Below are 57671 nucleotides of genomic sequence, written 5' to 3'. Positions count from 1 at the left end.
GCACTCACCCTGGGGTGTGGCATTCAATGAATCGCAGCGCATGGCGATTGAAGCGGATCCTACTTATAACGACAACAACGAAGAAGCAGGTAAGATGGGAATGCGTGCCGCAAGGTCTGTGGCGTTGTTGTCTTATCGGAATTATGATACTTATAATTTCACTCAGGCACGTGATAATCCGGATCAGATAGACGATTTCAGAGCTTCTTCCTATCAGCAATATCAGGGAGATAAGTTTATGAAAAGGTTCAATGCCTATTCATACTGGACTTTATCCAAGATGATGGATTCTCATAATGTGGGCAGAAACCGCGGAGGAATTGTTCATGCTTTGGGAATGGTGAAGGCAAAGACGCTTGTTCTTGGTATTAAATCTGATCTCTTATTTCCTTTGACCGAGCAGCAGTTTTTAGCAAGACACATTCCGGACGCAGTGTTTCAGGAAATAGATTCACTTTATGGACATGATGGGTTCCTGATCGAATACAAGCAACTTACTCAGGTGATAAAAGCCTGGCAGCAAACCAATGGCAAGTTGCAAACAGCCACGTTGGGTTGATGTTGGTTTAAAGAATTTATAATGGGTCCTGTATTGTTTAATGCAGGACTTTTTAGTTTTATAGTGTGATAGCTGTTGCGTTGTACCATCAAAACATTAAAAATATGCGGAAAATTGCCGGTAGACTGATCATTGCGGTTGGGATCATTTTGTTTACACTCTATAGCTATTTCAGCAAAACGCAGATTAACCCTGTAACTGGTGAAAAACAGCGTGTGAGCCTCACACCAGAGGAGGAAATTCAGCTTGGGCTCAAATCCGCTCCTCAGATGGCTGCTGAGTTTGGCGGTTTGCATTCGGACAGGCAGGTGCAGGATAAAATCAAAACAATAGGGAAGAATCTTGTTAGTAAAACCGAAGCGGCACGTTCACCATATCAGTTTGATTTCCATGTACTAGCTGATGCCAAAACTGTCAACGCTTTTGCAGTTCCCGGCGGACAAATATTTATCACAATGGGTTTGCTCAATAAATTAAAAACAGATGATGAGATTGCCGGTGTACTTGGTCATGAAATGGGGCACGTTATAGGTCGCCATTCTGCGGAACAAATGGCTAAGGGAGATTTGTTGGAAGGACTTGCCGGAGCGGCTGGTGTTGCTGGCGGAGATTACACAAGTGCGCAAACAGCAAGGTATATTGCCCGCCTGGTCGACCTCAGTTATGGAAGAAGCGATGAACTCGAATCGGATGATTTTGGAGTAAAGTATATGGTGGGAGCAGGTTACAAGCCGGAAGCACTTTTAAGAGTGATGGCTGTACTTGCTGAATCTTCTGGTTCAGGAGCGGAGTTTATGAGTACACATCCAAGTCCTGCGAACCGGGAGGAGAAAATTAAAGGAGCTATTGAGAAGTACAGAAAAATGTAAATTAGTGTCTAAATATTGTTAACTTCGAAGTACAACTAAGGCCAAAGCTATGACAACTTTGCACGTTAACATTCCCGCTGATCTTGAAATGGAATTGTCGAAACTCCAAATAGATGTGGAAACTGTCGTAATAGATGCGCTTCGTCTTTATGTATTGGGCAACGTATTTACCGCAACCGACGAAGATGTAGAAATTGCATCAGTGACAGATATCGCAGATGAAATATTGACTGCTGATGAGCGCAATTATTATTTGAATCTCTAATTCTATGAAACACGGAGAAATCTGGTTGGTAGACTTTGATCCAAGTTTTGGTCATGAGTATCAAAAAGTTCGCCCTGCATTAATAGTCCAGTCTGATGTTTACATTTCTTCTGGAAGTCTGATTACAGTTATTCCTGTTTCTTCTCAAATTCAAAAAATGGTGACATTAGACGTTTTTGTGAGAAAGGATTCTTTAAATCGGCTAATGTCCGATTCTTTGATAAAAACAAGGCAAATAAGCTCATTCGATAGGCGACGTTTCATAAAGAGAATTGGTATTTGCGAGTCGATTGTGATGAATAATTTAGCCCTCAACATTAAACTTTATCTAAACCTTCAATAGTTTAAACAAAACAATGCCGGCTTACTTATCTGTAAACCGGCAGATTAAAATGCTTACTTGGTTATCTTCAACAACAACTCAGGTTCGTTCGTGGTGATGTAATCAACATTTCTATCCAAAAACCACTTCATGGTTTCTTCATCGTTTACTGTCCACACATTGGTCGTAAGTTTGAGATCGCGCATTTCTTTGAGATAGCCTTCATTTTTCTTGAAGACATTGAAATGGTAATCAATACCGCTCAGCCCGGCAGCTTTGATCTCTTCTGGTTTTTTGTCTCCGTTCAGGTATTCAACGTGCGCTTTTGGAGCGAGTTCTTTCACTTTAAGGCATACGTCAAAATCAAAGGCGATGTAGTCTGTGATTTTCTCAACTTTGAGTTTTTTTACCATCTCGACACATTTTGCGGCCAGAGCCAGTGAGCGTTCCTTGCTTACCGAAGACGTTTTGATTTCCAGTATCAGTCGTGTTCCCTTTTGTTTGCCACCAGTTTTCAGATAATTTTCCAGTGTGGGAAGGTTTTCTCCGTTACTGAGTTTGATCTGTGAAAGTTCCTGTGAAGTCGCTTTCTCGATATGCGTGCCTTTAATTGTATGGTCGTGGTTCACATAAATGACAGAATCCGCGGACATATGTACGTCGAATTCACTTCCGTAACAACCAAGTTTAATCGCATGCTCCAGAGCGCCGATCGAGTTTTCAGTAGCGCCCGTATTTTTCCACGCACCTCTGTGGGCAATAACTTTGTTCTTGTTTTGTGACATGGCTTCAAAGGAGGTAAGACCAAGTAATACAACAGAAAAGGTTAAGAGTTTTTTGATCATTGTTATGGTTTTAGGTCAGTGTATCTGAAAGCAAAGGAAATAAACAGAATGGAATTTTTATATTATCTTTTGTTAATCCACACGATCATCAGAATCTGATAATGTTTTGAGGTGTCTTAATACCTTGATCACTACGTATTTGGATGTTGGTGTATTACTTTTATCCGCAACACTGTTTATTGGCACCAGCACGTTTGTTTCCGGAAAATAGGTTGCGCAACAGCCTGCCGGAATAGGATAAACAACCACTACAAACTTTTTGGCAGTGCGCTTCGCACCTCCGTGAAAGTTGTATAAGTCCACAAGATCATTGTTCTCTAATCCCCTGCTTTTTACATCCTTTTCGTTCATGAAAATTACCCTTCGCTCATTGTGAATACCACGATAGCGGTCATTGAGGCCATAAATGGTCGTGTTAAACTGATCATGGCTCCGGATTGTCATCATTACCAGTTCATCTTCCTTCAACTCCTGAGTCTCCACATGGCTAATATTGAAATGTGCTTTTTCTGACATGGTGTCAAAATTTCCATCACGGTTGCAATTTGGTAAGTAAAATCCACCAGGATTGCGAACCCTTTCATTGTAGTTATCGAAACCAGGTATTGTTCGTTCAATGTCAGCTCTGATCACATCATAGTTCACAATGTACCTTGCCCAGTCAATTTTGCTTTTTTTTCCTAATGTCGCTTTCGCCAGGCGCACCACAATTTCAGGTTCGCTCAGCAACTGATCAGACACCGGATCCAGTATTCCCTGAGATGACTGAACTACACCCATCGAATTTTCACAGGATACAAATTGAGCATTTTCTCCACTCATGTCTTTGTCACTTCTTCCCAGGCAGGGTAGTATCAGTGCCTCTTTGCCGTGAATAAGATGGCTGCGGTTCAATTTGGTAGAAACCTGAACAGTGAGACCACACTTCTGCAGTGCCTGGGCTGTAAAGAGCGTATCTGGCGTGGCTGACAAAAAATTACCACCCATTGCAAAAAAAATTTTAGCTTTGCCTTCATGCATCGCTTTAATCGCTTCTACCACATCGTAGCCGTGTTTGACAGGAGGTGAGAAGTTGAAATTCTGATTGATTTTGTTCAGGAATGCTTCTGACGGTTTCTCGTAAATTCCCATTGTCCTGTCACCCTGTACATTGCTGTGGCCTCTTACCGGGCATGTTCCTGCACCTGGCTTGCCAATGCTACCTTTCAGGAGAAGCAGGTTTACGATTTCTTTTATAGTGTCAACCGCGTTTTTGTGTTGGGTCAGTCCCATCGCCCAGCAGGCTATAATTTTTTTCTTTTGGGCTAACACGCTTGCTGTTTTTTCCAGTTGTTGCAGAGAAATCCCACTCACCGCAGCAAGTTGATTTATATCTTTTGATTGTAAATTTTGCTTGTGATTTTCAAAGCCAAGTGTATTGTTTTCTATAAAATGGGAATCCAGTACAGTTCCCGGATTCTCTTTCTCCATTTTTAAAAGCAACATTTCAATAGCCTGCAAAGCGGCCATGTCACCATTGATTCTGACCTGAAGAAAAATATCCGTCAAAGCCGCATTTAATCCCAAAACACCTTGTACGGTCTGAGGATTGTTAAAAGCCATTAATCCTGTTTCCGGCAATGGATTGATCGAAATGATGGTAGCTCCTTTGGCTTTTGCTTTTTGCAGGGCTGTCATCATGCGGGGATGGTTGGTCCCCGGATTCTGCCCCAATATCATAATCACTTCTGCCTCGTTGAAGTCATCGAGTGTTACCGATCCTTTTCCAATCCCCAAAGACTCATTCAGCGCCACACCGCTGCTCTCGTGGCACATATTGCTACAATCGGGCAGGTTATTAGTTCCGAACTCACGGACAAACAGCTGATAAAGAAACGCTGCTTCGTTACTGGTTCTGCCAGATGTATAGAATATCGCTTCGTCCGGAGAAGGAAGGCGATTTAATGCAAAGGCAATTTTATCGAATGCCGAATTCCATGAAATTGGTTTGTAGTGCGTGGCTCCTTCCGGTAGGTACATAGGTTGCGCAATACGCCCTTTTCGTCCAAGTTCGTAGTCTGACAATAAGGCAAGATCGGCAAGTGAATTTTTTGCAAAAAAGTCCGGCGTTAATTTTTTTGCGGTCGCTTCGTCGGCCACAGCGCGGGCACCATTCTCGCAATACTCTGCGATTCCGGAACGCTCGTCGTCCGGATCAGGCCAGGCGCAACTGGGACAATCGAATCCGCCCTTTTTGTTCAAACTCCAAAGAGCCTTCATGCCTCGTTTCATGCCAGCTTCCTCTACGATCATCTTCAGGCTCGAAACCACTGCTGGTATGCCGGCTGCGACTTTGCTTATTTCCGTTTTTCGGAGCCCTGTCAGCGTTTCAGGATTTTCGGCTCCCGGAATCGGATCTGGTTCATCTTTCATAACTAACAGATTTGTTTTGGATTATCGTAGTGGTCCGACTGGTCCTCGGCGGTATTATCAATACATTTAAAATCTTTTTCCAACAAAAGGGACAAGGTTTCGTTCCCCGTGATTGGCATCTTGGCATCGAAACCGATGACACTATTTTCGGGCCAATTTATAAGCAATTTCTCTGGTACCAACATGGTAATGCATCCATTCCCGAAAGTTGCCATAAGCTCGCCGGTGGTTCCATAGCGTTTTACGGCGTACTTGAAAGATGTATCGCCAAAAGACGTTGTTTCTTCTATATATCCTTCTGAGCAAAGTTTCTCTACCTCTGTTTTTGAAAGTCTGAACCTAACGGAGTTTCTCTGGATGCGTATTTTCATATCTCGCTGATGCGGCCTGAGCCGGTGTAAATGTTGAATTTTTCTTTTCCCAAAAAGCCTATGAGTGTAATATTACATTCTTCTGCAAGCTGCGCTGCGAGGCTGGATGGCGCACCAATGGCCGCAACAATCCGAATGCCGGCCATGTGGGCTTTTTGTATCAGTTCAAAGCTTGCTCTTCCGCTCAAAAGCAATATCGAATTGTATAACGGAAGTACTCCGGTTTTAAATGCCGCACCGATCAGTTTGTCAAGTGCGTTGTGCCTCCCGACATCTTCGCGCAACATCAGAAAATTTCCGCTGGTGTCAAACAGGGATGATGCGTGCAAACCTCCGGTACTTTCAAAAATATCCTGCTGGTCTCTCAGTTTTTCTGAAATTGAAAAAAGGGTTTCTTTTGAAACAGAAAGAAAATCCGCTGTTTCTGAAAAGATAGAGGTGGTTTTGATTGCATCAATACTGGCTTTGCCGCATACACCGCAACTTGAAGTGGTGTAAAAATTTCGTTCAGATGTCTGCAATTGCGGCACCTCCGAATCTCTGAGTTCCACAATCACTTTATTGGTATCCAATAAGTCAGACAAAACATTTTTAACCTGATCAAAGTCCTTTAATATTCCTTCCGTAAACAGAAATCCTAGTGCGAGCTCTTCGTCGTTGCCAGGGGTACGCATGGTTACAGATATATTTTTCCTGATCCGTTTTCCACTTTCCGTAAAGCTGATACTTATTTCCAGAGGCTCCTCCACGGCAAGAAAATCCGCCTCATTGCTAAAAGCATCCTGGGTTACTTTTTTTATGATTCGGGTTTCGATTGATGGACTTTGTGTCATGTTAGCGGTTTGTTTTCTGATTTGCCAAGATGGCTTTGGCGGAGATAAAAGCTTCTGGTGTGTCTACACTGGTCATTACTTCTTTGTTATCGGGCCGATGTTTTCGCGCGGAATTCTCTTTTAGAAAATGCTGTAAAGATTTACCTCCGTTTTCATAAAACGTTTTTAACAGCCGACCGGTATTTTTGGAATACCAGGCAAGAAGCGGCTCGTACTTATTGTTGTGGTTATAAAAGGCAGCAGCAAGAGAATCTTCCTGAATACTTTCGAGAAAAACCAACAGATCACTATGCTGCATGAATGGATAGTCACAGCCTATAACCAGAAAATCAACATTTGAAAAGGTAGCGAAAGCGGTGAGTAAAGATGCTATGGGACCACTGTTTTGATATTCAGGGAGGTCGGTAAGAACGCTGTAATCTTTTGAAATTAAGGCTGTCTGTTTATCATTGCAAGAGATTAAAGCTTTGAAACATAATGGATTTGGATCCTCCAAAAGCAAATCAGCGAGGTGATAACATTGTGGTTTTTCGTGGTAGACAAGAAATCCTTTGTCGGAACCCATTCTGGTACTTTGTCCGCCGCAAACAACCAATCCATAAAGATCATCCCGTATTTTCATCTAGCTGAATTCATTTACTTCCGTAAAGTTAACGACCTATCTAGGGTTTGGTTTGATTCAGGATAAATTAGTTTGCACGAATTTTTGTAATTTGAACACACGACAACCACATTTTTTTGGTTTAATTCTTGTTGATTTTAGTTAAAAATGCCTGCGGGCTTTGTGAATATGGAAAAGGGTGATGTCACAATTCTGAAAAAGAAACCTATTTATCCGGTTAGTTCAGAACTCAGAAAATATTTGAGATTTTATCAGCGTGATGCCAGACTTCCGGTCGGTTATCATGATCTGCTGCACTTTCATGAGTCATTTCCGGTGATGGATAAGTTTGGGAAGGATACACTTTGGGAAAGTCCGATGTATCCGCCGCACGAAATTGAAAGGCTGCATTCAGGATTGAAAAAGGCGTATGCCATGTTGAAAGCCTCTGGTAATCTGCGTATTGTGGAACATAAATATATTGACAGGATCGACTATTGCAAATTTGGAAATTCAAATCCGTTCCGCATTAAAATCGTGAACAGGCTCAATGATATTTACGATTATTTCTATGTAAAAAAAGCAGATGCTTCACGCATTTACGGACTGGAACTGGAAGAAATTTTTTCCCCAAATCAGGTCAATTATCTGGTGGATGGTGAGACCCTCATTGAGGAGCACATTGCGGGTATTCCGGGCGATGTATTTGCGCAAACCAGACTTGGGCATACCGATTATAATCCCATTCGGATCGCTAAAGAGTTCGTGAAGTTTAATGAAAGGTGCATGATCACTTTGCTGGGCGACATGCGTGCTTATAATTTCGTGATGCAGATCACCCCGGATTTTGACGATTTTCAGTTCCGACTGCGTGCAATAGACTTTGATCAGCAATTTTATGAGGGAAATTTGAAGGTGTATATGCCACAGTTTTTTAAGGAGAACAGGGCATATGTGGAGCTTGCAATGGAATACCTTACTGACAAAACCGTATTGCAATACCAGCAGGAAGAACAATCGTCGATCATGTATCAGGCAAGAAGCGAAAGATATCGGTTAAAGGAACTGAGAGATGTTTCCAAAAAAGACAATATTTCAACATCTGAAAATATACATTTGTTAAGTTCGGGTCTGGCCAAACATTATAAAGACCTGCATTACAACAGTTGTGAGAGTATGACAGATATTATTGAGCTCAATATCAAAAACGTGATCAGACAGGTAAATGCGTAGTTGGCATGCACGTCTGGACGTAATGTCCTGCAATATCTCTACCTTTGCGGAACTTAACGGCTGAAACAGACCGTTAACATTTTTTCAAATTAACCAAATCGGAAGGCATTCAACCTTCGCTGATTCTCGCAATGAGCAAACACGGAAGAATTTTAGTCGCCATGAGTGGCGGTATCGACAGCTCTCTGGCAGCTGTTATGTTACATGAACAAGGTTACGAGGTCATTGGTATGACGATGAAAACCTGGGACTACGCAAGCAGCGGAGGAACCAAAAAAGAAACAGGTTGTTGCTCGCTCGACTCCATCAATGACGCAAGAAGTATAGCCGTCGAACTCGGTTTTCCTCATTATATATTGGACATACGCGCCGAATTCGGAGATTATGTGATCGATCACTTCACAGGCGAATATCTGGAAGGTCGCACACCAAATCCATGTGTATTGTGTAATACGCACATCAAATGGGATGCGCTTTTGAAACGTGCTGATCGACTGGATTGCGAGTTTATTGCAACCGGACATTATGCCAATATGCAATTTAATAACGGCAGGCATTACGTTTCAAAAGGAATTGACAGCTGGAAAGATCAGAGTTATGTGCTTTGGGGAGTATCGCAGGAAAGCCTTTCCAGAACAAAATTGCCTTTGGGCTATTTGCATAAAACCGAAATTCGGGAAATGGCAAGAGAACGTGGTTTTATTGATCTGGTAAATAAAGCTGAGAGTTACGAAATCTGTTTTGTTCCCGATAATGACTACCGTGGTTTTTTAAAACGCCGTATTCCTGGTTTGGAAGCGGAAGTGGCAGGTGGAAACTTTGTTTATGAAGACGGTACGGTAGTGGGAAAACACGAAGGTTATCCGTTTTACACAGTTGGTCAGCGTAAAGGACTAGGAATTGCACTTGGCAGGCCTGTTTTTGTTACCGAGGTTCGAAAAGAAAGCAATGAAGTAGTTCTGGGCGATCTGCCGGATTTGTTCCGTGACGGAATGGTTGTCGGTAAGCTCAACTGGCAGAAATACGATGGGATCACCGAGCCACTGGAAACTGTTACCAAAGTGCGCTACAAACACGACGGGACGCCCGCGTTATTGATTCCTGACGAACCTGGAAAAATTAAAGCTCATTTCCATGATGGTGTCAATGGCATCGCACCAGGTCAGGCAGCGGTTTTCTATGAAGGAGATGATGTAGTTGGCGGAGGCTGGATTATGAAGAATTTCAGGCAGTAGTGAAGTTAAGAATTAAGAAGTTACAGTAGTAAGGAGTTGGGCGGAATCGAAGGAAGTTATAGAAGCCAGAGGGGTAGAGAAGTCAATCAAAATTGAAGGGAGTTAGAGAAGTTATTTTGCATTACCAGTTAAACCTGGAAACCAAAATCAACAACTTTTCTAACTCCCTTTTTTAACTTCTAAAACCAGATAACTTCCGTTTTTCTAGCTTCTATAAATTCTCAACTCCTGTTTTCTAACTCCTTAACTTCTTTTTCCTAAGTTCTCCTATCATACCGCCCGTTGCCTCACAGCCTCATACAATACAATAGAGCTAGCCACGGATACATTAAGTGATTCAACCTGGCCGTTAAGCGGGATTTTTGCACCGCTGTCGGCAAGCTGTATGAACTCTTTTGAAATACCATCTTCTTCCGAACCCATGATGATCACAGTCGGAATAGAAAAGTCAATTTCATAAAGTGATTTTTCCGTTTTTTCAGTACAAGCGATAATTTGTAAACCACTGTTACGGAGATATAGCAACGTTTCGTACAAGTTAGGTTCGCGGCAAACCGGCAGGAAATTGAGTGCACCAGATGAGGTCTTCATTGCGTCGGCATTAATCTGAGCTCCACCTTTCATCGGTACAATCAGGGCCTGCACACCAGCACATTCGGCTGTACGAGCAATGGCACCAAAGTTTCTTACGTCCGTTACCCTGTCAAGAAGCAGGAACAGAGGTGTTTTTCCGTCCTCGTATACCTGCGACAGTACATTATGAAGAGGCATATACTGGATCGGAGATACAAAAGCAATCACCCCCTGGTGATTCTTTCTTGTAACACGATTCAGCTTTTCAACGGGTACGCGCTGAAATGGAACACCAAGTTCCTTTGCCAGTTTTTCGATTTCAGCAAGGCCGAACTCTCTTTGAATAAATAATCGTTCGATCTCTTTTCCTGAACGAAGGGTTTCAAGTACAGACTGTGTACCAAAAACCATATCGGCCTGGGACTGTCTTGGGGCGGGTTTTCTTACCGTATAGTTCCGTTTCTCCATGCTTCTACTACTGGATACCAAATCGGCTGATATTCGGCGTACCGAACCAGTTCGTAATGATCATCCACAAATTGATTGTTTCTTCTGTTAAATGTAAAATTGACGTTCTGCGCATTTCCGCGCTGTTCGTAGGTCCAAACCTCACGGTCTTTGCTACGTTGTACTTTATCCGGAGATCCAAGAACAATGTAAATCATTCCCTTATCTGTTTTCCAGCCTTCTTTATAAGTTGTAAACAATTGATTTGCTTCTTCTACCCGGCTGTAAAATGATTTGATTGACTGCTGCGCCAGGGCTTCATTGCCATTCATCAGATTCAGCCAGTACTTATCAAGTGCTTTCTTATAATCCTGTGCTTTTTTTATTTCGTTAATCTCTGTATTCGTGCTCATATACAGCAACGGCCCAAGTAATGCTTCGGGGTGGGTCATTTTCGGAAAGCGCTCATTTACTACAAGTAAGCCCATTCCTTCCGACTGCGTTGTATCAGAAAACACGTTATAAAGGCCTTCCTTTTCAAAGCGTAAAGTTTCGTTGCTGTTAATTGTAAACGAGCTATCCACTTCCAGTGATCTTGGTGCGGTTTTTGGCGCAGTATTCATGGGTGATCCCGCTGCGTCAAAACTGTGTTTATAGTAAAAAACATGAAGCTGGTCAGATCCTCCGGTCACCCGTTTGATCGTGAACGGATCGTTGGAATTAATATAGTGACGTTGCAGCGGTTCAGAGCTTGCTGATGTATAAACTCCGTAAAGTTCGTTGGTATTCTGTTTTTTAAATCTGATAGTCAGGTCGTTAAGGACTTTTTTCAACGTTCCGGTCTGACTGATTTCACTCAGTAATACTCCGTAATCTTTGTTGGGACTCTTAACATCAAAACTAATCACAATTTTATTTCCGGCTTTGCTTACGTTACTTTCGTTAAGCTTCACATTTCCATAACCCAAGCGATCACGGGCACCATAGTCCGAATAAATTACATAATTGACATTGTATATTTTGATGAAATCATCAACTGAAATACTGTTTTTTCCACGATAAGCGTCTACATATAGGTATACTTTGACCTGAGTGGTATCTTTCAATAAATATTTGCTCTGAATAGAAACCAGTGCCAGTTCCTCTTTAACGGCCGTAGGAGTTTGATTAGGTGCATATACCTGAGCTTCCGGCAAAGGTTTTGCTACTTTGCCCGAAGATGCACAGCCCGCCACTATAAGTGCCGCAAATAAAGAAAGATATACTCCTAATGTAGTTTTCATATACATGTTTTCATCATTTTGTCAAATAACGAACGAACGGGCAAAATTACCCAATAAAACCGGAAGAAAATTATTATTCTGATTTCTTACTGTCCCGATTCGCATTTTTTATTTGACCTTCAATGGCATCCCATTGTTCGTCAGTAACTTCTTTAAGGAAATTAAACTGTCCGGCAGCCAATACTTCCCCCCCGTCAAGGGTGATTACCTCTCCGGTCATGTAGGCAGAATAATCCGAGATCAGGTAGGCTGCCAGGTTAGTAAGTTCCTGGTGTTCACCCACTCTTTCTAATGGTATCCGGCTTTCGAAGGAGAATTTTTTCGCCAGTTCTTCCGGGAAAAGTCGTTCCCATGCACCTTTGGTTGGAAAGGGACCGGGAGCTATGGCATTGAGCCTGATACCATGGTCCGCCCATTCAAATGCAAGCGATTTGGTCATGGCCAGTACACCAGCTTTTGCCATGGCCGACGGAACAACCCAGCCGGAGCCGGTCCATGCATAGGTAGTGGAGATATTCAACACAGTACCTTTGATTTTATTCTCAATCCAGTATTTGCCCAATGCCAGGGTAAAGTAGTAAGTACCACGTAAAACGATGTCGACCACCACATCAACAGCTTTGTAAGACAAACGTTCGGTAGGACTGATAAAATTACCGGCGGAATTATTCACCAATCCATCAACCCGGCCAAATTTAGCAATGCTCTGAGCGATCACATTCTCAATCTGCTCGGGTTTACGAACATCACAGGCAACTGCGAGAATATTCCCGCCTGTTAGTTCTGTTAATTCTTTTGCAGTATTGTCAATAACTTCCTGCCGACGACTGCATATCACCACGTTGGCACCCAATTTCAAGAAGTAGGTCGCCATGGATTTTCCTAATCCTGTTCCTCCGCCGGTGACGATGATGGTTTTATGATCCAGTGCTCCGTCTCTTAGCATTCCTTCAAGGTGTTGCATTTTATTCCTGGTTTAGATGGATTGTTGATTTAAAATGAATTCAATCTCGGAATTCAGGATTTCTTTTCTCTTGTTTGGCTGTAAATACCTCTGTTAGATCCTCTGAAAGTAGCATAGCTGCATTCCAGGTTGCAATGTAGTTGAGGCCTTCAGATACAGAATGGTCCCGGCTGTAATTCAGAATGTGCTTTGTTCCTCTTACCGAAACCGGCGATTTGGAAGCGATATCAGCCGCAATTGCATGAACTGCTTCATTCAGCTCATTCCGGCCCTGAAAATATCGATTGACAAGCCCGATTTTTTCTGCTTCTGCCGGAAGTACATTTCTGCCCGTAAAAGCGAGTTCGCGAACCAGCCCCTCCGGAATGAGCCGGGGCAATCTTTGCAGTGTTCCCAAATCTGCTACAATACCCATGTCAATTTCTTTAATACAAAAGAATGCATCTTCGCTGGCATAACGCATATCGCAGGCGCTTATCACATCCAGTCCGGCACCAATGCAACCTCCCGAAACGGCGGTAATAACAGGCTTGCTGCAATTTTCAATCGCCGAAATTGAAGCTTGTAAATTTAAAATTTGCTTCCTCAGGTTCTCGCTTTTGCGAGCACCACAGGCCTGGTTGGTTTGGCTGATATTTTGAAGAATCGAAAGGTCAATTCCTGAACAGAAGTGTTTGCCTTCTGCCATCAGAATAATAACCCTGACGGTGTCATCCATGTCCAACGCCACAAAGGCGTGGTGCATATCTTCGAAAACCTCGTCATTTAAAGCATTCGCTTTTTCGGGTCGGTTAAACTTCACTACCGCAATATGGTCGCTAATGCTAATTTTCAGTGTTTTGTAAGAATGCATGATTTTAGATGAAGAGATTGATATTTATATTGGTATGCTTGCATACCAATACAAATATAAAATTTTGAGGATATGATCCGTCACCTGTTAGGATAAAATCAACAAAATACAGGAATTTATTCTTGGTGGATATTATTGTTGTGCAAGAAGGTATAGAACCGCCATCCTCACTGCCACTCCGTTTTCTACCTGATTAAGGATAATAGAATGTTTGGAATCCGCGGCATCAGAAGTAAGTTCGACGCCTCTGTTGATCGGGCCTGGGTGCATCAAAACGATTTCCTTGTTCAGATCGTCGAGCATGGCTTTGTTGATTCCAAAGTACAGCGAGTATTCGCGAAGAGAGGGGAAGTATTTAATCTGCTGTCTTTCAAGTTGAATCCGCAACACGTTGGCTACGTCGCACCACTGCAAAGCTTCTTTTACATTGTGGCCAATCTTTACCCCTAATTCTCCAAGGTGTTTGGGAATGAGCGTGGAAGGACCGCAAACCATTACTTCGGCTCCCAGTTTCTGAAGGCAGAAGATGTTTGACAAGGCCACGCGTGAATGTGTAATATCACCAATGATGGCAATTTTCTTTCCTGTCAGATCTCCCAGTTTTTCCTGCATCGAAAACGCGTCGAGTAATGCCTGGGTAGGGTGCTCATGGGTACCGTCTCCTGCGTTTACGACGTTTGCGGGAATGCGGGAAGACAGGTAATGTGGTGCACCGGGGCTGCTGTGGCGCATCACGATCATGTCCACTTTCATCGCCAGAATATTGTTGACTGTATCGAGCAGCGTTTCTCCCTTTTTCACGGAGCTTCCCGAAGCGGAAAAGTTGACTACATCAGCAGACAAGCGTTTTTCGGCAAGTTCAAATGATAGTCTGGTACGGGTGGAATTTTCGAAAAATACGTTGGCAATGGTAATATCCCGAAGAGATGGGACTTTCTTGATGGGGCGATTTATGACTTCTTTAAATTGAGTAGCAGTCTCTAAAATTGTGTGAATATCATTTTCGTTCAGGTTTTTAATTCCAAGTAAGTGCCGAACTGAAAGTTTTGTCATCGCTTAGTTTCAAGAAGTTTGGCAAAGATAGTAAGGATGGGGGAATGAGAAAATTGAAATTGTATTTTCTTGGTGAATTATAATTTTTCAATGCAGCTGTGTCAATCGTAAGCAATTGATAGTTATTTGGTTTGGCTTGAATAAAAAAACTGCAAAATTTCATTTAACCGGACCCAATGCTTATTACAATTATTGAGGAGAAAGGCGTTTCCAAATTTTTACTCTTTTGTGAAAACAACAGGCCTGAGTAAACTTAAGGAGGATTGCATTTGTATCTTTAACGCGATTGCCGGGAAGGGGTACCTGAGTGAAATAGCATATTTCCCCGGAAGAACGAATTTAAAGTATTGGTAAAAAATGAATAAGCAGTCTCTCGTTACGTACGTAAAAGGTCTTTTGGAAGAAAAAATGCAGGTGGCCTGGGAAGCGATGGAAGCGGCTCAGGCGTCGGCTAATGATCAGGGGAAGAGTTCGATGGGTGACAAATATGAAACATCCAGATCTATGGGGCAGCTTGACCGGAACATGCACGCAAAGCAATATGAACAATTCAGGATAGAGCGTACTGTAATAGAGAGAATAGGAAACAGCGGTGTTCCAGAGCGTGGAGCTGTGGGTTCTCTGATCCGGACAACGGCCGGGTGGTTTTTTATTTCGGTAAGTCTGGGATTGTTGAAATTTGAAGATGAAACCATCATCGCGGTTTCATCTTCATCTCCCGTGGGGCTGTCGCTTCTGGGTAAAAACGAAAAAGATAAATTTCGTTTTCAGAATAAGGAACACACCATTTTACAATTAATATGAGCGGTGATTAAGCCATGTTGTGATAAACGCGCTGCACATCGTCATCATCCTCAATCTTCTCGATCAGTTTCTCAACCTCCGCTGCTTCATCTTCGGTCAGTTTTTTTGTATCGCTTGGAATTCTTTCGAAATCCGCTTCAATGATCTCGAAACCGTTTTCTTCAAGATAATGCTGTAACGTTCCGAATGCTGTGAACTCGCCATATATGTTGATCAGATTGGTTTCGTCGTCAAGGAAAACTTCTTCGCCACCAAAATCGATCAGTTCGAATTCCAGCTCTTCTACATCTTTTGAACCGTCATTTTTTACTTTGAAAATACATTTGCGGTCGAAAATGAAGTCCAGCATTCCGCTTGTTCCGAGGCTACCTCCCAGTTTGTTGAAATAGCTTCTTACGTTGGCTACGGTACGGGTAGGGTTATCGGTGGTACTTTCCACCAGGATGGCTACACCATGCGGTCCGTATCCTTCATATACCATTTCTTTATAATCTTCCTGATCTTTGGAAGTGGCTCTCTTTATTGCTCTTTCAACTGTATCTTTTGGCATGTTTGCAGCCCGTGCGTTCTGAAGAAGAACACGAAGTCGTGCATTGGTATTAGGGTCGGCTGTTCCGCTTTTTACAGCGAGTACGATATCTTTACCAATCCTTGTAAATGTCTTTGCCATTTTGTCCCAACGCTTGAACATCCGCGCTTTTCTGTATTCATAGGCTCTTCCCATTTTTACTGTCCGATTAAAATGTTGTTTTTCTGATACTTAAATGCATAGTATAGCTTCGATTTGGCTTCCCCGGGAGAAATATCATTTGTCAAATTGTGACGCTATATCTAATTATGTTGCAAATTTATAAAAGACAGTTAAAATCAGACATAAATCATAATCTTTAAGGACTAAATTGTTGAAAATGGAATTGAAACTCACCTGGTCGGTCAGGGAATTTGACGAACTCACCAATGAAGAATTATATCAGCTGCTGCGCTTGCGAAGTGAGGTTTTTGTGGTAGAGCAGCAATGCAATTTTATGGATATGGATAATAAGGATCAAAAATGCAGGCATTTGCTGGGTTGGAAGGATGGTGATTTACTCGCCTATTCCCGCATCGTTCCACCGGGTGTATCTTACGAATTTCCTTCCATTGGGCGTATTGTTGTCTCCGGAAAGGGGCGCGGCTTAGGGTTGGGTGTCGAATTATTGAATGTTTCCATAGCACAGGTTGACAAGTTTTTCGGAAAATCAGTCATACGCATAGGTGCTCAGCTTTATCTCAAAAGGTTTTATGGGCTGTTTGGCTTTGTGCAGTCAGGTGAGGTGTATCTTGAAGATGACATAGAGCACATAGAAATGACCCGAGAAATACAGTCAAAATCTCTTGAAAATGGATATGTAACAAATTGAGGAAGCTTTTCCCTTTTTTGGCGAAATAGTAAACAGCAAAAATCGGGGTTTTGTTAGAAAATTGAATCTTGTCAGGATTTTACTATCAAATTGTAGTACTTAAACTACAATTATTTGACAAATTTTCCTCTTTGCTTGCGAATTCAGAATATGTTTAATACTTTGGCACAGAATTTTAGTTATTAGTATTCAGTCAAGCAAATTGTTGGCTTGGACCTGACGCCCTGTCAGACTACCTACCAACTTTTTTGACGAACACTGATAGAGGAGGGTTTACGTGGAATGGCTTACTGTAATGCGGTAAGCCATTTTTTTGTGCTTTGCTAATTGGTTTGTTGGCTAAATGCTGTTCATTTGTATACATTTTTTTGAAAAGCATTAATCCACAGCATGACCAAAGTTACCGAGTTTATTAGCCAGGCACAGGGCAAAACTTTATTTTCTATTGAAATAATTCCTCCCGTTAAAGGTCAGAATATCAATGAATTATTTGATTCAATAGCACCTTTAATGGAATTTAAGCCACCTTTTGTTGATGTAACCTATCATCGCGAAGAGCTGATTGACAGGGTAGGGAATGACGGTGTGATCGAACGTATTCCTGTTCGTAAAAGACCTGGAACCGTCGGTATCTGTGCAAGGCTGATGGAGCGCTTTCATGTTGACGCAGTCCCGCATGTGATATGCGGAGGCTTCACAAAAGAAGAAACCGAAGATGTACTTTTCGACCTCCATTACCTTGGTATTGATAATGTATTGGTCTTGCGCGGAGATCCTGAAAAATCTGCCGGTGTGTTTCATGCAAAAAAAGGCGGACATACCTATGCCTCTGAACTTGTGACTCAGGTAGACAATATGAATAAAGGGATTTTGCTTAACGCCGAGACTGAAACCACACCCACTGACTTTTGCATAGGCGTAGCAGGATATCCCGAAAAGCATTTTGACGCAGTGAGCCTCGATTCCGATTTTGACTATTTGCGTAAAAAAGTGGAACTGGGTGCAGATTATATCGTTACCCAGATGTTTTTTGATAATCAGAAATATTTCCGCTTTGTAGACAGATGCCGGGCAGAAGGAATTACGGTTCCTATTATACCGGGGCTGAAACCCCTGGCTACTAAAAAGCAACTGACAGTGCTCGCTAACATCTTCCACCTGGAATTTCCTGAGGACCTTACCAATGCTGCTATGCAATGCGCCACTGATAAAGAAGTTCGGCAGGTTGGTGTCGAATGGGGCGTGCAGCAGTGTAAGGAACTGCTTGCTTACGGCGTTCCTGTATTGCATTTTTATACGATGGGTAAGTCCGACAACGTGGCACAAATAGCCCGCCAGGTTTTTTAATCCGGGCAATGCTGGTTCGACATGAATAGGAGTCAGTTTACTGTCTTCTCTACACTAAGAACTAAAACGTAAAAGTCTATTCAATCACCACAGCGGTTCCGTTTGAGCTTACCATGAGCATGGAGCCGTTGTTGCCTATCGTTTCGAAATCAAGGTCTACACCAATAACCGCATTGGCTCCGAGTCTTTGTGCCTGATCCATCATTTCGCGAAGAGCAATACTTTTTGCCTCACGTAATCCTTGTTCGTAGGAACCCGATCTTCCGCCGACGATGTCAGTTATTTTGGCAAGAACATCTTTCATTACATTGGCTCCTATGATGGCTTCGCCATTCACAAGGCCTATGTACTTCACGATTTTTTTTCCTTCAATGTTAGGTGTTGTAGTAACGAGCATAGTAATGAGGCGTGTAGATTGGTTGTATGAGGTTTATTTGCAGCGCAAGTTAAAATATTTTATAGCACACGTAAAATATTTCGTGCTTAATGGCATTCAGGCTAAATCGCTGGTATTTTATGCTTATGAATGATTGGTAGGGGCGGATGCCTAATTTGTGCCAGCTACAGGTCAATCATTATATTGATTAGCTTTGCAGGACTTACAGTGCATATTTTAATAGTTTTTTATAAAATATCTTAATGGGAAACTCAGCAGAAATTATCAATAATACCATTCGCAGCCGCCGTAGTATATTTCCTCCAAGTTATATTGAAAAGGAGATTCCGGTCGAAATTATTAATACAATTCTTGAAAACGCGAATTATGCACCCACACATAAGCTGACCGAACCATGGCGGTTTATCGTATTCAAGGGTGATAGTCGTCAAAAACTGGCGGGATTTTTCTCGGAACGATATAAGGCCGTAACACCTCCCGAATCTTTCTCTCAGGCGCGCTACGATGCTGCCAGTGATAAAGTCTTAAAGTCTGACTGTGTGATTGCGGTCAACATGGAAGTACATCCTGACAAAGTTCCTGAATGGGAAGAAACGGCTTCCGTGGCCTGCGCTGTGCAAAATATGTGGCTAACCGCCACTGCTTACGGAATCGGATCGTATTGGAGCAGTCCTGCCATCCTTGACATACTTGGTCAGTTCCTCGAACTGCCCGCCAATCAGAAATGTCTTGGACTGTTTTTCATGGGTTACCACGACGCACCCGAAGCGCCTGCGCGCCGTACGCCAATTGAAAATAAAGTGATTTGGGCCTGACATGAAAAAAACAAGGTTAACCCTGAAAGCCTCATCTCTTTATAAAAAGTATGGTTCGTCAAGTGTTTTATCAGATATAAATCTTGATTTGTCCAACGGCGAATGGCTGGGGATTTTAGGTGAAAGCGGATCCGGTAAAAGCACGTTGCTTCGTATACTTGGTCGTTTTCTTGATTCTGACTCGGGAGAGGTATACTTCAAAGGAGAAGCTCTGCCGCCTGTTAGCGGGGAACTCATTCCGGGGCACGAATCCATTAAGCTCATACACCAGGAGTTTGAGCTATTCCCCAATCAGACGGTTGAAGAGAATATTGCTTATTCTCTCCGGTTTTACGATCCTGAATACAAGAAGGAACGCGTTGCTGAATTGCTGGAAATAACTGCCCTGAATGCGGTAAGTCAGCAAAAAGCAAAGACACTATCTGGTGGAGAAAAGCAGCGTACTGCCATTGCCAAATCGCTTGCCGAGCAACCGGACGTGTTGTTACTTGATGAGCCTTTTGCCCATCTTGATAATCACAACCGGAGGGTGTTGGCTGATGCTATTGAAAGCCTGCGACAGGAACAGAAGATGAGCTGCATTTTTGTAACGCATGAAGCGTCAGATGCGCTTGCCTGGTCGGACAGGATTGCTGTGCTCAGGAATGGTGAAATTATCCAAATCGGCACGCCACAGGAAGTATACAATCAGCCGGTTGACAGTTATGTGGCCGAGCTGACGGGAGATATCAATTGGCTGGGAGATGGCAAATCGGGAAAGAAAAACTTTATACGCCCCGAAAAAATTAAAAGGACTAAAAACCCTGAGAAAAGTAAATGGACGGGACAAGTGGAATCCATCCGTTTTCATGGTAATCACTGGGAAGTACGTTGTACCAACAAACAAGGCTCATTATCTTTTTACAGAAATAAAAAGGATCTTGAAATTGGAGAGACGGTATTTCTCACTTATTCATCACGTGATGTGATGATTATTCATTAAAGGTTAAACCAGAACGAGATTTTAACAGCAAAAGGAGTTACGTTCGGATTTTTGAGGTAGGTGAGCCGGTGAACGAAATCGACCCGGCCCGCCTTAAAAATATTGTCAATGCCATAGCCGAGTTCTACATAGGGCGTATTTCCGCTTAATTTATTAAATGTAGGAATACTGTTTCCTTCGTTATCAACGGAGGGAGTAAGATTAAGATTTGCATCGCTCACGCTCCCATAAAATAGCTTTCCGGTAGCCAGCATACGCCATTTCAATTTTCTAATGGCTGGAAGCCTGTTGAAAAGTAGCCCTTCAAAATTGTGCTCCATTCTTAGTACAACATATTTGTCGCTGATGAATTCGAAATATTTCATCATGTTGAATGCATTGTCAACATAAAAGAGCGATTCGTTTCCAAGTGGCGTATACAGCAGCGGATAGGGTAGTGTGGACGGAATGTACCCAACCGTAAGATTGTAATGTGTACGACCTAAAATACCGACCCGGAAACTATGTTTTACATTGAAAGAAAACTTTTGATAACTAAAATCCCCGCTTAGGAAGTTTTTAAGTCCAAGTGTGTAGCGAAATGTAAATGCTGGCGAGTCACCGTTGCCCATGCTTATCCGCTCATTATCATTTTGCAGGAAGGTTTCCTTTCTTGCGAGCCTCGTTTCAAAGTTAAGCTCAGTGGTTTCAAAAGCACTTTTCAATGGAGATTCAATACCGGCTTCCGGATTGGTTTTGTATGCAAAAGGAAATAACGGCTTAAAGTTTCTGTGTTTTAGTTGAATACTTCCCGTAAGTCCTTTCACAACTTCCCTTCTGAAATATGCCGCGACATCCTCCTGCCAATAAGCACGTCGGAAAGCACCAAATCTGGAAAACGCGCCAAAGAGCGTATTAGGTCCAATGGTTTCTGCTGAAACACCAAGTCTCTCCAGGTCTTTTGAATAGGAGATCCCGGCCATGGTCCACGGTTTGCGGGAGAGAATGTAATCCATTCCTGCTCCATATTTAAACTCCTTGTCGCGGGTGCCATACGCACCATAGCCACTAAAAATCCACTTTCTGCTAAATCCGGGATCGGTTCGGAAACCGAGGCGAAAACGGTGACCTTCCACTGCATTGTTGGCATATAGAAACAGATATGGTCCGATATCAATGTTCCATTTGTCCAGTTTTTTGTATCCGTTCACAAAAATATTCAGGATCTCGGTGTAGGTTTTTACAACGGGCAGTACTTTCAGAGAGTCAACGAGCTGAAAACTAAGTATTTCTGAGGGTGTGAGTGATTCAGGTCTGCTTTGTTTCCAGAAGGTGGAATCGTGTTGCATATAGTCTTCGCTAAGCTCTATGCCAGTGTCATAAAATTTGTTGCTTAGCGGAGCGCCAATTTTATAATTTGAGTTGGAAGAATAGAATTTCAAAAGCATTCCTGCGGTTTGCTTCGTGGGTTCGTCTACATCAATAAGCACACGCGTTTTTTGTGGTACCCATCGTTTTGCCGAGTCGGCCAATTCATAAGATTGCTGAACTTTAATTTTTTCAATGAAATTCAGATTGGCGCGCTTTCCAACGTTTGCATCAATTTGGGTGAGCGCGTAACCATCTCCATCTATCCAGAAAGAACCTGTGAACGCAAGATCCTGCTCTCTGCGAGGCTCAAACTCGATCTGATAATCGTATCCATTCCCATTCGGTATGCTGTCGGCGAGGTAGTATTCGTAGTTGATTTTCCAGCTGTCCGCTATGGGTGACACAAAGTCCTTTTCAAGAATATTGAGCCAGTTGTTATAAAAATTATACTGTTGAAACGATGAACCAACAACCTGCGAAACCAGACTTCCATCTGTAAGTCCAACGCCTGAGACTTTGGTTTTCTGAATGATCTCCTTCTTTTTCTTCGGGTTATTTCTAAAATAGACACTGGATACCGATTCTGATATAAAGATCGGGATGATCGTTTCGCCGTCTTCCCCCTTAATCTCATCGTACTTGTCCACAATATGCGTCATCTTTTTAATCGCCTTCCGCTTCCTGAATTTCTCGGAAAGATTATCAATATCGATCTGTATCTTATTGTAGCTTTGATATTCGTACGCGGATACGTTTTCAGGATTATTTTCCTTTTTGTTGGCAACAACTTTCCGCATGATGGCGTAAGCAGGGTTTTCTCCTGCAAATATTTTTACTTCGTGAAGCTGGAGTGCGCCTGGTGTAAGTTGTATATCAAGGGTTTGTTCTGGCACATTCGGCGCGATAGCTTTGCTTCTGTTTCCATAACCGACATAAGTTACAATCAGTGAGTCGGCCGGCGGGGTATATTTTAACTGGTAAAAGCCATCAAAATTTGTAGTAGCTCCTGATGAAGAGGACTTTACCGCAACATTAGCAAAGGGTATAGGATCGCCGGTGGAAGCATCTGTGATACGCCCCTTTATAGTATAATTTGTCTGGGAGTAAGCACCTGAGATTGTTCCTGTTAAGATTAATATCAGGAGAAGTATGTTTTTGTTCATTGATGTTTCATGGCGTGTAAAGGCAAAAGCAATTTTTCATTCCGGCATTTACCTTCTTTTTATCTCCTTGTTTGACGTAACATCAGCATTTGGTCTCAAAATATGTACGTCAAGTACTGCTTTTGGTCTGGCCAGATATTCCCGAACCAGTGTCCGAAGCGAATATCCGTCGGGCACGTCCTGAGCCGCAAATGATATGGCGCTTATTCCTTCGTGTCGGGCAATGTATAAAGCCCGTGCATTATGGAAATTCTGTGAGATCACCGTGAAATTATCCTGATTGAAAACCTGCTTACATCTTACAACCGAATCGAATGTACGAAATCCTGCATAATCCAGGGTCATCACATTTTCCGGCACGCCAAGGTTCAGTAATGCTTTTTTCATATCCAGCGGTTCGTTATAATATTGAGAATCATTGTTTCCGCTGAGAATGATGTATTTGATCTTGCCTTCCTTGAATAACCGGGCTGTTGCCTCCATTCTGTATTTGAAAAACAGATTCTCCTTTCCTCTCTCAGTATTGCGGCTGGTGCCCAACACGAGTGCTACGTCATTACTAGGGAGGCTTTCAATGGAGAAAAAGTTGTATTGGCGCGTATTATAAACCACCCAGAAATTACAGAGCAAGATGAAAACCAAGCTGACAAATGCTAAGAGGATGATAGCCTTGATCAAATTTTTCACTTCTGAATTGAGGATAGTCTTAAAACCTAACAACCCATCACTGCTTTCTGGTTCGTTTAAAACTTTTTATCGTCCATAACCGTACGCAGGTTTGGTAACTTTTTGTTGCCAAGAAACGAAAGTTAATTTCCGGCAACAAAAAGTGAGCAGTATTTTATTCAAAAAGACCGAGCTGACTTTTGGGGTCAAGCCCTTTTTTTGGTTCTTTTTTCTGTTTTACAACTTTTTCTTCAACAGGTTCTGGTGTGGGTGCGTCACCTTCATCTGTTTTTGCTAAATCATTTTCCTCTGTTACAATTTCTGTTTCAGACACTTCAGAAGAGATGGTCTCATCCTCGTTGTTTTCGGTAACAGTGAATTCCTCCCCTGATTCGCCGCTCTCTTCATTCGTTTCTTCTGTTTCAACGGGAGCAGGCTCCTCCTCTGGCTGTTCCGGAAGTGATTTCAGCCAGCGTATCTCCTTAAATTTATCGTAAGGAAGTTTATTGCCCATGGCTTTCCATCCGCGGATATCAACCAATTCCTCAATCACATATTCACTGCTCTTACGATCAGTATCGGCCGTTTTGGGAAGTGATATTTCCATCCTCGGATGTTTGTCGGTGCTTGCAAGAAGCAACTTACTGTTTTTGGCATCACTGATGAATAAGAATTTCTTATCCAGCGAGGTGGTTTCAATATTAAAGCGTTTGATAAAATGCTGTTTTTGTCCTCCATCAAAATAAATGGCCGTTACAGCAAGTTTCGGATCAAACTTTTTAACCAGTACTACCTCATTGGAAACATAATGATTGGTCAGGTCAAAGTTGGTAAGCTCGTAAGTTCCATCTTTGTATACCACCAGAATGTTGTCGGAGGCACCAAAGTTACCCAGGTATTCGCCTCGTTCATCACGGTTCAGTCGTCCGATAATTGGGTCGAACCACATATCCACACCACCAAGGGTTGAGCGGCCCGCCTGTTTGAGGGTTAATTTCCTAACCGGATATTTGGTCAGGATATTTCCCATCGCACTACGGTTTTTGATAAGCAGATCAGCGAAATTGAAGTCAAATTGTTTCACTTTCGCTTTGCTTTGGGCTTGTAGGTTTACTGTAATTATTTCTGCCTCACCATTATCGTTCGCAGTGAAGTAGGTAATCTTGGACTTGGGTGTGCCTTGGGTAAGGTCGTACTCACGGTCACGTGTTACAGCTGTGATCTGGCAGCGTTTGATATAAGAAACGCCCGTTTTTCCATCCACATAAACGAGATTGTACACCTTACGCTCGTCATTCTTGACAAATACCGCACAGTGAATAATGTCCTTGCCGACAAAAATCTTGTCCTGAGCCTTCACAACCACACATTTGCCGTCGGCCTTGAATACGATGATGTCGTCGATATCGGAGCAATCCATCACGTACTCATCCTTTTTTAAACCATAACCAACAAAACCTTCGGCACGGTTAACGTACAGTTTCTGGTTGTTGGCTGCTACGATATTTGCGGAAATCTGATTGAACGCCCGTATTTCGGTTCTGCGTTCTCTGCCTTTTCCGTATTTCTTTAAAAGGTCTTTAAAATAGTCAATGGCAAAGCGGGTAATGTGCGCAAGGTTGTCTTCCGTTTCTGCAAGTTCATCCTGCCATTTCCGCATGAGCTCATCTGCCTTATAACCATCATATTTAGAAATACGCTTGATGCGGATTTCAGTGAGCTCTACAATATCATCGTCAGTTATTTCTCTGTAAAACTGCGGTTTATAAGGATCAAGACCCTTGTCGATGGTTCTGATAACAGCCTCAAATGTTTCGCACTCCTCAATATCCCGGTAAATACGGTTTTCAATGAATATTTTTTCAAGAGATCCGTACAGGATTTTTTCCAGCAAGGCGAGCCTCTTTATTTCCAGCTCACGCTGAAGAAGATGAACCGTTTGCTGTGTATTGTATTTTAATATTTCTGTAACGCCAACAAAATGAGGTTTGTCGGCGATGATGATACAGGCATTGGGTGAAATGGAAACTTCACATTCGGTAAACGCGTAAAGTGCATCCATGGTAATGTCCGGAGAAACACCGGGCGCCAGATGCACCTGTATTTCCACATCAGCTGCGGTGTTATCCACTACCTTACGGATTTTTATCTTACCGCCGTCATTGGCTTTTACAATGGATTCGATCAGTGAAGTGGTGGTGGTTCCGAATGGGATATCCCGGATCACCAGCATTTTTTTATCTTCTTCTTCAATTTTAGCCCGCACGCGCACTTTGCCGCCGCGATGCCCGTCGCTGTAGTTGGAAACGTCTATTTGTCCACCTGTGAGAAAATCAGGAAAAATAACGACTTCTTTTCCCTGAAGAATGTTTACTGACGCTTCAATCAGCTCGCAAAAATTGTGCGGAAGTATTTTGGTAGATAACCCAACCGCAATACCTTCCACGCCGAGTGAAAGCAAAAGCGGGAATTTTACAGGTAGCGTTACCGGTTCTCTTTTACGTCCATCGTATGAAAGCTGCCATTCGGTGGTATTGTCGTTAAAAACAATTTCTCTGGAAAACTTGGAAAGCCTCACTTCAATGTAACGACCGGCCGCAGCACCGTCGCCTGTACGTATATCTCCCCAGTTTCCCTGCGTATCGAAAAGCAGTTCTTTCTGACCAATATTTACAATTGCGTCGTATATAGAAGCATCACCGTGCGGGTGATATTGCATGGATGATCCGACAACGTTGGCAACTTTGTTGAAACGTCCGTCGTCCATTTCATTTAAAGCATGCATGATCCGCCTTTGGACGGGTTTTAATCCGTCTTCAATGGCTGGAACAGCACGTTCCAGAATTACATAAGATGCATAATCGAGAAACCAACTTTCATATAAACCCGAAATGGGCAATTTTTCATGTAGTTCGCTATCTTCTGCTTCGGGTGCAGATCCGTTTTCGTCCATAAATGAAGGAAGAACCAGGGTTTAAATATTCTGTAAATTTTAATTAAATCAATTTCTTACCGGATTCGCTGGCGAATCAACAGATTTGGCAATCATGGAATCCGATGAACGATTTCCGGAAGATTATTTTTCAATATCGCTAATATAGCAATTTCAGCGCTCATTTTTCATTTTTAGAGCCTTCGTTGGTGGCATTAATGACGGTCAGCAGTTCACTGATCATCATGGCTGTGGCACCCCAGATTTTGTATCCGTGCACATCATAATGCGGTGCGTGAATCTGTTCTCCACGGATTTGAATATAACTTGCTCCAATAATGCCCGCGTCGGAAATTTCATTCAGTTTTATCTCGAAAATATCTTCCACTTCCCTTGGATCCGGATAAAAATCGGGGCGGTAGGGGATGGTCGCAATTACCGGCAATACGTAAAAGTTACTTGGTGGAATGAAGAGCTCCGTTAAAGTTCCTAAAATACGTACGTCGGTCAGCCTGAGACCTATTTCTTCCTGCGCTTCACGTAATGCGGTACGGATAAGACTTTCGTCTGTCAACTCGTATCTGCCTCCCGGAAAAGCCACCTGGCCGGAATGTACACCGTCGTAAGCCGGACGCAGAATCAGTGGGAAATATATCTCGCCCTGATGCGGATAAAACAAAATCAGAACAGCACTTTTTCGTGTTCTGTTATTCGGTTTGGCACTCAGTCTCAGTTTCGACGAAGCCTGCATAGCTACGTGAGCTGCTTCGCCGGGCAACGGATATTTCAGGTTATCAACCAGCTGATTGGTAAACAAAGAAAACGATCCTGCTGAGGCCATAGACTGTAATTTTTAAATAATTGGTATGATCTCTGGTCCCTGGAAATCCCTGTATTACAACCCGGTTTTAATAGTCCGATTGCAATCAAAGACTCTCTGCGCAAATATAATACAACTTTTATGATATTTAAAGTATCACAATTTAACAAATAAAATGATACTGAATGTGATGTTTCGCGCAGAGTGGGCTACCCGCAAATTACACAACTGCGTACAACTTAGCAAGCTGCTCCGCACAACGTTCGCCGTCCATGGCAGCCGACATGATACCTCCGGCGTAGCCTGCTCCTTCTCCGCATGGAAATAGACCTTTGACAACAGGATGTTCACAGGAATCACGGTCTCTTGGAATTCTGACTGGGGAAGACGTACGACTTTCTACACCAATCAGCTGTGCTTCGCCAGACAAATATCCTTTCATTTTTCTGCCAAAGTCTGATAAACCGTCCCGCAATGGGTGTGCTATGTTTGGCGGCAGCACCTCATACAGATCAACAGAATGTAATCCGGGCTGGTATGAGGTTTCTCTCAATTCACCGGAAGTTTTCATCCGCACAAAATCATTGGCCAGTTGAGCCGGGGCAGTTTGTGTAGCGCCTGCCAATTCGCACGCTTTCCGTTCTATTTCCTTTTGAAATTCGAGTCCGGCAAGTGCGCCAAAATCCTTGTAAGGTTCTATATCACTTTCTTCAACAGAAACGACAATTCCGGAATTGGCATATGGTGAATCCCGTCGGGACGGGGACATTCCGTTTACAACCAGCTCTCCGGGAGCGGTGGCTGCCGGAACAATAAAACCACCCGGACACATGCAGAATGAAAAAACACCCCTCTGTACCCCCTGATAGCGTGTTTGGGTTACGAGACTGTAAGAAGCCGCTGGTAAATAAGGTCCGCGGTCTGTTTCGCAGTGGTATTGAATTTTGTCAATAACCCTTTGCGGATGTTCGATGCGGACACCCATTGCAAACGATTTGTTTTCGATCAGAATCTTTTTGTCGTCCAACAACTCATAAATATCCCGGGCCGAATGACCAGTTGCCAAAATTACTCCCAGACCGAGGTGTTCTTTCGTGTCTTCTGTAACAACTCCTTTCAAAACATTTTGCTCAACAATAAAGTCAGTCACTTTGGTGTCAAAATGAATTTCCCCACCCGCTTTTAAAATACTTTCGCGCATGGCGGAAACTACAAGTGGTAGTTTGTTGGTGCCAATGTGCGGATGTGTATCAATCAGGATTTGTTCACTTGCACCATGCCCGACAAAGATTTCCAGTACGCGCCGTATATCACCGCGTTTATTGGAACGCGTGTACAATTTACCGTCGGAATAGGTCCCTGCGCCTCCTTCTCCAAAGCAATAGTTGGATTCCGGGTTCACAATATGTTCCTTGTTAATTGCCGCAAGGTCCCTTCGCCTCGTTCGCACATCTTTCCCGCGTTCAAAAAGGATTGGTTTAATTCCCAATTCGATGAGCCGGAGTGCAGCAAACATTCCTGCCGGCCCACAGCCAACAATAATTGCCTGGGGACGATTGCTTACGTCGGGATAAGTGGTGTTGAAACTGATTAGTGAAGGAGGTAATTCGTTTACGTAAACCTCGGCCTGCACGTTCACTTTTACCTGTCGGCTTCTCGCATCAATGGATTGCCGGGTCCTGCGAATAACAGGATTGTCGCCTTCACGCAGCTGTAATTTTTTGATAATAAACCGACGAAAATTTTCGTCATCCAACGCAATCTCGGGCGTCAGTGTCAATTGAAGAGTCTGTTGCATTTATTAGAAAGGGATTTATCCTTTAATGACTGCAAAGGTAAGCAATTTTGTGTTTTAGAGCAGGGCCTTGAATTGGTATCGTTTTGTATTTTCAAAATGTTTTATAGTATTTTGATGTTATTCAATTCATCTCTATTCAAAAACAAACGATTCGTGGAACGTCGCCATTTTATACAGTCACTTGCCGGAGCAGCAATTTTACCAGTCGTTTCATTTACCAACAAAGAGGAGTTTTTGCCGGTTTCGTGCAATCAGTATTCCTGGATTACTTTTTACAACAGGGAAGGGCGCGAATGGGCCGCGGATCCGGATATCAGTCTGAAAGAATTTGCTTCAACAGGGATCAAAGCTTACGAACCTGCCTTTAATCATGCAGGCGAAGTAGCTAAGCTTCTTCCGTTTTTGAAGAAATATCAGTTGGTGATGCCGTCTGTGTATGTCAATAGCGCATTGCATAAAAAAGACGATGCTCAAAAATCGATAGATTCCGTTCTGGGCATTGCAGATGCATTGAAGGCGGCGAATACCAAAATTATTGTGACCAATCCGAGCCCGCTTGCCTGGGGTAGTGCCGAAAATAAGTCGGATGAGGAATTGATAGAGCAGGCAAAAAACATGGACAAATTAGGAGCGGAGTTGAGAAAGCGCGGGATGAAACTGGCTTATCACACCCATGATGTTGAGCTAAGAGCTGCCGCCCGCGAATTTCACCATACGTTGCAGGCTTCGAATCCTGAAAATGTTTCACTTTGTCTGGACGTACATTGGGTGTACCGTGGCTCCGGTAATTCGCAGGTTGCCCTATTTGATATTGTAAAAATGTACGGAAAAAGAATTGCAGAGCTACACATCCGGCAATCTAAAAATGGGATTTGGCAGGAGAGCTTTGGAGAAGGCGATATTGATTATCCACGTTTGGTAACAACTTTAGATGCAATGAAAGTGAGGCCACATCTGGTTTTGGAACAATGCCTTGAAAAACAGTCGCCCAACACCATGACAAGTGTAGCAGCGCATAAGGCGGATCTTGCTGGCGTGCAGAAGGTGTTTGGGAAGTGGCTTAACAAGTAGAGTTGGGTCAGTCAATTATCTGAATATTCCGGACCATTTTGTTTGTGAATATCGGTCTGAGACCCCGTTCGGCGTATTCTGGAGACTACGCCGAACGGGGTGATCTTAAAAAATGAATGGGGCAATATTTCCATGTGACCCATTCATTCATCTAATATTCTATTACTTATTCTCAAACCAAATCACCATCTCATTTGCGCCACGGTTGGCCCAGGCGTAGTAGGGGATTAGCGTTACATTTCCTTTTGAGGATTTTAGGGTATTCACACCTTCCAACAGATCTTTATTATAAGAAGATTTAAAAACCTGATCGTCGGATAAAGCGATAGAAAGTGCTTTTCCTCCGTTATCATGTCCTTCAGCACAATACACGATTGGTCCTTTTTCTATGGCAATTTTGCCCTTGTTGGCTTGTACATTCTCGTTTGCCTTCACTTTTCTAACCGGCATGTCCAGAACCAGTTCTATCACATCTCCCTTTTTCCAATTCCGGTTTAGTTTTATAAAACCGTTTTCAATGTTCGTTGCGGTGGTTTTACCGTTGATCTTAAGAACTACCGGTTTCACATCCGCGTTTTTGTAAGTATATAAATCTCCAGGAATTGCCTTGCCGGTTGCCCAACCTGGAATGCGTATTGAAAGTGGGAAAGCAAGCTGTTTTTCAGGCGAAACCGTTATTTTGACATTACCTTCCCACGGATATTTGGTTTGCTGGTTCAGCTTTACAGAACTGTTTTTTACGGTTAGGTTGGCCTCATTGTCAGCAAATAGATTTACGACCACTTCATCTCCCTTTTTAGCATATATATAAGAAGGCATTGAAGGTAAAAACCTTGAAACGTTGGTTGGACAGCAAGCGGTGCCAAACCATTCGTGCCGCACAGCTCCGCTTCCTTTGCCGAAATCATTCTTGCCGTCAGAAGCCATGGGATTCACATAAAAAAACTTGTCGCCCTTTACCGACATTCCACCCAGAAAACCATTGTAAAGAACCCGTTCAAACACATCCATGTACTTCGCTTCACCGGTGTATAGATACATTTTGTGGTTCCAAAGCATATTTGCTACTGCTGCACACGTTTCCGCATAAGCATTATCGTTGGGTAATACGTAACCCTTGTCAAACGCTTCTCCGTCTTCACGTGCACCGACGCCACCCGTGATGTACTGCTTTTTTAGCGTGGCATCATCCCAAATCCTGTGAATGGCAGTATCATAACCTTCGTTTTTCTCAATGGAAAGCATGTCAGCAATCGCCGCATACAAATATTGCGCACGAACAGCGTGTCCAACAGCTTCTTTTTGGCGGATTACCGGTATGTGATCCTGAAAATAGGAGGGACCCAGTTTGTGTTCATCCAGGAAAAGTGGACGTTTGTCGGATCTGCCCCTCATGTCAATGAAGAAGCGTGCGAGGTCAAGATATTCTTTCTTGCCTGTTGTTCGGTAAAGACTTATCAGAGCTGTTTCTGTTTCTTCATGACCGGGAACGACGATAAGCTGTCCGGGGCCGGTTCCGAATGTTTTTACAAGATGGTCGGCGTTTTTAGTGGCTACATCTAACAATGTTTTTTTACCTGTTGCTTCGTAATGTGCAATTGCTGCTTCATAAAGATGCCCCACATTGTAGAGTTCATGGCTGCCGTTTTCAAACGAATAACGGGTCGGGCCCGCAATCCAGTCGTATGAGCCGGTAGTGTCCTTGTTGATAGTTCGGATTGTATACAGATACCCGTCAGGTTCCTGAGCGGCTGCGAAAAGCACTATGAGGCTGTCCAGGTATTTGTCGAGTTTCGGATCATATTGATTTTGAAGAACATAGGCAGCACCTTCAACAGTTTTAAATACATCCGAATCATCGAAACGTGTACCCTGGAATACGCCTTTTTTCAGTCCGCCTGCAACAGCGAAGTTGTCTATCCGTCCCGATTTTTCTATTTTGTTTAACACATGAGGTACTGTCGTCTGCCGGGCTGTCTGGATTCTGTCATGCCAAAAACCCTGGTGCGTTTTTACATTTTTAAGGGGGATCGGAGTTATTTTAAGGTCTTGACTAATAGAGGAATGAGATAATATAATTGCAAATACAAAAAGGCAATATTTATACATTTTATGAATATTTAGATTTCAAAACTGATTGGATTTATGATTATCAGGAAAAAATTATGCCGTTTGTTTCCAACCATTTATCGTTGAATATAATCCTGTAAATAAACTTTTAAACTATGCGAGGATTTATCTTATTAATCATGTTAGGGGTGTTTTTTACCAACTGCAAAAACAATAAAGATCCGGAACCGTTGCCGGAAATTGCAGATATAGCTGGTGGATGGAAATTGACAGAGCAGAAATATGTCTCTGGGGATTCCACTATTACAGTTGATATTAATAAGGCGGAGCAAAAAGATTTATTTATTCGCTACGATGGTGTAATGTTGTATGATGGCTCTGTTTCTTGCTGTGCGGTCAACAAATATGTGATAAATGGCATTTCGTTTAACGTGGTGCCAAAGGAAGACACACCACCAGCGAATTTCATTTGTGATTGTATGCCTTGCGATGAACTGGTAATTACACAAACAGGTGATACAATGACTGTGGTTTATTGTAATGCAGGAACGTCAACTTATACAAGAGTAAAGTGACAGTTTTTGAATCGATTCGAAACCAAAAATGGCTCCTGATTTGAGATCGGGAGCCATTCTTATTTTTATTAAAAAACTTTAAGAACGGTCACATTTTCTACAAACCGTATTTCTCCATTCTTCTATACAAGGCCGCTCTGCTCAAACCCAATTCTCGCGCGGCATCCGTAATATTACCGTTGAAGCGTTTCATGGCTTTCACGATCAGTGTTTTTTCCATGTCTTCCAAGTCAAATCCGGTTGCGGTGGAAGCTTGTCCGCCTGAGCTTTTCAGGAAGAGATCGTCGGGCTGTAAGGTTTTTTCCTGAGACAAAATCACGGCGCGTTCTATGGCATGCTGCAATTCACGAATATTTCCCGGCCAATTGTACTGCTGCATTTTTTTGATCAATGCACTACTGATGTCGTTAACCGGGCGGTTGTATTTCTTGCTGAATTGTTTTAGATAAAATTCCGCAAGTGTGGCAATGTCTTCTGGTCGCTCACGAAGTGGCGGCAGGTCCAGTTCAATGGTATTGATGCGGTACAGAAGATCCTGGCGAAAGGTTTTCTCTTCCACCATTTTTTCGATATTCATATTGGTGGCGCAAATCAGCCTTACGTCCAATGGAATAACCTTGTTGGATCCAACTCTGGTCACGCGTCTTTCCTGTATCACCGTCAGTAATTTTGCTTGTAGTGCCAGTGTAAGGTTGCCAATTTCATCAAGGAAAATAGTCCCGCCTTTGGCTTCTTCGAAACGTCCGGCCCGGTCTTCTTTCGCGTCAGTAAACGCTCCCTTCACATGCCCGAACAGTTCACTTTCAAAAAGACTTTCACTAAGCGCCCCCAAGTCCACTGTTACAAAAGGTTTGTCGGATCTCTTGGAATGCTGGTGCACATGTTTGGCCAGTTGCGTTTTTCCTGTTCCGTTCTCACCCAGTATTAATACGTTCGCATCCGTTGCAGCAACTCTTTCCGCCGTATGCAATACTTGTTTCATGGTGTCGCTGCTGGCAATAATCGTATCTGCACCCGCTTTTGCTTTTTTATTATCTTCCTTTTTATCTTCGTTCGTTATGGCAGCGGAACCAGGTGCATTGCTTTGTAAAGCGGCTGCAATTGTTTCGAGCAATTTATCATTTTCCCAAGGTTTTAAAACGAAATCCGTAGCTCCGGATTTTATCGCACGAATAGCCATTTCAATATCACCGTAAGCCGTAATCATGATGACCTTCGTTTTAGGATTGATGTCCAAAATCCTGTCGAGCCAGTGGAATCCTTCCCGTCCGCTGTTAACATCGCGGGTAAAGTTCATGTCAAGCAGAATCAGATTATAATCCCCGTTGGTTACCAGAAAGGGTAGTTTTTGCGGATTTTTTTCAATATCAACTGATTTTGCGTGGCGCTTCAATAATAATTTGGCCGCACTGAGTACATCAACGTCGTCGTCGATAATGAGGATTTTGGCTTCGGCTAATTGCATGGTCTTAATTTAGATATTTTTCGTCGAACCTGGTGTTGTGTTCGTGTAACGTGGCTATGAATTCTTCCTTAAAAGTAAGCTTTTTGTAGAGTTCTTCCTGATTTTTAATGCAACCAATTCTGGTGTTTCCATTATTGTTCATTTCAGGAATCAAACCATTGCAAATGAACACGCCACAGCTACAACTTTGCTCCCCTCAAAAAGTCTCCGATTTCCATCCGCTTTTTCCCTTCCAACTGTAGTATTTCAACAGAAAGCCACGCATCAGAGGTTTTGAAGCGCAGGAATGTTTTATTGTCTGTTTTATATTCTCCGGGTTGTCCGGTTTCCTCGTTGTTCACAACGCCCGTTTTGAATATTTTACAGGAAAGTCCGTTGAGGGTTGTCCAGGCGGCGGGATAGGGAGAAAGTCCTCTCACAAAATTGTGAATTTCCACAGCTGTTTTGTTCCAGTTAATTTCACAAGTTTCACGGAAAATTTTTGGTGCAGGTTTCAAAACAGCACTTTCGTCCTGGTCATCCTGAGGATAACTTCCGTTTTCAATCGCTTCAACCGTTTTTACTACCAATGCGGCACCTTTCAACATCAATCTTTCATATACACTTCCTGCATCATCATCGGGATGGATCGGCTCCTTTTCTTTGAAGATGATCTTGCCCGTGTCAATCTCCTTTTCTATAAAAAACGTGGTAACGCCGGTCTCTGTATCGCCGTTAATTACAGCCCAGTTAATAGGTGCCGCACCCCTGTACTGAGGCAAAAGAGAGCCGTGCAGGTTAAAGGTTCCATGCGTAGGCATTGCCCAAACCACCTCTGGTAACATGCGGAAAGCTACTACAACCTGTAAGTCGGCCCGATAGGATTTCAGCTCCTCCAAAAATACCGGATCTTTTAATTTTTCGGGTTGTAAAACAGGTATTCCCTGCTCTTGTGCATATATTTTTACGGGCGATGAAGTTTGCTTCTGACCTCTTCCGGCAGGCTTGTCGGGAACAGTTATTACCGCCACAACGTTAGATTTATTTTCTACCAGACTTCTTAAGCTTGGAACTGCAAAGTCGGGAGTTCCCATAAATATTATTCTCAGTCCTTTTGACATAGATTGTGGTCTCTTTTAATAAAAATGGTTGTTACCATTTACAAATATTGTTATTTTTGCCGTTCTTACAGAAAAATATGGTGAAGATTAAAAAACATATGAGCCGAAAAGATGAGGTTTTCTAGCCTTCTACTACGAGTTGCTGATACTCCTGTAGAGCGGTCTTAGAACCGTTCTTTTTTTTTACCCAAATTTTAAATTCTAAACAAGACTAATTAACTAATTCAAGGTCATGGCTAAGATTTCATACTATACCGAAGAAGGATTGAACAAGCTCAAAAATGAGCTGAATGATATGAAAACCAAAGGCCGCACTGCCATAGCTGCACAAATTGCAGAAGCTCGTGATAAAGGTGATTTGAGTGAAAATGCAGAATATGACGCGGCGAAAGATGCACAGGGAATGCATGAGATGAAGATTGCAAAATTGGAGGAAATTATGTCCAATGCGCGGGTAATTGACGAGTCGGCAATTGATACATCACTGGTTGCGATTTTGTCTGTTGTGAAGATCAAAAATCGTAAAACCGGCATGGAAGTATCATATACACTGGTTTCAGAAGAAGAAGCCGATTTGAAGACTGGTAAAATTTCAGTTGGTTCTCCGATAGGAAAAGGACTTTTGGGTAAAAAAGTAGGCGAAACTGCTGAAATTAAAGTACCTGCCGGATTGATGGAATTTGAAGTTTTGGAGATAGGTCGGTTCAGCTAGGTAAAATTGCTGACCACGTGAATGTTGGATTCTGGAATGAACTGTTCATTTCGCAATCCAACATTTTCTTTTAAAAGGCGAGGTGCCTCACAGATAACGGATTCATAGCCGATTGATAAAACCATTATGAAATTTAAAGGATTCCTGTTTCACGTATCTTTTCTCTGGGTAGATGGAATGGCGCTTTTTCCTTTTATTTTGGTCAAAAAAGAATCGCCTGGACGGGTGTTGATGAATCATGAATGTATTCATTTGCGTCAGCAGCTTGAAATGGGTCTGATATTTTTTTACGTTTGGTACTTTGCAGAATATCTCATCCGACTGATGCAATACCGGGTCCATTATCTGGCTTACATGCATATTTCTTTTGAGCAGGAAGCTTATCAGAACGAAGCCAATCACGATTATCTGAATAAAAGAAAATGGTGGGCATTTTTGAGGTATGTTTGAAAGGAGGAATGACAGGAAGTTAAGTAGTTAGAGGGAGTTAAGAAATCACTACTTGCACGCAGTTAAGAAGTTACCGAAGTCTGAAAAATCAAAGACAGCAATTTTAGTTTACAGCATTTCAATTTTCGATCAATTTATAGCACAATGGCAGATAAAAGCACTGAGTTTCTTTATAAATATTTGAACAATGCTTCCCCGACCGGCTTTGAGTCAACCGGGCAGCAAATCTGGCTGGATTACATCAAACCTTATATCGAGGATCAGATCATCGATGTATACGGAACGGCAGTGGGTGTAATTGGTCCTGGCCAGGATTACAAAGTGGTAATCGAAGCTCATTCTGATGAGATTTCCTGGTTTGTCAACTACATTTCTGATGATGGCTACATTCACGTACGTCGTAATGGAGGTTCCGATGCAGCAATTGCACCTTCCATGCGTGTGAATTTGCATACTTCGAAAGGTGTGGTGAAAGGTGTCTTTGGATGGCCGGCGATCCATGTGCGCGACACAGCGAAGGATCAGGTTCCGAAAGTACATGAATTGTTTATAGATGTAGGCGCTTCCAAAAGAGATGAAGTGTATGAAATGGGCATTCATGTTGGGACAGTTGCAACTTTTGCTGACGGGCTGGACGAGATGAATGACCGGTATTACGTTGGCCGCGCGCTTGACAACCGTATGGGTGGATTTATGATAGCAGAGGTTGCACGTATGCTACATGAAAATAATGTAACCTTGCCTTTTACATTGTATGTTGTAAATGCAGTGCAGGAAGAGATTGGTCTGCGTGGAGCAGAAATGATATCAAGACGTTTAAAGCCGGATCTGGCAATTGTAACAGACGTAACGCATGATACACAGTCGCCGATGTACAACAAAAAAGAGCAGGGCGATCTGAAAAGTGGAAACGGTCCGGTAATTTGTTACGGACCTGCCGTCCAGAATAACCTGCGCGACTTGCTGATCAAAGTTGCTGATGATAAAAAGATTCCGTTCCAGCGCCAGGCGGTGAGCCGTTCTACCGGTACCGATACAGATTCATTTGCTTATTCAACAGAAGGAGTTGCGTCTGCATTGATATCGCTTCCTTTAAAATACATGCACACCACAGTCGAAATGGTTCATAAGGAGGACGTGAAAAATGTGATTCAATTGATGTACGATGTTCTGTTGTCTTTAAAAGGCGACGAGGATTTTCGCTATATTAAATAGCTGATAAGCCGAAACACGAGTAGTGGGAATTTGAGAGGAAAGTAGTCGCTGAACACGATGCTTTCCTCTTTTTTATTTCTTTTGATTTATGTATAATTTAATTTTATATTGATTTGTGTCGATTTAAGTAGTTGTAGTGTATATTACTGTTTATCAGATATATGTGAATTTGTTAAAATTTAATGTTATTTTTAGTATCTGTTTAATTTTAAAATATGTTATTTTTGGTATCATTATCAATGATCGATTTAATAACAGTTTTACTTTTATCAGCACATGGAACGGCCACGGGGAAGAGGAGCGGGAATTAATTCCCATAACAAATTTCAGAAGCTCGAAACTGAATACATCCCCGAGGACTGGCAGCAATGGGAAGATCAGGAAGTGAATCCCAAAACGCAGTTTATCATGGAAGAATCCAAAACACTGCTAAGCGTTTCGGATAGTCCTGATTTGAGAAATTACAATTCCATAAATCCATATCGTGGTTGCGAACATGGCTGTATTTATTGTTACGCGCGTAATTCACATGAATATTGGGGTTTCTCGGCTGGACTGGATTTTGAAACCAAAATAGTAGTGAAGAAAAATGCACCTCAACTTCTCGAAAAGCTCTTTCATTCCAAAAAGTACGAGCCTGTCCCAATTATGTTTTCGGGCAATACGGATTGTTACCAGCCTGCGGAGAAGAAGTTTAAACTGACCAGACAACTACTCGAAATCTGCCTTAAATATCGTAATCCGGTAACGATCCTTACAAAGAATGCATTGATCCTGAGGGATGTTGATGTACTTGAAAAGATGGCAAAGCTGAATCTTGTTCATGCCGCGGTCTCGATTACTTCGTTGAACGAGGACCTCAGAGGCAAATTGGAACCACGGACCGTAACCGGCAAACGACGATTGCAGATCGTGAAAACGTTGCATGAGGCTGGAATACCGATGGGAATTATGAGTGCACCTATTATTCCGGGTCTCAATGATCAGGAAATTCCTGCCATCATTAAAGCTGCGGCCGAAAATGGAGCAGCTTGGGCGGGATATACTGTTGTTCGCCTGAATGGTGCCATTGCTACTTTGTTCAAGGAATGGATCCATCATCATTTCCCCGACCGGGCAGACAAAGTGTTGAACCAGATTGCGGAATGCCATGGCGGGAAACTAAATGATTCAAGGTTTGGATTAAGAATGAGCGGGGAGGGTAATTATGCCGAAAACATTCGTCAGCTTCACAATTTCGCATGCAGGAAATATTTCGAAGACAAAGAAATGCCAGATCTGGATACCTCTCTTTTTATCAAAAAGGGACAGATGAAGTTGTTTTGAAAAGGAGTTTTTTTACCACTGATGCATGAATTTGAGGGATTTAGGACTGCCTTTTTATATGATTTTACAGAAAGTGTGATGAAGTAATTTCTGTACGACCTGCAAGAATAAGTTTATATTAGTGTTTCATTCAGACCGTACGCACGTAATCTCTGACTTAAAAGATCATCATGAAACAATTCATTGCCTTAACCTTCACAGCCTTAATCAGTATTTTTACCAGCCATTGCGTAAGTTCTTCATCTCACAAAGGAGTTGGAACAGATTCCCTTTCTGATGCAAAAGAAACAGCTGTTCCTGTCAAAAATATAGTTATAGGAGCTGAGCGAACCTCGGAATATTTGGATTACCTGAAAGGTAAAAAAGTGGGTATTCTGGTAAATCAGACTTCGATCATTGGTAAAACGCCCATTGTTGACAGTTTGGTAGCGCTGGGAGTGAATATCGTTCTGATATTCGGACCAGAACATGGTTTCAGAGGCACAGCAAGTAATGGAGACAAGGTGAGCGATAGTGTGGATCCGAAAACAGGAATTCCTGCCATATCGCTTTACGGAAAACTGAAAAAACCAACCAAAGAGCAGCTGGCGAAGATTGATCTACTCATATTTGACATCCAGGATGTGGGAGCACGTTTCTATACCTACATCAATACCCTCGGGCACGTAATGGAAGCTTGTGCGGAGAACAATAAGGAAATGCTGATTCTGGATCGGCCAAATCCGAACGGTTTTTTGATTGATGGACCAATACTGGAAAAACATCTTTACTCAGGAATAGGCATGTATCGTATTCCGATCAGTCATGGACTCACGATGGCGGAATTTGCGCAGATGATCAATGGGGAAGGCTGGTTACCAAATAATATGAAATGTAAATTGAAGATTATTAAAATAGCCAATTATAATCACGATATGCCTTACACGCTGCCGGTGATGCCCTCTCCAAATCTGAATACGCAGCAGTCAGTAATGTTGTATCCACACATTTGTTTCTTTGAAGGCACGATCCTGAGTCAGGGAAGAGGTACTTACATGCCATTCACCGTTTTGGGAGCGCCATTGCTTAAAGGAAAATATGAATTTTCATTTAAACCTCAGAGCATCAAAGGAATGAGTGAAACGCCGTTGCATCAGAACGAGGACTGTTATGGACTGGACCTTAGAAAATTTGATACATCCGTTTTTGAGAAGAACAGAAAACTGAACCTGAAATGGATCATGGATCTGTACAAAGCTTATCCGGACAAAGACAAGTTTTTTGACAGAAGTCAGAGCAAACAAATGGGGGATTTCGACAAACTGGCTGGTACAGAGAATCTGAGAAAGCAAATTATTGCAGGTGCTTCGGAAGCTGAAATTCGTAAAAGCTGGGAACCAGGTCTATCTGAATTTAAAGAAATAAGAAAAAAATATCTGTTGTACCCCTGATAACAGGGGTATCGGCTAAGAAAATGTCTTTATCCTGCTCAGTAATTCGTTGCGGTTGTCGGTGGTAATCGGGATTTCAAGTTCGTTGATCATGACGTGTATGTAATTGATCGCCGTAATCGCGTTGAGGTTGATGATGAATGATTTATGAACCCTGAAAAACAAATTGGTTGGCAGTTGGCTGATCATGTTTTTCATCGTTTCCCGAATCGTATACTTCCTTTTCGTGGTATGTAGTTCAAGATAATTGTCATCGCTCCGGATATATAGCAAGTCGGCCAGCATGATTTTAGTGAACATGTGTTTCTCCTTAATAAAGAGTGCATCTTTAATCACGGTGCTGTCCTGATCGTCGGAGCCTTCGTCCGATCTTCGCTTGCGATAACCCTGCAACGCAAGATTGACTGCCGTATAAACCGAGATTTTCTGAAACGGTTTGTTCAGGAAAGCATGCGGTGAAGTTTGCAATGCTGCATTTACAATTGCTATGTCCTCGTGGCTTGTGAGATATAAAAAGGGAATGTCCAGATTGCCTTTTATATATTCGCCTATGTCAATTCCTGTTTGATAGCCGTTCAGATTGATGTCGAGAAGAACAAGGTGGTAAACCTTGGATTGCAGGAGATCTAATGCACTGTGATAATCCGTTGCGACATCATTGGCTTCGAAACCAAAACTCTTGAGTGTGTATTGTAAGTGTTTGGCAATAATGTCTTCGTCCTCAACTATTAATATGTTCATTGGAATTTTAGGTATCGATATCAGCCCATGAATTCGCAGACTAAAAAACTTTATTGAATTGTAAAACTATCTAGAAGGAATGTTGAGTAAGAATGTACGAAGAAAACACAATTTAAGATTTTTTAGTACCCAAAGTTTTACAAATTATCGCACTTTCCTATTATAATATTCTGAATTAAAGGAGTAATACCAATTAATATTCTAATTGTGATAAATAAGTGCAGTGGATGAGGATCATGGAGGTTTTAAAATAGTTGTAATTTAATTACAATTATTTCGAGAACAAGAAGTTAATACCGCAGCGTTGCTACCAGTGAAGAATGAAAGGGGTTAATTCCGCCCCGTCTCTTTGTGTTTTCCTGATATCACAAAGCCGACGGCCAGAATCGCCAGTCCGGCAAAGAACCACATGCTTAATGTGAAGTGGTAGTACACAATTGCGAACATACAAATTGCCGAAAGTAACAGCGCTGTAACGGGGAAAAACGGATAGAAAGGCACTGCAAAAGGGCGTTCGAGATCGGGTTCTTTTTTGCGGAGTACCAGCAATGCAACCATGCTGATCATGTACATGACCACTGCACCCAGCGCTGCAATAATGATAACCTGATTGGTATTTCCCAGTGTTAACGCAATGCATCCAATTACTCCGCCTGCAAGCAAAGCCCAGTGCGGCGTTTGAAATCGTGCATTCACATTTCCCAATACCGACGGGAGGTAGCCACTACGGGCCAGAGCAAAGATCTGTCTGGAATAACCAATGATGGTTCCGTGAAAAGAGGCGATGAGCCCGAATAAACCCAGGCTCGCAAACAGGTGCGTCAACCCTGAGTCACGCCCCAGAATGTGCCCTAAAACCGCTGGCAGTGGATAGTCAATATTACTTAAATTGCGCCAGTGAACTACTCCTCCGGTAAATATCATTACGGCAAGTGCCAGGATCACAAGCGTTAGGATGCCATAAATATACCCTCTTGAAATTGTTTTCTTAGGGTTTTCAACCTCTTCGGCCACCATGGCAACCCCCTCGATAGCCAGGTAAAACCAAATTGCAAAGGGTAACGCAGCAAAAACGCCCTGCCAGCCAAACGGCATGGGTTCCTTTACAAAAGTGGTATATGAAAAATGAGGTGCTACAATGCCTATATACACGAGGAGCTCAGCAACGGCCAGAATGGTGACTACCAGCGAGAACGTGGCAGACTCTTTTATCCCCAACAAATTAATGCCGATGAAAATGACGTAACAAGCAAACGCAACCTGCAGTACCGAAATGGAAGGATACAGAAAATTGGTGTAACTACCCAACGCAAATGCAATTGCAGGCGGGGTGATCAAAAACTCTACAAGCGTTGCGTAACCTGCTATAAGCCCTCCCCACCAACCAAATGCACGGTATGAATAAGCAAACGGACCTCCTGCCTGTGGAATAGATGTGGTGAGCTCCGTAAAACTAAAAATGAAGGTTACATAAAGCGTTGTGACAAGCAGGGTCGCGATGAGAAATCCTACTGTGCCGGATACACCCCAGCCGTAGTTCCAGCCAAAGTATTCTCCCGAAATTACCAACCCAACTGCAATGGCCCAGACGTGTATAGGCTTCAAAACTTTTTTAAGAGACGCGGAAGAGGTTGCAGACATCGGGACAGAGATAGGAGTGATTATTAAAACCAATACTTATAAACAACCCGAATGTCCTATCGGGGAGCTGTTCTTAAATAGTCACCCATTTGAATTACTTTATCTGTATTCAGAAAGTCAACTTGCAGGCTCATCATGGTTTTCCAGGTATGAATGTTGTCAGGAGTGGCCCAAAACCGTATTTTTTTATCCTGGCTGTGTGTCTGGGAAATCACTTTGTTCAGTGATTTTTTATCTTTTTCGGGTAAGTCTCCTTCGCCATTCCATCTGGAATATTTTTGAAATGCCTGGCTTATAAGCCCGATCCTCTTCAACTGATCGGCTGTGTATGTAACATCAGGACGACCATCAAAGAAGATAAAAGATGGATATTTGTCAAATGTTTCGGGTGAAGGAGTATTCCCGCTGATCACTATTTTGACAGTTCCTTTTGGTACAAAAATGTTTTCATAAGGTTGCAGCAATTTGACTAGCGCTGCAAGTGTTTCCTCTGCCGGGGTTTTGAAATCGATCAAAAGTTGAAGTTGCAGGTCTTTTTGAGGATAAATATTGCCGTCATTTTTTTTAACCTGCGCCAGTATTGGTTCAAGGTAAAGTTTCGAGAAAGTTCTGTCTGGTTTAATGTCAGACCGGTTATGAGCCGCATACAGCGAATCATTCACAAGAAAAAGATCGGCCTCAATTGATCCGAACTGCTGCATATAAGCTTCCACAAATGGGCGGTCCTGTTCGTAATCGTTGTGAGAATGTGCCTGTGCCGTAGTATACCTGGTTATGGTTTGTGCGGGCAGATTGATAATCAGAGTCGAAAATACCAGTATTGTTATAAGGATATTTTTCATGAACAGCAATATATGGTGGGATAAGGATTTTCGTAAATATATAATTTAATGAATGATTAAGAAAGGCAGAGTAGTATAAGAATTGCTGATGTTTGTATATTATGAAAAACTCAGAATAAAAGAGTAGTTATGTTATTTTATATAGAATTATATATTGAAAAATAATGCATATTCAGCCAATTTAAAGTCCGATGCCATGATGATTAAAGAATATTCTTATTTTCGCAGCCGCATTGGCAGACGATGCGAACCTAACTTTTATCCCTGAATGGAAAAAAACACTTCTCTATTTCGTAAAAAAACAGTTGACCAAATAATGAGGGATGCCCATGCCAATGAGAACGGCGGGCTGGCACGAATTCTTGGGGTGAGAGATCTGGTTTCATTGGGTATAGCTGCGATTGTTGGAGCCGGTATTTTCAGTACAATTGGACTGGCAAGTTATAATGGTGGTCCTGCGGTGTCTCTTTTATTCGTGTTCACAGCAATTGCCTGTATTTTTACAGCTTTGTCTTATGCTCAGTTTGCCAGCACGGTTCCCGTTTCCGGTAGCGCTTATACGTATGCATATGTGGCTTTTGGCGAACTGTTCGCATGGATCATCGGCTGGGCGCTCATTCTCGAATATGCGGTTTCAAATATGGTGGTGGCCATTTCTTGGTCGGAGTATTTTGTAAGTATGTTGAAAGGATTCGGTATCACATTGCCAGGCTGGCTTACCATCAATCCTGCTGCTGCGTCAGAGGCATTTCGCAAACTGCAGACAGAAGGAATTGGTTCACTATCAACTTATGAGAAGATGGCTGCCAGTGCTTTTGAAGCAGCGCCGAGGTTAGGGGATATTCCTTTTATCCTCAATCTGCCTGCTGGTCTGGTTACATTGTTCGTTACTGCACTGGTATACGTTGGTATCCGCGAGTCGCGCACAGCGAGCAATATCATGGTAATCCTTAAAATAGGTGTGGTGTTGCTGGTCATTTTCGCGGGCGCGTTTTATGTAAAACCTGAAAACTGGGATCCATTTGCACCCAATGGCATGAAAGGTGTATTAAGTGGCGTTGCCGCAGTTTTCTTTGCATTTATCGGTTTCGATTCCATATCAACTACGGCTGAGGAATGTAAAAATCCACAGCGTGATATGCCCAAAGCAATGATCTATTGCCTCATTATTTGTACAGTATTATATGTGTTGATCACCCTGGTTTTAACAGGAATGGTGAATTATAAAGAACTGAAAGTGAGCGATCCACTGGCTTTCGTTTTCCAGAAAAATGGTCTGGATTTTATGGCTGGTATCATTTCTGTTAGTTCTGTTATTGCCATTACAAGTGCTCTTTTGGTTTATCAATTGGGGCAGCCGCGTATCTGGATGACGATGAGCCGGGATGGTCTTCTGTGGAAAAAGTTTGCCAAAATTCACCCGAAGTATCAAACACCATCATTCGCAACCATCGTGACAGGCTTTGTGGTAGGTATTCCTGCATTGTTTTTCAAGATGGACTTCTTTGTGGATTTGACAAGTGTTGGGACATTTTTTGCCTTCATTCTTGTATGCGGAGGAGTGCTTTACCTGGATCATACCGGGATTTCTGAGCGATCCAAATTCAGGGTTCCATATGTTAACGGCAAGTTTATTGTCGGTTTTGGGTTTGTTGCGGCTGTTCTTGGCTTGGTATTTTACGGACAGGAAATCGTTGCAGAATGGCAGGCACTTACTACAATGGAAATTCTGGAACACAAGCTGTTGACTATCATTTTCTGGATTACCTGGCTCACACTGTCCATAATGAGTTTCAAATACAATTTTTCACTGTTGCCGGTGATGGGTATCCTGACGAACCTCTACCTGATGACCGAACTTGGCGCGTCCAACTGGTTTATTTTTGTGGTTTGGCTGGCGATCGGTTTGGTAATTTACTTTAGCTACGGATACAAAAAAAGTAAACTGGCGGGGAATTGAAAGTAGTAATAGAACTGGAAGAGGCTCCATCGGCGGAAGACGTATCTGAAATTGGCAAACGACTTGTTGCATTCAATGAAACTAAGGCAGGGCCAGAAAAATATGAACGAGTGTTTTTCGCGGCACGGGGTGTAGATGGGAAGCTTGTTGGGGCGCTACTTGGTGAGATTTTTTGGGACACACTTCATATTCATATAATTTGGACTGATGAGCAATTCAGAAGCAATGGTATTGCTTCTGAATTGCTGTTTAAATCCGAAAAACATGCGTTGAATAAAGGTTGTTATCTGGTATTGCTCGATACTTTTGATTTTCAAGCTCCTTCATTTTATGAAAAGAGAAATTACCAGTTAACCGGACAGGTTGATAACTACCCAAAAGGGCATACAAAATATTATTATAAGAAAACACTAACAACAGAATAGGGCTTGGGATGTTATTTGAAAGCGATCTTCATTTCTTCTCAATCCGTAACGAAATAGAATAATCGTTTTTGGTTTTTGCAGCTATTGGGTATGGATTTACACTTTCAAGAATAAATCTATACTTCTGTCCTGCAAAGTCCTGGTCCAGAGAATCAATTGTGTGAAAACCACGGGATGTGCTACATGCGCCCAGGCATAGGTTGATGTGTTTGGTTATCTTTCCTTCTGTACCAACACCTTCGAGAGCAAGATCCACCTTTGCGTTTCCAGCCCATACACATTTCACGTTTTCCGGACAACGGCTGTCGCTCACATCGAAAAATGTTAGTGTAGCTTTGGGAACATCATTAATCTGAACCGTTTCTTTGTACTTGATCTCATTTCCCTTTTTATCGACGGTTGAGCTTTGGCAAGCTACCAAGGCAACTAACAGAATAAATAGCAGCGCTTTCATATCCTTTTGGTTTTTTGACTTAAGACGCAGTATTGTTGAAAATGGTTGTAAGACAACTGCTATTATTTAGTTGCTGATTATAAGACAATTAAAAGAGTCAAATTGTTAACGTAAACACAGTTCCTTTCCCCACTTCGGAAATAACCGTAAGTTGTCCGTTGTGTTGCTGAAGAATTTGTCGTGAAAGGCTCAGACCAATGCCTGATCCGGTTTTTTTTGTGGTGTAAAAAGGAATGAATATGTTTTCAATTGCCTCAGGTTCAATGCCATCTCCGTTATCCTGTACTTCTATGATCGTCAGGTTGTCGGTCTGGTAGGCATTCAGAGTAATAAGTCGGTTGGTCTGAGAAGAGAATGATTCGGAAGCGTTTTTGACAAGGTTAATAAGTACCTGTTGTATCTGGCTCGTATCAACCTTAAAACTAAGATTTTCGGGTTTAATCGTCAGCTTCCATAAAACACCTGATGCGGTCAGGTCCGTTTGCAGAAGCTGAACAACTTCCTGTATCAGCTCGGCAACACTCACATTGGCAAACACCGGTTTGGGTAATGTTGTAAAATCCCGGTAAGCGTTCACAAACTGCATCATTCCTTTGCTCCTTTTTTCGAGGGTTTGCAAAGCTTCTTTCAGGTCATTTACCGCTTCCTGATCCGTAGTAGATTTTTCAATATCCTCGTTTACGATCAGTCGCATTGTTCCTACCAGCGAAACAATTGGCGTCATCGAATTCATAATTTCGTGCCTTAAAACACGCGTAAGGTTTTGCCAGGATTCTACTTCCTGTTGTTGTAATTCTGTCTGGATATTTTGCAAAACCACAATCCTGACCCACATTCCACGCATTTGTATGGCTGCTCCCTGCAACGCCAACGGCTGGTCGGATGGTGTACGATATAGTTCGCGAACACCGGAATCCAGATTAGAAAGCAGCTCAAAAAGTCTTGGATGTTTGTCTTTTAATTCGCTAAGCTGATGCAGACGATAAATTCCCAGCATTCTTAACGCGGCATTATTAATCAGATTTACCTGGCCGGTGCTGTCAAAAGTTATGAGGCCGGTTCCGATGTGCTGAACAATGGTATTAAGATATTGAAGATTTGCTTCCTTTTCGGCTCTGGCTTGTCGGAATGCATGGAGTACTTCATTAAACTGTTGATTCAGTTCCTGAAATGTCTTCCCCATTTTATTGTCGTGGCGGAAGTTGATGGTGAAATCCGAATAACGTACCGATTCCAGAAAGTACGTTAGTTTGCGGTTTACATTGGTAACATACTGGTAAAGCAACGACCCCTGAACAATAATAAAAATACCCCCGAGTACATAAATCAGCCCTACGTTGGTTTGCAGTGACGCGAGCCATATCACAACAAATACACTTATTATAATGAGAACGATACGAATCCCGATTACAAAACTAAAGTGACGCAGTCCGATCATTGGTTTGCCTGAAATTAATCGTTCATGATATGTTGTGGAATCTCACACATTTCTTCCAGCACAAACTGATCCAGGCAGCCAATCTTGTAATGTGCCAAATCAAACTTTGAGTTCTCAAACACCTCCGCAGTGGGTACACAAATCGTCAGCATACCTGCTGCGTGTGCAGAGCGCAAGCCAGTAAATGAATCTTCAAAAGCAATACATTCCTCTGGTTTCAGGCCAAGTTTTGCAGCCGTAGTGAGATAAACCGCCGGGTGTGGTTTGGTAAATTCTTCCAGCTCACCCGAGTGCCACAGTTCGAAATAATCGATGATTTCTAACCGCTTCAATACGCCCTCAATCAATTCCATATGGGATGCCGAAGCAACCGCCAGTCTGAGACCCTGTGATTTCAGCTTTTTAACAATATCGATTGCGCCAGGCATTGCCACTGCATTTTCGAGGATGTTTTTATGTGCAAGTACCAGAATTTCCCTTTCCAGTTCTTCAAAGCCCGGTGTATTCCAGGGCTGTATTTTATGACAAAATTCAAGAAAGAGTTTGATCGACAAACCGGTGGTCTGAAGTTTCAGCTCATGTGTCAGTTTGAAATTTACTTTTTGCATCACTTCACGGGCGGCATCAGCCCATATAGGCTCCGAGTCGATCAACAGACCGTCCATGTCAAATATTGCTGCTTTAATCTTATGCATTTGGTTTTAAAGTTTGTGTCGTCTGGTTATAGCACAGTTTTATTATGGCTCCACCTGACCTGCTTTTTTATTTCTATCCAAAACTACTACATTCGTAATTAAGAATGGCTTTAGGGGTGTCCAAAATACGGACTGAGATTTATACCCTTCGAACCTGACACAGTTGATGCTGTCGTAGGAAAAAGCGTTTAAGGGAGGGCTGAGCCTTCTTTCTTTTTTCTTGCCTTTATATTTTCTGTATCAATTTCGGACCGTCCATTCTTTTTTGTTTAACCAAAATTTAACAAAAATGGAATTTAACCCAGGACTACTATTGGCGGATTTGCGCGAACAATCGCCTTTGATTCATAACATTACAAATTTCGTAGTGATGAACTTCACAGCTAACGCACTGCTTGCATCGGGAGCATCACCCGTAATGGCGCATGCTGCCGAAGAAGTGGAAGACATGGTTTCTATTGCCGGAGCTTTGGTGGTTAACATTGGAACTTTGTCACCGCAATGGGTTTCGTCAATGAAACTCGCTATGAAAAAAGCTGCTGACCTGAACAAACCAATCATTCTTGATCCCGTAGGCGCGGGAGCAACACCGTACCGGAATACGGTCTTAACAGAACTTCTGGATATCGCGTCACCTGCCATTATCAGAGGTAATGCTTCGGAAATTCTTGCTTTGGCCGGAGCAGCAGTACAGACAAAAGGGGTGGACAGTACCACAAGTTCAATCGACAGCCTGGAAGCCGCGAAGGCATTGAGCGAAAGGTATGGATCTGTGGTGAGCGTAAGCGGAGCCACGGATGTGATTGTAAGCGGAGATAAAGTCGCTTATGTCGATAATGGTGTGCCGCTGATGACGCGCATTACGGGTATGGGTTGTTCAGCTTCTGCCATTGCCGGAGCTTTTGCTGCCAGCAATAACGATTACTTTCTTTCTGCAATTGCTGCCGCCGCAACCATGGGTGTAAGTGGCGAAATCGCATTTCAAAATGCACAATTACCCGGTTCATTTCAAATCGCTTTTCTGGATGCGCTCGCAGAGATAACGCCTGAAAAGTTAAATGACACTGCCAAAATCAGGTTATGACGGAAATTGAAAAACAGATTCAGCTTTATCTGGTTACGGACGAAGCAGCTTGCCTGGGAAGGGATTTCTTTTGGGTGGTGGAAGAGGCAGTCAAGGGTGGTGTGACCATGGTGCAGCTGCGAGAGAAAAACCTCGGAACCAGAGCATTTATAGAAAAAGGAAAACGCCTGAAAGCGTTGCTGGATCACTACCATGTGTCCTTAATTATCAATGATAGGGTGGATGTTGCCATGGCCATTAATGCTGCCGGTGTGCATGTGGGGCAAAGCGATATGCATTTCAAAATGTTGAAAGACATGCTGCCGACTGATAAGATCCTTGGTATTTCCGCAGAAAAACAGAGCGATGTGGTAGAAGCCGAAGACTGGAAAATATCCTACCTGGCTGCGAGTCCGTTGTTTGCTACACCCTCCAAAACGGATACTGAAAAACCTTGGGGAATGGAGGGATTGAAGTGGGTAAAAACAAATAGTCGCCATCCGATTGTGGTCATTGGCGGTTTGAATGCAGACAATACTGCGGAAGCGATCGCTTGTGGGGCAGGTGGCATAGCAGTTATCTCGGCAATTTGCAGCGTTCCGTCACCTTTTGATGCGGCACAAAACCTGAAAGCCATCATTACAGGGCAGGTTAATTCTCACATTTAAAAATACAGGATTTTGGAAGCAAAATTAAATAGATATCCGACAGTGCTGACCATTGCAGGATCTGACAGTGGCGGAGGAGCGGGCATTCAGGCAGACCTGAAAACCATTGCCGCCCTGGGTGCATACGGCGCATCGGCCATTACTGCACTTACGGCACAAAATACGCTCGGAGTAAGAGCAATACATCCCGTTCCTGCCGAATTTTTAAAGCAGCAACTGGAAGCCATTTTTGAAGATATAGAAGTAGACGCAGTAAAAATAGGGATGATTAATACCGTGGAAGTAGCATTGATCATCGCTGATATGATCGATAGGTTCAAGCCCGGGTTTGTCGTTTTCGATCCCGTGATGGTTTCAACGAGTGGTGCGAGGCTCATTCAGGAGGAAACAGTAGCAGTATTGTGGAAGGAATTATTTTCAAGAGCTGATCTGATTACGCCTAATCTGGATGAAGCAGAAATACTCATTGGCAGGAAGATCGGATCCGTATCTGAAATGCAGGAAGCTGCCATAGAAATGGTGGAAAAAGGATGTAAGGCGGTTCTATTGAAAGGCGGGCATTTGATTGGTCCCGTGTTGTACGACGTGCTGACCATGCAGGATGAGGAGCCGCTTCGTCTGGAAACGACTTTTATAGAAAGCAAAAATGTGCACGGTACCGGCTGCACTTTGTCGTCTGCTATTGCGACTTATATTGCCTTGGGGCACTCTCTTCCCGAAGCGGTTCTTTTTGCTAAAACCTATATTGCCGGCGCCATTGAAGCTGGCAAAAATGTAACCATCGGCAAAGGCTCCGGGCCGCTGAACCACTCTTATTTACCTACAAAAATGCAGATACGATCATGAAATTTACAGACGAATTATGGGAAGCAGCTTTGCCTGTTTATGAAAAAATAGAAAACCATCCTTTTAATCGGGAATTGAAAAAAGGAATCTTGCCTGTAGAAAAGTTTAAGTTTTACATTTTTCAGGATTCACTTTATCTGGCCGACTTTGCCAAAGCACTGGCAACTGCCGGAACAAAATCGGGAAACAGTCAGGAGCTGCTTGACTTCCTGGAATTTGCCCAAAATGCAATTCTGGTTGAGAGGGCATTACATATCAGTTATTTCAAAGAATATGATATCAACTTTAAAGGTGAAAAGGCACCGGGCTGTTTTGCTTACACCAATTACCTGTTGTCGGTAAGCGCATTTGAAAGTTACGAAGTAGCCGTTGCTGCCCTTCTTCCATGTTTCTGGATTTATAAAAAAGTAGGCGACTACATTTATGCACACCAGTCCAAACCAAATCCCTATCAAAACTGGATTGATGCTTATGCGGGAGAAGAGTTCGGAAAGTCTGTTGAAAAAGCACTGGGTATCTGTAACCAACTTGCAGAAAATGCTTCACCGGCTACACGCGCAAAGATGAAGGAAGCTTATTTAACAGCTTCAAAGCTAGAGTATGTGTTCTGGGACAGCGCATATCGTCTGGAAGAATGGCCGGTTTGATTCAGCTTTGTGAAAATGTTCTAAAATTTTAAATAAGGAGGATGCAGAATCGACCTTCTGTGGTCCTCCTTAATAATGCTTTCGTTTGTCAGGACCAGGAGCAGTGATGCAAGTCTTAAAAAAACTTCAGTAAAAAGTTAGGGTAAAGAATAACGAGGTTGTCGGTCATGAAAAACAACCAGCTATGAAAAGTTATTTTCTTACCATGATTGCCGCGTTTATATCTCTGATAACGCTTGCGCAACAACCCTTGCAGCGGGTAAAAGGTCAGGTGATTGATACCGAATCGCAACAGTCTGTGATTGGTGCCAATGTCATTATCACATCCGTTAATCCGATTATTGGTGCATCTACGGATGCAGATGGGAATTTTAGCATAGAGGATGTACCTGTTGGCAGACATGCATTTAAAATTTCAAGTATGGGCTACGACGATGCATTCATACAGGAAATTACTGTGGGATCGGGTAAGGAAGTGGAGCTACGGATCAAACTCACAGAATCATTTAAAAAACTGGATGAAGTGGTCATAAAAGCACAAAAAGAAAATGGTGCTCCGCTTAACGACATGGTGAGTGTAAGCGGAAGATCCTTCACGGTGGATCAGACCAAACGATATGCTGCTGCCGTCAATGACCCGGCGCGTATGGCTTTGTCCTTTGCGGGAGTCGCGACCAATGACGACGGAAGTAATCAGATTATTGTACGAGGTAACAGTCCGAAAGGAATGCTCTGGAGAATGGAGGGCGTGGAGATACCTAATCCGAATCATTTTGCTCAGGAAGGTTCAAGTGGCGGTGGAATAAGCGCTTTAAGTGCCAATGTTTTGGGTAATTCCGATTTTCTGACAGGTGCCTTTCCTGCTGAATATGGTAACGCAACCTCTGGGGTATTTGATCTTAAACTGAGAAAGGGCAACAGTGATAAGCGGGAATACGCCTTGCAAGCCGGTATTTTGGGGCTCGATTTTGCCGCAGAAGGTCCGCTGGGACCGAAAGGAGGTGCATCTTACCTTGCCAATTACAGGTATTCCACGCTTTCCATTATGAATAAAATAGGACTGAATGTAAGTGGAGATTATGTGAACGATTTCCAGGATGGTGCTTTTAAGATTTACATTCCATATGGAGAAAAGGCCGTTGTGACGGTTTGGGGAATGGGAGGGTTGAGTAAGTCTACGGTTGACAACGAGGATTTTAAAGAAAGATTTAAGTCAGACAGGGGAGTGGCGGGAGTTAATTTAATTCGTTACGTTAACAGTAAATCATATTTTGAAAACATTCTTTCCTATTCAGCCACCAGAGAGCAGAATGACCTTTTTGACAAGGAGAGGAGCGATACATTTCAGCATAAGTTCATCAATCAGGCATTTCGCTTTTCTTCACTTTATAATTACAAACTCAATGCGAGGAATACATTTCGCTTAGGAATTGTCGTGAATTACTTGGATTTCAATTTGTTTGAAAAAAATGATGAAGACGGTCCTTCTCTGGTTCATTTAAATCAAAAAGGAAACACACAACTCTTTCAGGCATACGCGCAATGGAAATATAGGATATCTCCAACGGTTACAGCCAATCTGGGTATGCATGCAATGTTGCTGGCTCTCAATGATCAGCACTCTGTGGAGCCAAGAATGGGGCTGAAATGGGCTGTTGCTCCACGTCATACCGTGAGTTTCGGGGCAGGGGTACACAGCAAAACAGAGGCCATCTCCACCTATTTTGCACAGATTAATGCGGGGCAGGACAAAACAGAATTATTTAACAAAAATTTAAAACTGATGAAGTCCGCACATTTTGTTGCCGGGCATGAATACCGACCTTCGGCTGGCTGGCGTATTGCTACGGAGGCTTATTATCAGCATCATTATAACGTTCCTATAGGACCTGCGAATACTACCACGCCATTTTTACGTTATGGTTCGTTACTTAACGAAATTAGTGGATTTGTGAGTGACTCGTTGGTGAGTTCAGGAAAAGGACGAAGTTACGGAGTAGAGCTCACCTTGGAAAAATCATTGACGAATGGTATTTATTTCATGAGCACCACTTCGTTATACCAATCGAAATATACAGGTCGCGATGGGGTAGAGCGGGATAGCAGGTTTAACGGGAAATTTGTACAAAACGTTTTAGCTGGAAAAGAATGGAAAGTTGGCAAAAGAAAAACCAACATTTTTGCAGCCAATGTAAAAATGCTTGCTGCGGGTGGAAACCGCGCCACACCGGTAGACCTGAACATGTCCAGGATAGAGAACAAAACCGTCTATGACTGGTCGAAAAGCTATTCGGAGCAACTACCGGTTTATTTCAGAACGGATGTTCGTGTGAGTTATACCAAGAATAACAGAAAGACCACCTCCACATTATCACTCGATTTACAAAATATTACCAACAGACTCAATGCTTTTGATCGCTATTATGATTCCAAAGAGGATAAGGTAACCCTGATAAAACAAACAGGACTACTGCCAATTCTGAATTACCGTCTCGAATTTTAGATCTATAAAAGCGGAAAGGTCGTCTTAGACTCATCTTTCTATTTCGGGGTTTCATCTTGAATATCCTATGGTTCATCCATTTTGATTAGTCAGGTTATTACACGGTTAATATCTTTAAATCAAATAAAACCATAAATTACTTATCAAGAGTTGAATTCATCACCACATAGCAACATAGCAATGGAAACGCCCCGGAACGAACAGCTTTGGAAAAAAGCCCAAAAAAGAGCCTCATTCAAGATTCATTTGCGCAGCTATTTTATCGTAAATGGAGGTTTATGGATTATCTATTTTCTTTCAACGGGTATGAATTGGGGAAACCACGGATTCCCATGGCCGGTTTGGCCAATGCTGGGTTGGGGAATTGGGTTGGCTTCGCATTATTTTTCTGCTTATGGGAACAATGACGAGATGAATTTGGCACAGAAAGAATACGAAAAACTGCTTAGGGAACAGCGTTAGTTACATATACCATCTGAGTGCATTTGAGCCTGTCCGGTTACGGACGGGCTTTTGCGTTTTCAATACTGCAGGGAGTAATTCCAACGAAGAAGTTAATGGAACGGTTATTTTAAGGACTGCGATCAGAAACAAATTGTAACCGTAAATATAGAAGTTATGGAAAAGGACTTGCAGGATATTGAAGCAATAAAAAAACTGAAATCATTGGCAGAGGATATCCGTTTTTGCATGTATACCACATATGCAAACAGCAGAATAGAATCGCGGCCAATGACAACGTTGGATATAGATGACAGCGGTAATGCGTGGTTTTTTACCAGCCGAAATACCGAAATTGGTCAGGAAACGAATTGGGGCGAAAGTGTAACGTTGATTTATGCAGATCCGAAAAACAATACGTATTTGAGCGTATCTGGCACCGCATCGATCGTTCATGATGAACAAAAGAAAGAAGAACTCTGGAACCCGATGTCGAAGGCCTGGTTTCCTGGCGGGAAAGACGATCCGAATCTGGTGTTGCTCAAAGTAACAACTGACGAAGCAGCGTACTGGGATAGCAATTCTTCCCAAATGGTGGTCTTCTTTTCAATGCTAAAAGCGGCGGTGACAGGGACTACGCCAGATGGCGGGGATCATGGGAAATTGGATTTGGCGTGAGATTCTCTCAGTTAACAGTCTTTAGTTTAGAGTAAACAGCTTCTGATACAATTAATTGGCTTGTGAAGCCATTGATAGATTAAGACGTTAAGGAAAATTACAAACCACCTGAGTCAGACCGGCTCAGGTGGTTTTGTTTGTGAATGATAATGTCAAAGATTTTATTCCGACTTCAAACTTTTCACTGGGTTAGCCAATGCGGCTTTTACACTCTGATACCCAATGGTAGACAATGCTGTGAAAATGGCGAGCATTGCAGCCAGAACGAAAACCCACCATTGTATGGCAACTTTAATCGCGAATCCCTGAAGCCAGTGATCCATGATGAACCAGGCCACAGGTGATGCAATGAGAATGGAAATGACAACCAGCTTCATGAAATCCTTTGACAACAGTGTTGTAATATTCAAAACGGTTGCGCCAAGCACTTTTCTGATACCAATCTCTTTGGTTCGTTGCTCGGCAGTGAAAGAAACCAATCCTAGCAATCCAAGGCAGGAAATGAGAATGGCAACTCCGGCAAAAAAGTTGAACAACTTCCCTGTCTGTTGTTCGGCAGTGTACAACTGGTTGTAATCTGCATCCAGAAAGGTGTATTCGAATGGGAAATCGGGAGAATATTTCTTCCACAAGTTTTCCGAGGTTGCAAGAGCTGCGGAAGCCAGTCCACCCGTTGTATGCACATGCACCATGTGATTGACCTCAGGTTCACTGTACATGATCAAAGGCCAAACGGGCTCACGTACAGAGGTAATACTGAAATCTTTTACCACACCGATAATCGTTCCTTCCGTGCCTTCGTGTTTAAATCGCTTGCCAATAGGATTCTTTATCCCGGTTTGTTGTACAGCAGTTTCATTTAAAATGAAATGCGTAGAGTCTGCCCGGGAACCATTAAAATTTTGACCTGCGGCAAGTTTGATATTGAAATTTGGGATAAAATCCTTGTCTACATTCATCTGCGCCATAATCAGTGTACGCGACTTTTCTTTGCCATCCCAATCGTTGGAAGCAGTTCCGCTCATTACGTTCACCGGCGTGTCCGAAGATGTACTAATTCCCAGAATACTCGATTCACCCAACAGCGCCTGTTTGAGCTGAGGTGTAAAAGTGCGTCCGTTGAAGCTGAAAACATGTTTTTTATTGAAACCGGGATCCCGCTCGCGAATAAAACGAAGCTGGCTGCCGATTACCAGTGTACCTACAATCAGAATGGTGGCGAGCGTAAACTGTGTCACCACCAATGTCTTGCGCAGGCCAGCTCCGCCGGCCTGACTCGCGCGTCCACGTAATGCAAGAATCGGGTTAAATTTCGCAACCAGAAACGCCGGATAAATTCCAGCCAAAACAAAACAGAACAGAAGCGCTCCAAGTAGAACCTGCCATGCCTGAGGATCCGTTAAAGAAAAATGCCCCGACTTGCCGGTAATACCTGAATAAAATGGCAATAGGCCTTGTATTAATATAATAGAGAGTATTAATGAGAGGCTTAACATCAGCAGCGATTCTATGAGCAGCTGCATGGCAAGTTGCCGGGATGCCGCTCCAACCACTTTTCTGATACCAACTTCCTTGCTTCTCCTGGTAGCGCGGGCGGTGGTGAGGTTCACGTAATTGATACAACCAATGCTGAGCAAAAGTACAGCTACAATTGCCAGTATACTTATTTGCTGCGTTACACCCTCGTTACCTTCTACCGGATGCAAATGAATATCAGTCAGGGATTGGAGCTGGAAATCGGGCAGGCTATTGGTTTTGATTATTGATGACTGTATAGCAGTAAGCCTTGCTGCCACCTTTGCCGGATCCGCATTTGGAATCAGTTTTACATAGGTTCCAAATCCGTAATCGTCCCAGTTTTCGTCTATTGATTTACCTGTTTCTTTTGAGCTATTGGTATTTTTTCGAATCTCCATGTTGACATACATGTTGTTCTTTATGGAAGAGTTATCCGGTGCATTGGCCAATACCGCACTCACTGTATACACTTCTTTGTTTTCAATATTGGAAATTACTTTTCCGA

54 protein-coding genes and 1 riboswitch (2 of these 55 only partly in view) are annotated in these 57671 nt (G+C 42.7%); of the genes, 27 read left to right on the top strand and 27 right to left on the bottom strand.

Annotation, left to right across the window (positions count from 1 at the left end; genetic code table 11):
* The 4 genes from metX to LZG71_RS06385 form a co-directional block, all read left to right on the top strand.
* A protein-coding gene (metX, locus tag LZG71_RS06400; RefSeq protein ID WP_233818155.1) for a homoserine O-acetyltransferase crosses the window boundary here: on the top strand, positions 1–559 show its 3' portion. 494 nt of this gene lie to the left of the window's left edge; 559 of the gene's 1053 nt are visible here — the last part of the coding sequence; its start codon lies beyond the left edge, outside the window; the stop codon is at positions 557–559.
* A 104-nt stretch (positions 560–663) separates the two neighbouring features.
* Complete coding sequence (locus LZG71_RS06395; protein ID WP_233818153.1) at positions 664–1428, top strand: M48 family metalloprotease; 765 nt, start codon at positions 664–666, stop codon at positions 1426–1428.
* A gap of 49 nt (positions 1429–1477) precedes the next feature.
* Positions 1478–1693: a hypothetical protein gene (locus tag LZG71_RS06390; RefSeq protein ID WP_233818151.1), complete on the top strand. Its 216-nt coding sequence runs from the start codon at positions 1478–1480 to the stop codon at positions 1691–1693.
* Positions 1694–1697: 4 nt separating this feature from the next.
* Positions 1698–2036: a type II toxin-antitoxin system PemK/MazF family toxin gene (locus LZG71_RS06385; RefSeq protein WP_233818150.1), complete on the top strand. Its 339-nt coding sequence runs from the start codon at positions 1698–1700 to the stop codon at positions 2034–2036.
* A 53-nt stretch (positions 2037–2089) separates the two neighbouring features.
* Here the strand turns inward: LZG71_RS06385 and LZG71_RS06380 are convergent, their stop codons facing one another.
* The 5 genes from LZG71_RS06380 to LZG71_RS06360 all read right to left on the bottom strand — a co-directional run bounded on the left by LZG71_RS06380 (position 2090) and on the right by LZG71_RS06360 (position 7098).
* Positions 2090–2860, bottom strand: a complete 771-nt coding sequence (locus LZG71_RS06380) for a glycerophosphodiester phosphodiesterase family protein (RefSeq protein WP_233818148.1) — start codon at positions 2858–2860, stop codon at positions 2090–2092.
* Between the two features lie 72 nt (positions 2861–2932).
* The gene (locus tag LZG71_RS06375) at positions 2933–5272 is read right to left on the bottom strand and encodes an FdhF/YdeP family oxidoreductase (RefSeq protein ID WP_233818146.1); all 2340 of its coding nucleotides are present in this window, start codon (positions 5270–5272) and stop codon (positions 2933–2935) included.
* 2 nt (positions 5273–5274) lie between these two features.
* The gene (locus tag LZG71_RS06370) at positions 5275–5643 is read right to left on the bottom strand and encodes a DUF7009 family protein (RefSeq protein WP_233818144.1); all 369 of its coding nucleotides are present in this window, start codon (positions 5641–5643) and stop codon (positions 5275–5277) included.
* Complete coding sequence (fdhD, locus tag LZG71_RS06365; RefSeq protein ID WP_233818142.1) at positions 5640–6476, bottom strand: formate dehydrogenase accessory sulfurtransferase FdhD; 837 nt, start codon at positions 6474–6476, stop codon at positions 5640–5642. Before fdhD ends, LZG71_RS06370 begins: the two co-directional genes overlap by 4 nt.
* A gap of 1 nt (position 6477) precedes the next feature.
* Positions 6478–7098: a molybdenum cofactor guanylyltransferase gene (locus LZG71_RS06360; protein ID WP_233818141.1), complete on the bottom strand. Its 621-nt coding sequence runs from the start codon at positions 7096–7098 to the stop codon at positions 6478–6480.
* 168 nt (positions 7099–7266) lie between these two features.
* Here LZG71_RS06360 and LZG71_RS06355 point away from each other — a divergent pair, with 168 nt between their 5' ends.
* Together LZG71_RS06355 and mnmA are read left to right on the top strand one after the other, a co-directional pair.
* The gene (locus LZG71_RS06355; protein ID WP_233818358.1) at positions 7267–8310 is read left to right on the top strand and encodes a hypothetical protein; all 1044 of its coding nucleotides are present in this window, start codon (positions 7267–7269) and stop codon (positions 8308–8310) included.
* 131 nt (positions 8311–8441) lie between these two features.
* A complete protein-coding gene (gene mnmA, locus LZG71_RS06350; protein ID WP_233818139.1) occupies positions 8442–9545 on the top strand; it encodes a tRNA 2-thiouridine(34) synthase MnmA in 1104 nt (367 codons plus the stop codon).
* A 270-nt stretch (positions 9546–9815) separates the two neighbouring features.
* On the opposite strand, the gene rlmB is transcribed toward mnmA, so the two are convergent.
* From rlmB to LZG71_RS06325, 5 genes are all read right to left on the bottom strand, one after another.
* On the bottom strand, positions 9816–10586 hold the full coding sequence (rlmB, locus tag LZG71_RS06345) for a 23S rRNA (guanosine(2251)-2'-O)-methyltransferase RlmB (RefSeq protein ID WP_233818138.1): 771 nt from the start codon (positions 10584–10586) through the stop codon (positions 9816–9818).
* Positions 10562–11848: a GWxTD domain-containing protein gene (locus LZG71_RS06340; protein WP_233818136.1), complete on the bottom strand. Its 1287-nt coding sequence runs from the start codon at positions 11846–11848 to the stop codon at positions 10562–10564. The genes rlmB and LZG71_RS06340 overlap by 25 nt, the downstream gene beginning before the upstream one ends.
* 73 nt (positions 11849–11921) lie before the next feature.
* Complete coding sequence (locus LZG71_RS06335) at positions 11922–12812, bottom strand: SDR family oxidoreductase (RefSeq protein ID WP_233818134.1); 891 nt, start codon at positions 12810–12812, stop codon at positions 11922–11924.
* 40 nt (positions 12813–12852) lie between these two features.
* Positions 12853–13665, bottom strand: coding sequence for a crotonase/enoyl-CoA hydratase family protein (locus tag LZG71_RS06330; protein ID WP_233818132.1), 813 nt, complete (start codon positions 13663–13665; stop codon positions 12853–12855).
* Positions 13666–13797: 132 nt separating this feature from the next.
* The gene (locus tag LZG71_RS06325) at positions 13798–14718 is read right to left on the bottom strand and encodes an aspartate carbamoyltransferase catalytic subunit (RefSeq protein WP_233818130.1); all 921 of its coding nucleotides are present in this window, start codon (positions 14716–14718) and stop codon (positions 13798–13800) included.
* Between the two features lie 357 nt (positions 14719–15075).
* Here LZG71_RS06325 and LZG71_RS06320 point away from each other — a divergent pair, with 357 nt between their 5' ends.
* On the top strand, positions 15076–15522 hold the full coding sequence (locus tag LZG71_RS06320) for a transcription elongation factor (protein WP_233818128.1): 447 nt from the start codon (positions 15076–15078) through the stop codon (positions 15520–15522).
* Positions 15523–15529: 7 nt separating this feature from the next.
* Here the strand turns inward: LZG71_RS06320 and LZG71_RS06315 are convergent, their stop codons facing one another.
* A complete protein-coding gene (locus tag LZG71_RS06315) occupies positions 15530–16246 on the bottom strand; it encodes a YebC/PmpR family DNA-binding transcriptional regulator (protein WP_233818127.1) in 717 nt (238 codons plus the stop codon).
* Positions 16247–16430: 184 nt separating this feature from the next.
* Here LZG71_RS06315 and LZG71_RS06310 point away from each other — a divergent pair, with 184 nt between their 5' ends.
* Entirely contained in the window at positions 16431–16922 is a 492-nt protein-coding gene (locus tag LZG71_RS06310) for a GNAT family N-acetyltransferase (protein WP_233818125.1), read from the top strand.
* Positions 16923–17312: 390 nt separating this feature from the next.
* Positions 17313–18269 (top strand): methylenetetrahydrofolate reductase [NAD(P)H], encoded by a 957-nt coding sequence (gene metF, locus LZG71_RS06305; RefSeq protein ID WP_233818124.1) that lies wholly within the window; start codon positions 17313–17315, stop codon positions 18267–18269.
* Positions 18270–18345: 76 nt separating this feature from the next.
* Here metF and LZG71_RS06300 read toward each other — a convergent pair whose 3' ends face one another.
* Positions 18346–18666: a heavy metal-binding domain-containing protein gene (locus LZG71_RS06300; protein ID WP_233818122.1), complete on the bottom strand. Its 321-nt coding sequence runs from the start codon at positions 18664–18666 to the stop codon at positions 18346–18348.
* A 242-nt stretch (positions 18667–18908) separates the two neighbouring features.
* Between LZG71_RS06300 and LZG71_RS06295 the strand changes: the two genes are divergently transcribed.
* Complete coding sequence (locus tag LZG71_RS06295) at positions 18909–19481, top strand: nitroreductase (RefSeq protein ID WP_233818121.1); 573 nt, start codon at positions 18909–18911, stop codon at positions 19479–19481.
* A 1-nt stretch (position 19482) separates the two neighbouring features.
* A complete protein-coding gene (locus tag LZG71_RS06290; protein WP_233818119.1) occupies positions 19483–20463 on the top strand; it encodes an ABC transporter ATP-binding protein in 981 nt (326 codons plus the stop codon).
* Here LZG71_RS06290 and LZG71_RS06285 read toward each other — a convergent pair.
* The 5 genes from LZG71_RS06285 to LZG71_RS06265 all read right to left on the bottom strand — a co-directional run bounded on the left by LZG71_RS06285 (position 20460) and on the right by LZG71_RS06265 (position 29192).
* A complete protein-coding gene (locus LZG71_RS06285; protein WP_233818116.1) occupies positions 20460–22976 on the bottom strand; it encodes a DUF5686 and carboxypeptidase-like regulatory domain-containing protein in 2517 nt (838 codons plus the stop codon). The two genes, LZG71_RS06290 and LZG71_RS06285, sit on opposite strands and share 4 nt — an antisense overlap.
* Before the next feature lie 48 nt (positions 22977–23024).
* Positions 23025–23663 carry an ElyC/SanA/YdcF family protein gene (locus LZG71_RS06280; protein WP_310587728.1) on the bottom strand — a complete coding sequence of 213 codons (639 nt, stop codon included), beginning with the start codon at positions 23661–23663 and terminating at the stop codon, positions 23025–23027.
* A 154-nt stretch (positions 23664–23817) separates the two neighbouring features.
* On the bottom strand, positions 23818–26595 hold the full coding sequence (locus LZG71_RS06275; RefSeq protein WP_233818114.1) for a DNA gyrase/topoisomerase IV subunit A: 2778 nt from the start codon (positions 26593–26595) through the stop codon (positions 23818–23820).
* Between the two features lie 160 nt (positions 26596–26755).
* Positions 26756–27415 carry a CoA pyrophosphatase gene (locus LZG71_RS06270; RefSeq protein WP_233818113.1) on the bottom strand — a complete coding sequence of 220 codons (660 nt, stop codon included), beginning with the start codon at positions 27413–27415 and terminating at the stop codon, positions 26756–26758.
* A gap of 199 nt (positions 27416–27614) precedes the next feature.
* The gene (locus tag LZG71_RS06265; RefSeq protein ID WP_233818112.1) at positions 27615–29192 is read right to left on the bottom strand and encodes an NAD(P)/FAD-dependent oxidoreductase; all 1578 of its coding nucleotides are present in this window, start codon (positions 29190–29192) and stop codon (positions 27615–27617) included.
* Positions 29193–29345: 153 nt separating this feature from the next.
* Here LZG71_RS06265 and LZG71_RS06260 point away from each other — a divergent pair, with 153 nt between their 5' ends.
* Complete coding sequence (locus LZG71_RS06260) at positions 29346–30263, top strand: TIM barrel protein (protein WP_233818111.1); 918 nt, start codon at positions 29346–29348, stop codon at positions 30261–30263.
* Positions 30264–30425: 162 nt separating this feature from the next.
* Here the strand turns inward: LZG71_RS06260 and LZG71_RS06255 are convergent, their stop codons facing one another.
* Positions 30426–32372 carry a glycoside hydrolase family 127 protein gene (locus tag LZG71_RS06255; RefSeq protein ID WP_233818110.1) on the bottom strand — a complete coding sequence of 649 codons (1947 nt, stop codon included), beginning with the start codon at positions 32370–32372 and terminating at the stop codon, positions 30426–30428.
* A 116-nt stretch (positions 32373–32488) separates the two neighbouring features.
* On the opposite strand from LZG71_RS06255, the gene LZG71_RS06250 reads away from it, so the two are divergent.
* Positions 32489–32908 carry a hypothetical protein gene (locus LZG71_RS06250; RefSeq protein WP_233818108.1) on the top strand — a complete coding sequence of 140 codons (420 nt, stop codon included), beginning with the start codon at positions 32489–32491 and terminating at the stop codon, positions 32906–32908.
* A gap of 97 nt (positions 32909–33005) precedes the next feature.
* On the opposite strand, the gene LZG71_RS06245 is transcribed toward LZG71_RS06250, so the two are convergent.
* Together LZG71_RS06245 and fmt are read right to left on the bottom strand one after the other, a co-directional pair.
* The gene (locus tag LZG71_RS06245) at positions 33006–34373 is read right to left on the bottom strand and encodes a sigma-54 dependent transcriptional regulator (RefSeq protein WP_233818106.1); all 1368 of its coding nucleotides are present in this window, start codon (positions 34371–34373) and stop codon (positions 33006–33008) included.
* Between the two features lie 179 nt (positions 34374–34552).
* On the bottom strand, positions 34553–35473 hold the full coding sequence (gene fmt / locus LZG71_RS06240) for a methionyl-tRNA formyltransferase (RefSeq protein ID WP_233818105.1): 921 nt from the start codon (positions 35471–35473) through the stop codon (positions 34553–34555).
* A gap of 232 nt (positions 35474–35705) precedes the next feature.
* Between fmt and greA the strand changes: the two genes are divergently transcribed.
* The 5 genes from greA (at position 35706) to LZG71_RS06215 (ending at position 40606) form a co-directional block, all read left to right on the top strand.
* Entirely contained in the window at positions 35706–36185 is a 480-nt protein-coding gene (gene greA / locus LZG71_RS06235) for a transcription elongation factor GreA (protein WP_233818103.1), read from the top strand.
* A gap of 126 nt (positions 36186–36311) precedes the next feature.
* Entirely contained in the window at positions 36312–36635 is a 324-nt protein-coding gene (locus LZG71_RS06230; protein ID WP_233818100.1) for a hypothetical protein, read from the top strand.
* A 144-nt stretch (positions 36636–36779) separates the two neighbouring features.
* Complete coding sequence (locus tag LZG71_RS06225) at positions 36780–37850, top strand: M42 family metallopeptidase (RefSeq protein WP_233818098.1); 1071 nt, start codon at positions 36780–36782, stop codon at positions 37848–37850.
* Between the two features lie 276 nt (positions 37851–38126).
* On the top strand, positions 38127–39176 hold the full coding sequence (locus LZG71_RS06220) for a PA0069 family radical SAM protein (protein ID WP_233818096.1): 1050 nt from the start codon (positions 38127–38129) through the stop codon (positions 39174–39176).
* 170 nt (positions 39177–39346) lie between these two features.
* Positions 39347–40606 carry an exo-beta-N-acetylmuramidase NamZ domain-containing protein gene (locus tag LZG71_RS06215; protein WP_233818094.1) on the top strand — a complete coding sequence of 420 codons (1260 nt, stop codon included), beginning with the start codon at positions 39347–39349 and terminating at the stop codon, positions 40604–40606.
* 15 nt (positions 40607–40621) lie between these two features.
* Here LZG71_RS06215 and LZG71_RS06210 read toward each other — a convergent pair whose 3' ends face one another.
* From LZG71_RS06210 to LZG71_RS06200, 3 genes are all read right to left on the bottom strand, one after another.
* On the bottom strand, positions 40622–41347 hold the full coding sequence (locus tag LZG71_RS06210; protein WP_233818092.1) for a LytTR family DNA-binding domain-containing protein: 726 nt from the start codon (positions 41345–41347) through the stop codon (positions 40622–40624).
* Positions 41348–41677: 330 nt separating this feature from the next.
* Positions 41678–42988 carry an ethanolamine permease gene (gene eat / locus LZG71_RS06205; protein ID WP_233818090.1) on the bottom strand — a complete coding sequence of 437 codons (1311 nt, stop codon included), beginning with the start codon at positions 42986–42988 and terminating at the stop codon, positions 41678–41680.
* A gap of 56 nt (positions 42989–43044) precedes the next feature.
* Positions 43045–43830 carry a phosphatidylinositol-specific phospholipase C/glycerophosphodiester phosphodiesterase family protein gene (locus LZG71_RS06200; protein ID WP_233818088.1) on the bottom strand — a complete coding sequence of 262 codons (786 nt, stop codon included), beginning with the start codon at positions 43828–43830 and terminating at the stop codon, positions 43045–43047.
* A gap of 268 nt (positions 43831–44098) precedes the next feature.
* Between LZG71_RS06200 and LZG71_RS06195 the strand changes: the two genes are divergently transcribed.
* Together LZG71_RS06195 and LZG71_RS06190 are read left to right on the top strand one after the other, a co-directional pair.
* Entirely contained in the window at positions 44099–45790 is a 1692-nt protein-coding gene (locus LZG71_RS06195) for an amino acid permease (RefSeq protein ID WP_233818086.1), read from the top strand.
* Positions 45787–46215 carry a GNAT family N-acetyltransferase gene (locus LZG71_RS06190; protein WP_233818084.1) on the top strand — a complete coding sequence of 143 codons (429 nt, stop codon included), beginning with the start codon at positions 45787–45789 and terminating at the stop codon, positions 46213–46215. The genes LZG71_RS06195 and LZG71_RS06190 overlap by 4 nt, the downstream gene beginning before the upstream one ends.
* Before the next feature lie 28 nt (positions 46216–46243).
* On the opposite strand, the gene LZG71_RS06185 is transcribed toward LZG71_RS06190, so the two are convergent.
* The 3 genes from LZG71_RS06185 to hxpB all read right to left on the bottom strand — a co-directional run bounded on the left by LZG71_RS06185 (position 46244) and on the right by hxpB (position 48802).
* The gene (locus LZG71_RS06185; protein ID WP_233818082.1) at positions 46244–46669 is read right to left on the bottom strand and encodes a hypothetical protein; all 426 of its coding nucleotides are present in this window, start codon (positions 46667–46669) and stop codon (positions 46244–46246) included.
* Positions 46670–46766: 97 nt separating this feature from the next.
* Positions 46767–48107, bottom strand: a complete 1341-nt coding sequence (locus LZG71_RS06180) for a PAS domain-containing sensor histidine kinase (RefSeq protein WP_233818080.1) — start codon at positions 48105–48107, stop codon at positions 46767–46769.
* Positions 48108–48121: 14 nt separating this feature from the next.
* Positions 48122–48802, bottom strand: coding sequence for a hexitol phosphatase HxpB (gene hxpB / locus LZG71_RS06175; RefSeq protein WP_233818077.1), 681 nt, complete (start codon positions 48800–48802; stop codon positions 48122–48124).
* A gap of 102 nt (positions 48803–48904) precedes the next feature.
* Positions 48905–49000, top strand: a riboswitch (TPP riboswitch).
* A gap of 91 nt (positions 49001–49091) precedes the next feature.
* On the opposite strand from hxpB, the gene thiM reads away from it, so the two are divergent.
* The 7 genes from thiM to LZG71_RS06140 all read left to right on the top strand — a co-directional run bounded on the left by thiM (position 49092) and on the right by LZG71_RS06140 (position 55648).
* Positions 49092–49886: a hydroxyethylthiazole kinase gene (gene thiM, locus LZG71_RS06170; protein WP_233818075.1), complete on the top strand. Its 795-nt coding sequence runs from the start codon at positions 49092–49094 to the stop codon at positions 49884–49886.
* Positions 49883–50533 (top strand): thiamine phosphate synthase, encoded by a 651-nt coding sequence (gene thiE, locus LZG71_RS06165; protein WP_233818073.1) that lies wholly within the window; start codon positions 49883–49885, stop codon positions 50531–50533. Before thiM ends, thiE begins: the two co-directional genes overlap by 4 nt.
* 12 nt (positions 50534–50545) lie before the next feature.
* Entirely contained in the window at positions 50546–51379 is an 834-nt protein-coding gene (gene thiD / locus LZG71_RS06160) for a bifunctional hydroxymethylpyrimidine kinase/phosphomethylpyrimidine kinase (RefSeq protein WP_233818071.1), read from the top strand.
* Entirely contained in the window at positions 51376–52026 is a 651-nt protein-coding gene (tenA, locus tag LZG71_RS06155; protein ID WP_233818069.1) for a thiaminase II, read from the top strand. Before thiD ends, tenA begins: the two co-directional genes overlap by 4 nt.
* 184 nt (positions 52027–52210) lie before the next feature.
* Positions 52211–54529, top strand: coding sequence for a carboxypeptidase-like regulatory domain-containing protein (locus LZG71_RS06150; protein WP_233818067.1), 2319 nt, complete (start codon positions 52211–52213; stop codon positions 54527–54529).
* A 180-nt stretch (positions 54530–54709) separates the two neighbouring features.
* The gene (locus LZG71_RS06145; protein ID WP_233818065.1) at positions 54710–54991 is read left to right on the top strand and encodes a 2TM domain-containing protein; all 282 of its coding nucleotides are present in this window, start codon (positions 54710–54712) and stop codon (positions 54989–54991) included.
* A 156-nt stretch (positions 54992–55147) separates the two neighbouring features.
* Positions 55148–55648, top strand: a complete 501-nt coding sequence (locus tag LZG71_RS06140; protein ID WP_233818063.1) for a pyridoxamine 5'-phosphate oxidase family protein — start codon at positions 55148–55150, stop codon at positions 55646–55648.
* Between the two features lie 161 nt (positions 55649–55809).
* Here the strand turns inward: LZG71_RS06140 and LZG71_RS06135 are convergent, their stop codons facing one another.
* Positions 55810–57671: the 3' portion of an ABC transporter permease gene (locus tag LZG71_RS06135; RefSeq protein ID WP_233818061.1), read on the bottom strand. The gene runs 496 nt beyond the window's last position; 1862 of the gene's 2358 nt are visible here — the last part of the coding sequence; its start codon lies off the right edge, out of view; it ends in the stop codon at positions 55810–55812.

Source organism: Dyadobacter sp. CY312 (genome assembly GCF_021390535.1).
Taxonomy (GTDB): Bacteria; Bacteroidota; Bacteroidia; order Cytophagales; family Spirosomataceae; genus Dyadobacter.
The sequence above is the reverse complement of the archived record's forward strand: the minus strand, read 5'-3'. Positions and strand labels throughout refer to the sequence as shown.

Bases quoted from the DNA above. Each gene is read 5' to 3' on its own strand.
- LZG71_RS06355 (WP_233818358.1), top strand. From the start codon at position 7,267: ATGGAAAAGGGTGATGTCACAATTCTGAAAAAGAAACCTATTTATCCG.
- LZG71_RS06310 (WP_233818125.1), top strand. From the start codon at position 16,431: ATGGAATTGAAACTCACCTGGTCGGTCAGGGAATTTGACGAACTCACC.
- LZG71_RS06215 (WP_233818094.1), top strand. From the start codon at position 39,347: ATGAAACAATTCATTGCCTTAACCTTCACAGCCTTAATCAGTATTTTT.
- LZG71_RS06330 (WP_233818132.1), bottom strand. From the start codon at position 13,665: ATGCATTCTTACAAAACACTGAAAATTAGCATTAGCGACCATATTGCG.
- LZG71_RS06315 (WP_233818127.1), bottom strand. From the start codon at position 16,246: ATGGGAAGAGCCTATGAATACAGAAAAGCGCGGATGTTCAAGCGTTGG.
- LZG71_RS06180 (WP_233818080.1), bottom strand. From the start codon at position 48,107: ATGATCGGACTGCGTCACTTTAGTTTTGTAATCGGGATTCGTATCGTT.
- metF (WP_233818124.1), top strand. From the start codon at position 17,313: ATGACCAAAGTTACCGAGTTTATTAGCCAGGCACAGGGCAAAACTTTA.
- thiM (WP_233818075.1), top strand. From the start codon at position 49,092: ATGGAATTTAACCCAGGACTACTATTGGCGGATTTGCGCGAACAATCG.
- LZG71_RS06145 (WP_233818065.1), top strand. From the start codon at position 54,710: ATGGAAACGCCCCGGAACGAACAGCTTTGGAAAAAAGCCCAAAAAAGA.
- LZG71_RS06265 (WP_233818112.1), bottom strand. From the start codon at position 29,192: ATGCAACAGACTCTTCAATTGACACTGACGCCCGAGATTGCGTTGGAT.
- LZG71_RS06210 (WP_233818092.1), bottom strand. From the start codon at position 41,347: ATGAACATATTAATAGTTGAGGACGAAGACATTATTGCCAAACACTTA.
- LZG71_RS06380 (WP_233818148.1), bottom strand. From the start codon at position 2,860: ATGATCAAAAAACTCTTAACCTTTTCTGTTGTATTACTTGGTCTTACC.
- LZG71_RS06230 (WP_233818100.1), top strand. From the start codon at position 36,312: ATGAAATTTAAAGGATTCCTGTTTCACGTATCTTTTCTCTGGGTAGAT.
- LZG71_RS06325 (WP_233818130.1), bottom strand. From the start codon at position 14,718: ATGACAAAACTTTCAGTTCGGCACTTACTTGGAATTAAAAACCTGAAC.
- LZG71_RS06185 (WP_233818082.1), bottom strand. From the start codon at position 46,669: ATGAAAGCGCTGCTATTTATTCTGTTAGTTGCCTTGGTAGCTTGCCAA.
- LZG71_RS06150 (WP_233818067.1), top strand. From the start codon at position 52,211: ATGAAAAGTTATTTTCTTACCATGATTGCCGCGTTTATATCTCTGATA.
- LZG71_RS06225 (WP_233818098.1), top strand. From the start codon at position 36,780: ATGGCAGATAAAAGCACTGAGTTTCTTTATAAATATTTGAACAATGCT.
- LZG71_RS06375 (WP_233818146.1), bottom strand. From the start codon at position 5,272: ATGAAAGATGAACCAGATCCGATTCCGGGAGCCGAAAATCCTGAAACG.
- LZG71_RS06285 (WP_233818116.1), bottom strand. From the start codon at position 22,976: ATGAACAAAAACATACTTCTCCTGATATTAATCTTAACAGGAACAATC.
- LZG71_RS06395 (WP_233818153.1), top strand. From the start codon at position 664: ATGCGGAAAATTGCCGGTAGACTGATCATTGCGGTTGGGATCATTTTG.
- LZG71_RS06270 (WP_233818113.1), bottom strand. From the start codon at position 27,415: ATGGCCTCAGCAGGATCGTTTTCTTTGTTTACCAATCAGCTGGTTGAT.
- LZG71_RS06385 (WP_233818150.1), top strand. From the start codon at position 1,698: ATGAAACACGGAGAAATCTGGTTGGTAGACTTTGATCCAAGTTTTGGT.
- thiE (WP_233818073.1), top strand. From the start codon at position 49,883: ATGACGGAAATTGAAAAACAGATTCAGCTTTATCTGGTTACGGACGAA.
- LZG71_RS06195 (WP_233818086.1), top strand. From the start codon at position 44,099: ATGGAAAAAAACACTTCTCTATTTCGTAAAAAAACAGTTGACCAAATA.
- greA (WP_233818103.1), top strand. From the start codon at position 35,706: ATGGCTAAGATTTCATACTATACCGAAGAAGGATTGAACAAGCTCAAA.
- mnmA (WP_233818139.1), top strand. From the start codon at position 8,442: ATGAGCAAACACGGAAGAATTTTAGTCGCCATGAGTGGCGGTATCGAC.
- LZG71_RS06295 (WP_233818121.1), top strand. From the start codon at position 18,909: ATGGGAAACTCAGCAGAAATTATCAATAATACCATTCGCAGCCGCCGT.
- hxpB (WP_233818077.1), bottom strand. From the start codon at position 48,802: ATGCATAAGATTAAAGCAGCAATATTTGACATGGACGGTCTGTTGATC.
- fdhD (WP_233818142.1), bottom strand. From the start codon at position 6,476: ATGACACAAAGTCCATCAATCGAAACCCGAATCATAAAAAAAGTAACC.
- LZG71_RS06360 (WP_233818141.1), bottom strand. From the start codon at position 7,098: ATGAAAATACGGGATGATCTTTATGGATTGGTTGTTTGCGGCGGACAA.
- LZG71_RS06320 (WP_233818128.1), top strand. From the start codon at position 15,076: ATGAATAAGCAGTCTCTCGTTACGTACGTAAAAGGTCTTTTGGAAGAA.
- eat (WP_233818090.1), bottom strand. From the start codon at position 42,988: ATGTCTGCAACCTCTTCCGCGTCTCTTAAAAAAGTTTTGAAGCCTATA.
- LZG71_RS06200 (WP_233818088.1), bottom strand. From the start codon at position 43,830: ATGAAAAATATCCTTATAACAATACTGGTATTTTCGACTCTGATTATC.
- LZG71_RS06245 (WP_233818106.1), bottom strand. From the start codon at position 34,373: ATGCAATTAGCCGAAGCCAAAATCCTCATTATCGACGACGACGTTGAT.
- fmt (WP_233818105.1), bottom strand. From the start codon at position 35,473: ATGTCAAAAGGACTGAGAATAATATTTATGGGAACTCCCGACTTTGCA.
- LZG71_RS06290 (WP_233818119.1), top strand. From the start codon at position 19,483: ATGAAAAAAACAAGGTTAACCCTGAAAGCCTCATCTCTTTATAAAAAG.
- rlmB (WP_233818138.1), bottom strand. From the start codon at position 10,586: ATGGAGAAACGGAACTATACGGTAAGAAAACCCGCCCCAAGACAGTCC.
- LZG71_RS06220 (WP_233818096.1), top strand. From the start codon at position 38,127: ATGGAACGGCCACGGGGAAGAGGAGCGGGAATTAATTCCCATAACAAA.
- LZG71_RS06275 (WP_233818114.1), bottom strand. From the start codon at position 26,595: ATGGACGAAAACGGATCTGCACCCGAAGCAGAAGATAGCGAACTACAT.
- LZG71_RS06300 (WP_233818122.1), bottom strand. From the start codon at position 18,666: ATGCTCGTTACTACAACACCTAACATTGAAGGAAAAAAAATCGTGAAG.
- LZG71_RS06340 (WP_233818136.1), bottom strand. From the start codon at position 11,848: ATGAAAACTACATTAGGAGTATATCTTTCTTTATTTGCGGCACTTATA.
- LZG71_RS06390 (WP_233818151.1), top strand. From the start codon at position 1,478: ATGACAACTTTGCACGTTAACATTCCCGCTGATCTTGAAATGGAATTG.
- LZG71_RS06250 (WP_233818108.1), top strand. From the start codon at position 32,489: ATGCGAGGATTTATCTTATTAATCATGTTAGGGGTGTTTTTTACCAAC.
- tenA (WP_233818069.1), top strand. From the start codon at position 51,376: ATGAAATTTACAGACGAATTATGGGAAGCAGCTTTGCCTGTTTATGAA.
- LZG71_RS06255 (WP_233818110.1), bottom strand. From the start codon at position 32,372: ATGTATAAATATTGCCTTTTTGTATTTGCAATTATATTATCTCATTCC.
- LZG71_RS06335 (WP_233818134.1), bottom strand. From the start codon at position 12,812: ATGCAACACCTTGAAGGAATGCTAAGAGACGGAGCACTGGATCATAAA.
- LZG71_RS06370 (WP_233818144.1), bottom strand. From the start codon at position 5,643: ATGAAAATACGCATCCAGAGAAACTCCGTTAGGTTCAGACTTTCAAAA.
- LZG71_RS06140 (WP_233818063.1), top strand. From the start codon at position 55,148: ATGGAAAAGGACTTGCAGGATATTGAAGCAATAAAAAAACTGAAATCA.